Here is a 57,671-nt window from a genome sequence, read left to right on the forward strand (position 1 = left end):
CGGGTCGTTCAGCGGTTTTTTTATGCAGGCTAGAGGAATGCGTGTATTAAAAATAAAACGGTAAAAGCCAATCCCGACCGCAAATGCCATTTTCGGTCCAGCCGCTTGTATCTAAACAAGCCAGAGACTGGCACTGGAAGCAGCATAAGCAGAGCCAGCAATCCGGTTATATTGCTAAAATCCAGTTTGAAGCCATACATAAACACAGCCACTGCATGAAGTACAATAAAGGCAATCGCGATAATGGCAATAGGCGTATGCCATCTTCGTGCGAAGCGAAGAAGGGTTGCAATGCCTTTTTTTACCTGACTCCATTGATTCCATATTTGAAGTTTAATGAGTAGCAGCAGCACATAGTTTGCGAGGACCAAAAACAAGGCGATGCGGGCATTTGAGCCAAAGTCTTTGAACGTATGCTCGAACCTGCGATTGTGCACGGTTGCAGCAGGCAGATGAGCCAGGCTCCAAAGCTCCCAAATTACAAATAACACGGATAGGATGAGGACTCCGAAAACCCATTTTCTATCTTTTGCAGGTATCCATTGTGGTTTTAATGTAGGCGCTTTCCTTGAGTCCATGGCTGGATTCCTCCAATATAAGAATTGCGATTAATATACCCTATAAGGCTGAAAATAATATTAAAAAGTCCATGAGTGTGATCTCATTGGCATTTCCTGCAACAGGTTTTCATGTAGTAGAATGAATGGTATAATTTAGTGGTTAGTTTGAAAAGGGAGGATGGAGCTAGCGATATGAAAATCATGAAGGAGATTGGCAGCTGGGTCAGCACTTTCGGCATTGCAATTGTACTTTCATTAATTATTGGTGTATTTGTTATTCAGCCCTATAAGGTTGACGGTCATTCAATGGACCCGACTTTGCAGGATAAGGAACGAATATACGTTTCGAAACTCTCGCACACGTTGTCCGAGCTTCCGGAATATGGCGATGTGGTCGTGATCGACAGCCGGGTAAATAGAGAACGGCATTTGACAGACGATCTTTTGGAGCATCCGCTGCTTCAGCTTTTTATGAAAAACAATACGAATGACAATGGCGTTTTTTATGTAAAAAGAGTGCTCGGCAAACCTGGCGATGTGCTGGAGTTTAAGGATCATAAAACCTATCGCAATGGTGTGGCGCTGGACGAGCCTTATCTGAATGAAACGATGAATTTTGTATCGGATCAGCAATGGACCGTTCCTGAGGGACATATTTTCGTCATGGGCGATAACCGCAATCATAGCACGGACAGCAGGGATATTGGATTTATACCGCTCGATCATGTGATGGGTATTAAAAAGTTTCCTTAATGTATTGCTACATTTATAGGATGCAGGAGGGGCTTTTAATCCGATCTTTTCATAGCGTCTTTTGGAAAGAGCCCTCAGAGCCCTCACTAGGAGGGCTTTTTTTCGTTGCTCCAAACCTTGTCATTTTCCTGTCATTGGCAAGAGCTATACTAGTTCTAATGGGCATTTATTAAGATGATTAGAAATGAGGGAAAGCAATGAAAAAAGGTTCAATAATGAAATTGGGTTTGATTTTGACTTTGACTCTCGCTTTGTTAAGCGGTTGTATCGCCTCGGGCAGCTCTATAACAATCTATTATAATGGTGAGTTGCCAGACGCTTCAGAGCATGCTTTTATACGGTATTCTGATGGAACGGTCACACAGGTTCCAGATGTTAATGCAGGGGAAACATCGGTAACCGTAAATACCTATGCGGATAAAACGATGATGGGCGGGTATGTAACGGATGGTCAGGTCAGCTGGATTCCCGGACGTTCTTATGGCAGCCAATCCGTATCAATATCCAACATTCAAACGTACAAACCGACAGAGGCTGTAGATTATGTTGCTTTGGCCGAGCTGCCACATACGGATGTCAATCATCCGGATTATACAAACGTCACTTTTTCTGTTTATGATGCGGATGACGAGCTCGTGACGGGACGAACAGAAATATTTGTTCAAACGAGTAATCCGAATTTACTCTTTTATGATATGGATCCTGATTATACTTCGAATGCTACAATATTTGGGGGGATGTCCTCCTATACGAATAGCGGACTCGTGACGTTTTTAATTAAAAATAATGTTGTTGATGCTCCTGTGACTTCTGCACAATTAGCCGTATACTCAGGTCCGAAATTGATTACGGACAACTTTTTTCATGTTGTAACAGATATTCAGGTCAGCGGGTCTGGCGGTATCGATTCGGTCGATGTAGGTCAATCTTTAGCGTTACATGCGGCAGTCCTTCCAGTCGATGCGGCTAATCCAGCAGTCGTCTGGTCTGTTGTGGACGATACAGGCTCAGCGACGATTGATGCTGACGGGCTGTTGACGGCTGTATCGGCCGGAACAGTTACAGCGAAAGCAACGGCTGTTGATGGCACCGGTACCGTAGGAAGCATGAGCGTAACGATAAACGTGCCTGCCACACCAACACCAACACCAACACCAACACCAACACCAACACCAACGGCGACTCCTGAGCCGTCAGCGACGCCAACAGCAACGCCTATTCTGGTCTCGTCTATAGCGTTGACTGGGGAAGCCGTTGTTCAGACTGGCGGAAGCATTCAATTGGCAGCAGAAATTGCGCCTGTGGATGCAGCGGACAAATCGATCGTTTGGTCGGTTGAAAATGGTACAGGTGCCGCCTCCATTAATGCCAGCGGCTTATTGACGGGCGTATCCGCAGGTACGGTTACTGTGAAAGCAACGGCGGCCGATGGTTCGGCTGTGCTTGCCTCTCATAGCGTTGTTGTTCAAGCGCCAACTAGTGGCGGAAGCAGTGGAGGCGGCTCTTCGACTACGCCTGTAGCGACAGCTACTCCTACAGCAACGCCAGCGCCGACACCGACATCGGTGCCAGCGCCCCAAATAAAGTTCAATGATAAAGTCGTTAAGATTGATCAGGTTGTCACTAGCCTTACGAAGCAAGTAGAGGAAGCTAAAGCCAATCCAACAACCGTCCTATTTACGGACACCGGCTCCCACTGGGCGAATAAGACGGTTGACGTCTTCGTTAAGCTCAGCATTGTTAATGGGTATGAGAACAATACGTTCCGTCCGAATGCAAGCATTACCCGCGCTGAATTCTCGGCCATCATTTCCAAGGTATTTGGCATATCCAGCTCTGCTGCAGGTGGCAGCGTGCTAAGCGATGTTTCGGGCCACTGGGCGGAAGCGTCGATTGGAAGCCTGCAGGCAGCAGGCGTAATTTCAGGTTACAAGGACGGCACATTTAAGCCGAACCAGGAAATTAGCCGCTCCGAAATTATTGCTATCCTTGCTAAAATTATCGACCTTGATAGTGTGAATGCAGCAAATGCGCCTGCTTTCACCGACATTAATCAAGTGTGGAACAAGGAGCAGATTGAGAAAGCTTCGGCAGCTGGAATCGTCAGCGGGGCGGGCAACGGAACGTTCCAGCCGAATAATCAAGCGTCCCGTGCGGAGGCTTTAACGATGGTGCTGCATGTTCTGCAATTGAATCCTGAGCTTAAAGCGCTGCTGGAAACCTTGTAGTCCGATTAACAAAAAAGAAACCGAACAGCGCGTGCCGATCCCCGATCAGCACGCGCTGTTTGCATGTATCAGAAGTCGCCACAGCGATTTTCCTGTTGACCAAAACCATAGCTTCGCTATATATTTGTAATACAGAACTTTAATTCTTATTACTAATATTTTGAGGAGGGTCACTATGAACCCCGCTTATCATTATGATGTTCACCTGCCAGCGCATGCGGATGCAGGCCAGACCTATCCTGTTATTTTCACTCTTCATGGGAAAGGCTCGAATGAGGCAAATATGCATGGGCTGTAGCGCCTTTAGAGGACAAGTTCATCATCATTAATATCCGAGGCGACCTTAGACTGGGCGCCGGCTACCAATATTATGAGCTGAAGAGCCTCGGCAACCCGATTCGAATTGGACACGAGACAGCGGATTATTTTCAAGCGCTGACGCCGCAATTGACCTTTAAGACCTATCCGACCGACCACGGCGTATCAGAAGAAAATCAGCGGGATTTTCTTGCATGGCTACTTAAGAACAAGGGGGAACAAGCACAATGATGCCAGCATACTTTTTTGCCCATGGGGCGCCATCCATTGTGTTGGAGGATAATGGCTATACGGCTCTATTGAAAAGCTTTAAGGAGCAGACGCCAAAGCCGAAAGCGATTGTTCTTTTTTCTGCCCATTGGGAGCAGACGGTACAGACGGTGGGCGCTGCTCCAGCGTACAGCACGATTTATGATTTTTCGGGCTTTCAGGATGAGCTGTACCAGATGACGTATCCGGCGGAAGGCAAACGCCAGCTCAGCGAAGACATTCAAGCCTTGTTCGCTGAACATGGCATTCCAAGTGTGCTGGATGAGGAAAGAGGACTTGATCACGGCGCTTGGGCCGTACTCAAGCTGATTTATCCGGATGCGGACATTCCCGTCGTCGCCCTTTCGGTTAACCGTTATTTGACCAACGAGCAGCAATATGAGATCGGCAAGGCATTAGCTGCGCTTAGGGAGCAGGATGTGCTGATTATTGGTAGCGGCGGAACCGTCCATAATCTTAGAAAGCTGAATTGGCAGTCTGAAGGCATTGACGATTGGGCGGAAACATTCGATAATTGGCTGCAGAGCAAGCTTGAGGCATGGGATCTCCCGGCACTATTCAATTATAGGGAGCTGGCTCCCTTTGCGCAGGAGGCAGTACCGACGAGCGAGCATTTTATCCCGCTTCTGCTGGCTATGGGCTCGGGTGATAAGCTGCGTCAAGCAACGTTGCTTCACCGCAGCTACCAGTACGGCAATTTAAGCTTAAGCTGTTGGAAGTTCAACTAGAGAGCAGAAGCCACGACAGTCACGATATCCACGAAAGCGATCGAGAATCAGCAAGGCCAAAGCATGCAGAAGGAACACGGAAGACGGGCATCCTTTCCGATGGGACTCGCTATTTATTTGCTGTGTGCGACGGCGGCTATTTTGCTGCTGGAGCAGCTGATCGAGCTTCCGATGGTGCTGATTACTTGCATGGGTGCGGTTGTTTTTCCACTGCTGTGGTGTTTTGCGAAGGGAGCACTCCCGACATTTCGACAGGGACTGACGAATCATTTGACCGTTACGCTGCCCGCTTTGCAAAAGGAGATTACGCTGTTTTTAGCCGCAGGCTTTTTCAGCGGATCGATCAGCGCTACAGGGTTTGGGAACGTCATTCCCTCCCTGCTCGGGCACATACCTCTGCCTATTGCATTATCGTTTTCGGTCTTCACCATTGTTATGATTGCTGCTACCTCATTCATTGGCCTTCATCCGATTGTATTGGTGACGATTCTCGCGACCAGCATTGATCCGGCCGCTGTGCAGATCAGCCCGATCTATTTCGCCGTTTTGCTGCTCGGAACCTGGGGGCTGTCCAATCCGATTTCTCTCGCTTCGGCGGTGAACAATTTACTGGCGGGATTATTCAACAAGTCGGTTTTCGAGCTGGCGAGGCCGAATTATAGGTTTGCCGCCGTTATGGGGCTGGCGCTCTTATTGTATTTAATGATGGTCTGAATGAAAAAAGGGCACCATAACGCTTCAAATAGCCTGGCAGAGCTGCTACTCCTTCAAAATCAACCCAAACAGCGCGACAAACACATAAGCCTGCTCCCGAGAAATCGTGCAATCCTTCAAATCCTCGGGGGCAACGGCAATCCCATTGAATTCGCAGGTGCTCAGATCAAGGCCAGCCAGCTTCGTATTTGAAAATTGGGCCTGGTCAATTTGGCATTGGAAAAGCTCGAGTTTTTGCAGCTTTGCAAAGCTGAAATCACTTTTGCCCATCGAGCTGTCCTGGAAGGAAACCTGCTTCATATCAGACATTCTGAAATTGGCATAATCGGCCAAATTGTCTTTCCAGACCATGTTTCGCAGCGTAGCGCCAGTCAAATTGATGCCGATCATTTTGCAGTTTTTGAACACCGTCCGGTGGATAATGGCATCGCTAAAATCGGCATTCGACAAATCGCATTTGTCGAAAATCACATCCGTCAGTTCGACCTCGTTCAGCGCAGTCTCGGTAAACGTGACATTTTTGAAAATAATTTTGTCGAAAATCACCTTGCGAGCCTGCTGTCCATCCCATACGCAATCCTGGATCATGCCCATTTCAAAAAAAGCATGAGATTGCAGCTCGGTCTGCTCCAGCACAGGAAGCTCAATCGGCAGGATCGGTGCCTCAATCGCCATCGTTTTCTTCTTTTTACTCATTATGATCATCTCCTAAACGTCTTCCAGCTGGCTTGTCCGTATTCAACCTTTAAATATTCAATGGTGTCGAGTATAAAATATTGCGATAATCACTCGGTGTCATACCCTCATAATGCTTGAAGGTTCGCAGAAACAGCTTATAATCGGAAAAGCCGCATTCTCCAGCAATTTCCTTAACGCTCAGATTTGTGTTCAGAAGCTTCAGCTTCGCCCGGTTAATCCGCTGCGTCAAAATATAAGCTTTAATGCCCATCCCTTTCTCCCGCTTTACAACCTTCGAGATGTAATCCTTATTAAAGTTGAACACCTCTGCAATTTTACGGACATTAATGTCCAGATGCAAATGGGCATCCATCCACCTGCAAATGTTATCGACGATGGCGTGTGGGGCATGATTTTGCCGTTCAATCGTCCGCGTAAGCTCATTCAATAATAACAATAACGCGGCATTCGCCTCCTCAGCCGAAAAAGAAGAAACATGCAGCAGCTGCTTAAACAGCTGATTAATCGTCGAAGGCCCTTCAATGGGCACATGGGTTGGAAAGCTCCTGTATTGCTCCACTTTCGTGCCATAATGCACCCAATAAAAGCTGACGGGCGATTCGCTTTTCCGGTACCCATAGTGCGTCAAGCTGTGTCTTAGAAGCAGCATATCTCCCGGACGGACGACATACTCCCGGTCTTCTTCGGCAATGTACATTTCGCCCTCCAGCATCATAATAACCTCATCATGCAGCGTATTTCGTCTCATGTGCGACCAGTTGCCTTCGGATATGAATTTACCGCATAGATAGTGACTCAGCTTTTCATTCATATAGACTGATTTATCCACCTTTTCTTTGATTATGAGCCTGATTATTACGATTTTTATTTGATAAGATACTACCATGAATGGTTCGTAAAGAATAGCAAATAGCTGATTTTAGGTCTAGGGAGGACTCGTAAATATGGTGAAAATAAATCAAGGCTTCGTCAGCCAAAGCGACGTATTGCTGCTTGACGGACTTTTTAAAACGTCACAAGAGGTTGGCGAGCGTTACCTGCACGGGCTTGATATCGACCGTTTCCTCGCCCCATGCTATGAGGCGCATGGTTTGACGCCCAAGCAGCCGCGGTACGAGGGCTGGGAAGCCAGAACGATCAGCGGGCATTCGCTCGGGCATTATATGTCGGCACTTGCCGTCACTTATCAGGCAACAGGCAACAAGACGCTAAAAGCGAAGCTGGATTATGCCGTATCGGAGCTTGCAGGCATTCAAGCAGCGACCGGAAGCGGATATGTTGGAGGCTTGGTCGAAACGCCTTTTATCGAAGCGTTTAAAGGAACGGACATTGGCGGTTTTAGCATGAATGGGTATTGGGTTCCATGGTATAGCGTGCATAAAATTTATCAGGGCTTAATCGATGCTTGCACACTGACGGGAAATGAGGAGGCTTTGCGCGTTGTCAAAGCCTTTGCCGATTGGGCAGTCGAGGGACTGTCGCAATTATCGGAGGAACAATTCCAGCATATGCTGGAATGCGAGCATGGCGGCATGAATGAAGTGTTTGCACAGCTGTATGGCCTTACCGGACAAGACATCTATTTGGATACCGCAGTTCAATTTACGCATAAAGCCATCATTTCCCCATTGGAGCAGGAGCGGGACGAGCTGCAGGGCAGACATGCCAATACGCAAATTCCGAAGGTCATCGGTGTGGCTGGCATTTATGAACAGAACAAGAATTATACCAGCTATCGCACAGCAGCCGAGTTTTTCTGGCATACGGTGGCCGGCAGGCGCTCTTATGTTTTTGGCGGGAGCAGCCTCTCGGAGCATTATGAAGCGATGGATATGGAAAGCTTGGGTATTAAATCGGCGGAGTCCTGCTGTACGCATAATATGCTGGAGCTGACCCAATATTTGTTTGGCTGGGAGCAAAACAGCGCGTATATGGATTATTATGAAAACGCTTTGTACAATCACATTCTCGGCACGCAGGACCCGCATACGGGCAATAAAACGTATTTTTCCTCAACACTGCCTGGCCATTTCAAAATTTACGGCACCCACGATTCCGCTTGGTGGTGCTGTACAGGAACGGGTATGGAAAACCCGGGTAAATATGCCGAGGCGATTTATTTTGAAAATCAGGATGATCTGTATGTGAATTTATATATAGCCTCCGAGCTGGAATGGAAAGCCAAGGGGCTGGTCATCAGGCAGGAAACAAGCTTTCCGTATTCGGACTCGGTGAAGCTTGTTATTGCTGAGGGAACGGCAGAGGCTAATATTAAGCTGCGCGTGCCATCTTGGCTGGCGGGAGAGCTGGTGGCGGTTGTGAACGGCGAGCGCAAATATGTTGAAAAGCAAGCCGGATACTTGACCATCAGTGGCACATGGAGCAAGGGGGACCAAATCATTCTCACCCTGCCGATGGCACTGAGAAAGTACACGGCCAAGGATAGCGCCAGCAAGATCGCCTTTCTTTATGGGCCAATCGTGCTTGCGGGCAAGTTCGGCAATGAGGGTCTTCCGGAGGATACCATCGTAGATGAGACGGCGTTAAGCACGAAGACGGCGGATGTGCCCGTGCTGTGGACGGAAAGTGAAAATGTATCCGATTTCATCACCCTGCGGGACGCTGCTGCGCTAACGTTTGAAATAGCGAAAGAAGTGACCTCTGATGGGAAAGGGGCCACGCTCATTCCTTTCTACGCCTTGCATCATGAGTTTTATACGCTGTATTGGAATTTGAATGACGAGGGCGATGCGTTCGAGAAGAAGCTGAATAAGGTGACCATCGATAGCGTAGAGCCAGACGGTCAGCAGGATGAGATCGGGCATCAGCTTCAAGGCAACTGCTTGACGAGTGCCTATAATGGGTCATTCACGGATAACCAGAACAAGCTGCATATGTGGAGAGAGGCGTTTGGTGTCAGCGATGCATATTTCAGCTACCGACTTGCGGTTGATGATACGAAGAAAAATTATCTTTGCGCAGCTTATTGGGGCGGCGATCATTTCCGGTTCGAGCATGAGGGCACATCCTATAACCGGGAGTTTGAGGTGCTGGTCGATGGCGAGATTGTTGGTGAGCAAACGATTCATTGCAACAAAATCGGCCATGTTTTTTATGTAACCTATGATATAGCAGAGGCGCTTACACGAGAGAAGAACAGCGTTATTGTCACGTTCAAGGCAAAGTCGCCTGTGAGCTGTGCGGGCCGCGTTGCGGGAGTTAGAACGACAAGCGCGATAGTCAGCCCATAAGGCTGTGGTACAAAAGCAAGTCAAGCAACCGGCGCCCTAAGAGGCTCCGGTTGTTTTGTCGTTTCCACCGATTGGATCATAAATACGCTAATTGTGAAAATGACTCAGTGAAAACAGTTCGATGTAAATCGAACATTGAAACTTCGCCTCCAGTATGTTATTTTCTTAAATACAACTACAGCTGTGTTAAGCAAAATCTTTATTGTGGCTCGGGCTGCCAGAATGCAGCTCGTTAATATGGATATATTATTTTAAAACGAGGAAGAAGGTTTTTAAATCATGAACCAAACTTTAAATAACCAGATGATCGTTTTGGCAGCACGGCCTGAGGGCATGCCGACAGAGCAGCATTTTGCGATGAAGGACGCAGCGGTGGAACAACCGGCAGAAGGGCAGGTTATCGTACGCAGCCTGTATTTATCAGTTGACCCTTATATGCGGGGACGAATGAATGACAGCAAGTCGTACATCCCTCCATTTGCCTTGGACGAGCCGATTGTAGGCGGTGTTGTGGGCGAAATTGTCGAATCGAACTCCGAGCAGCTTGCAGTTGGGGACAAGGTGCTCGGCATGCTGGGCTGGAAGCTGTACAATGTCGTGGATGCCGCCAGCGTTCGCAAGGTGGATGATCAAGTGGCGCCATTATCGGCCTATTTAAGCGTTTTGGGGCTTACAGGGCTGACTGCTTATTTCGGCCTGTTGGATATTGGACAGCCTAAAGCGGGAGAAACCGTCGTCGTATCTGGCGCAGCAGGTGCAGTCGGCATGATTGTTGGGCAAATTGCGAAGCTCAAGGGCGCTCATGTCGTCGGCATAGCGGGAACGGATGAGAAGACCCGGTATTTGAAGCAGGAGCTTGGCTTTGACGAGACAATTAACTACAAAACGGTCGGCGATCTAGGCAAAGCGCTGGAAGCAGCATGTCCGAATGGAGTCGACGTTTATTTCGATAACGTAGGCGGCGATATCTCTGATCAGGTCATGCTTCTGCTGAACACGCATGCGCGCATTCCGCTATGCGGTGCAATTTCCTCTTACAATAGCAAATCGGGCGATGTTGGCCCCCGGATACAGACGCAGCTGATCAAGACTCGCTCGCTTATTAAAGGCTTTGTGCTCGGCGACTACGCTGACCGCACGGAGGAGGGCATTCAGGCGCTAGGACAATGGCTTGGCGAAGGCAAGCTGAAATACGAGGAGACGATTGTCGAAGGCTTCGACAAAGTGCCTCAAGCGTTTCTGCAGCTATTTGAAGGCAGGAATATGGGGAAAATGCTGGTTAAGATTCCTTAGGAAAAGCACAGCTCTCAAGAAGGCAACGACAAGGTATCGACAGTAATGTCGGTGCCTTTTTCTAGTCGATTTACTATAGAGGAGCGATGCTGTGAATGTAGTGCTAGCAGCCGCTTGCAGATTGAGGAAGTCACCCATCATTTAATTGTAGTCGTAGTATTCAACCGTGCCCCATGCTATCATGAAGAAGAAAAGAAGCAGCTTTTACAGCAATACCATACTAACGGAGGTGTTTTATGAAAGCGCTATTTATTGGAGGGACAGGCACGATTAGTTCTGCCATTACGAAGCAGTTAGTAGAGAGTGGATGCGAGCTTTATCTTTTGAACCGGGGAACTAGAAACGCTGATTTGCCGGCAGGTGTACATAGCATTAAAGCCGATATTAATAATGAGGAGCAGGTCGCAGAGCTTATTGCTGATCTGTCATTTGATGTAGTGGCGGATTTTATCGCCTTTAAGCCAGAGCAGCTGGAGCGGGATTACCGTTTATTCAAGGGCAAGACCAAGCAGTTCATGTTCATTAGCTCGGCTTCAGCCTACCAGACGCCGCTGTCGGATTATCGCATCACCGAAGGAACGCCATTATCCAATCCCTATTGGGAATATTCCCGCAACAAAATTGCATGTGAAGAGTATTTGACCAAGCAGTACCGCGAGCAAGGCTTCCCAATCACGATTGTAAGGCCAAGCCATACGTATGACGAGCGCTCGATTCCGCTGGGCGTGCACGGCAATAACGGAAGCTGGCAGGTCGCAAGGCGTATGCTTGAAAATAAACCGGTCATCATCCATGGTGACGGCACGTCCCTCTGGACGATGACGCATAACAGCGATTTTGCCAAAGGCTTCATCGGACTGATGGGCAACATTCATGCGATTGGCGAAGCCGTGCATATAACGTCGGACGAGTCGGTGACCTGGAATCAGATTTATGAAATCATTGCGGATGCACTTGGCGTAAAGCTTAATGCGGTGCATGTATCCTCTGATTTTCTCGCTGCGAGCAGCAAATATGATTTCCGGGGCGGCTTGCTGGGCGACAAGGCGAACTCCGTCGTCTTTGACAATGCGAAGCTAAAGAGGCTTGTTCCTGAGTTTGTAGCTACGACTCGGCTGGATCAAGGCATCAAGCAGACGGTTGCCCACATTTTGGCCAATTCTGAGCATCAGAAGGAAGACGAGGAATTCGATCTTTGGTGCGATAAAGTAGTGAGTGCTCTGGCTGCTGCCGAAAAAGCTCTAACCGAATAGCTCGTTTGAAGCGGCTGCTTCAGCATGATGCTTGTCTCTCATGCTGGAGCAGCCAATTTTTTCGGGATAATCCGCCTCCATAGCCGCCTAATTCACCGTTTGAATTAATCACGCGATGGCAGGGGATGATGATAGCCAGCTGATTGGCTCCATTGGCCTGAGCGACTGCGCGAAAGGCTGTCGGCTTCTCAAGTGCGACCGCAATGTCAGCGTAGGAGCGGGTTTCACCCGGCGGGATCTGCACCAGCTGTGCCCACACGCTTTGCTGAAACGGCGAGCCTAATAAAAATAGCGGCGTCTTAAATTCCGTCAATTTCCCGTCAAAATAAAGCGCCAGCTCCCGTTCAATAGACTGAATGGATGCTGTTGTGCCGGGAATGATCGCGGATTTGGTCCTTTTGCGCAGCCGCTCGACCTCGCGCTCGAGGCCCCTCCGATCTACAAACTCCAATAAATACAAGTGCTGCTCATCACCAATCGCCATCATCGGGCCGAGCCGCGTATCGAGCCAGGCGGCCTTAAGCACCTTGCCATCCTCCAATAAAGTAGGCGCTGCCCCCATAATGCGGGAGAAAGCATCACGAAATCCGCTGCTGGACTCATAGCCGGTTGTGAGCTGCGTATCCATAACCGATTGGCCAGCTCTAATGTTCTTCAAGGCGATTCCCATGCGCCGGGCACGGGCATATTCGACGAAGGTCATGCCGAAGCGCTGCTTAAATTGGCGGCGAGCCGTTGATTCATCGACGGATAGATTTTTGAAATCCTGTCCCTTCCAGCGTTTCTCCGGGTTTTGCTCCACCGCTTCAACAAGCAGGCGAACGACCTCTGACACTTGATTGGGATGGGAAAGCGGCTGGCAGCGCTGGCAAGGGCGGAAAGACGCAAGCAAAGCCTGCTGGGCCGTTTCATAAAACTCGCAGTTTTCAAATTTGGGCTTGCGAGCGGGGCACGTTGGCCGGCAGAATATGCCCGTCGTTTTGACTCCAACATAAAAAACGCCCTCATATTCGGTATTTTTCTCTACTAAGGCTCTATAGCATTCGGGATAACGTTCGGCAGGTATCATGGCGTGCGCCCCTTACTTTTCTGATGATTTTTATTATATAGATTCCTTGCTGCCGCTGCAGCCGAAAATCAGGCATTGATTTTTCACCGCGAAACGGCAGCTTTACCACCGGAGGATGGCTTCAGCCGTTTACGCTTGCTATTTTCCCGTTTATAATGGAACTTCCACGCAAAGTCGTAACGATTATAGTAACAGGAATGGAGGGCATGAATTCATGTCTAGCTTGCCGAATTGTCCACAGTGTCAGTCGCCATATACATACGAGGATGGACTGATGCTTGTTTGCCCGGAATGTGCGCATGAATGGAATGAAAATGCGCAGGATAAGGCCAATGAAGATGAGAAGGTTGTAAAAGATTCGAACGGCAATGTGCTGAACGATGGTGATTCAGTCACAGTCATTAAAGATTTGAAGGTCAAAGGCAGCTCGCTCGTCGTCAAAATTGGCACCAAGGTTAAAAACATCCGGCTCGTTGACGGCGATCATGATATTGATTGCAAAATTGACGGTTTTGGGGCAATGAAGCTGAAATCGGAGTTTGTTAAAAAAATATAGAGTGGAAGCAGGAGGGATTGTACGATGGAAATAGGGATTAGTACGTTTGTTGAAACCTCGCCCGATGTAGAAACAGGAGAGGTGATGAGCCATGCCCAGCGTATACGCGAAGTCGTTGAAGAAATCGTGCTTGCGGATCAGGTCGGGCTTGATGTTTATGGAGTAGGGGAGCATCACCGCCAAGATTATGCGGCCTCCTCTCCAGTCGTTATTTTGGCGGCTGCTGCCGCGCAAACGAAGCAGATACGGTTGACGAGCGCGGTTACAGTGCTGTCTTCCGCTGATCCCGTGCGCGTATTTCAGGATTTTGCTACGCTGGACGGCATCTCAAATGGTCGTGCGGAAATTATGGCAGGACGCGGCTCCTTTATTGAATCATTCCCGCTCTTTGGTTATGATCTGGACCATTATAATGAGCTGTTTGATGAAAAGCTGGCGCTGCTGCTGAAGATTCGCGAATCCGAGAAGGTCACCTGGGAAGGTGGTCACCGCCCAGCCATTAACAATCTGGGCGTTTACCCGCGCCCCGTTCAGAATCCGTTGCCGGTATGGATCGGCAGCGGCGGCAACCAGGAATCGGTCGTTCGCGCGGGCCTGTTAGGCCTGCCGCTTGTTCTCGCCATTATCGGGGGCAGCCCGATGAATTTTGCGCCGCTGGTGCAGCTGTACAAGAGAGCCGCAGCCCATGCGGGGCACGATGCCTCGAAGCTGCCCATCGCTTCGCACTCGCACGGATTTATTGCAGAGACGACGCAGCTTGCAGCAGACAAGTTTTTCCCTTCGACGCAAGCGGTTATGAATGTGCTCGGCAAAGAACGGGGCTGGGGGCATTATGACCGTTCCAGCTTTGACGCAGCCCGCAGCATTGAAGGCGCGCTTTATGTCGGCGATCCCGAAACGGTTGCCCGTAAAATCATTAACCTGCGCAAGCATGTCGGCATTACGAGATTTTTGCTCCATACGCCGCTCGGTACGATGCCGCATGAGGACGTAATGAACGCAATCAAGCTGCTTGGCACGGAGGTTGCACCGCGAGTGCGCGAGGAGATTGCCAAGTGGGAAGCGGAAAACGAAGCTAATACGAACTAAACACCATTGTGAATAAAAAGCGCCTCTGGCTTGCAGGACTGCAGCTCTATTCAAGAGCTGAGCCTGCGAAGCAAGAGGCGCTTTTTCGATCGGCGCAGGGGATGGCGGTCCGATATTCAATGGTGGTGCATTAAGAGGAGGCTTTAGCCAGGTTGTCGCCAAGCTTCTCGACACCGTCAAAGATGTGGTAGCCATAGCCCCAAAAATCATTGAAATCAATAATGAATACTTTTTTGTTTTGGATAGCGGACATGCTTTGCAGAGCTGGATTTTCATAAATATTTTTCACGGATTCATTGATATCTGGTCCGCCTTTATAATCCGAGATGACAAGGAAATCAGGGTTTTTCGCAACAAGCTGCTCCGCGCTGATTTCACCGGAAACGTCGGCGAAGCTGTTGGTCACCTTCAACAGGCTAAGTGCCTCGGCTTGGAAGGTATCATTATTTGCGCTGTAGACGGCAATGGAATCGGGCGTGCTGCTTCCAATAAAAGCAAAGCTCTGCTCCTGATTGCCGGCAAACCGAGTCTCGATATCCTTGGCGCGCTGCTGCAAGCTTTGGACAAGCTCCTGCGCTTTATCCTGTACGTCGAAAATTTGGCCCATTTGCTCAATGTCTTTATAAAGATCACTGAGTGCAGCACCCGGGCGGGAGTTATTTTGAATAAAAGTAGCAATATGGAGCTCGTTCAGAGAGTCAACCGTTCCGACGCCCCAATCTGCATCTGCAAAAAGATCGCCACGGCCGAGGACGATATCCGGCTTCGCTCCGACGACAAGCTCCTTGCCGACATAGGTCTCGGATAAGACAGGGATTTTGGTGAATGGCTCGGCAATGTCAGCCTCCACATCACCATAAAGGGCGGCGACGCCAACGACTTTATCCGTCAAACCAAGGCGGATCAAAATTTCCGCAGCGGACTGGGTATTGGCAACGATGCGCTCCGGTGCTTTCTCGAACGTTTGCGTTTTCGGCTGGAAGGAGCCGCTCTCTGCCGACAAATTGAAATTTTCAATGGTGAGCGGATAAACGGTTTTGCCGCCGGGGCTTGGAGAAGCCTCTACTACTGCTGCTGAAGCCGCCGCTTCGGCGGAAGGGCTCGGGGAACTGCTTGGCGAATTGGTCGTAGCGGATGAACAGCCAGCGGTTACTGCCAGAGCTAGGGGAAGTGCAAAAAACGTCATTTTACGCAAAAAACGAAACATATCCTACTAACCTCATTTCATATATTGTCTTTAATTGACGAAGAGAATCATTATCAATTATACTTAAAAATAGTCAGTTGTAAACTAAAATCGGAACAATGAATGAGAAGGCAGGGTAAAAAGAAATGGCAACGGTCAGTGTAAGCAGGCAGGAAGAGAAAGAAGCTATCATTCGAAAAAAGTCGCTGTTTTTAACTTTAATGCTCGTACTCGCGGCTGTTATCGTGGTGTCCGTTGGTGTTGCCTTATCAATCGGACAGGTAAAGATTCCGTTAGGGGATTCTTATCGGATTTTGCTCTACAAGTTATTAGGAATCCAGCTAGGGGACGGGGGCGCGATGGAGACAAGCTCGTTTGTCGATATTTTATGGCAAATTCGATTTCCACGCGTATTAATGGCGTTGTTTATCGGGGCCGGGCTTACGATGTGCGGCACGGTCATGCAGGCATCGGTTCAAAATCCACTGGCAGACCCTTATATTTTGGGTATTTCCTCGGGTGCATCGCTTGGTGCGACGTTTGCTATTTTAATTGGCTTTGGCGCGGGCGGTCTGCTCGGGCAGACGGGGGTTGCCTTCTGGGCATTTACAGGCGCTTTGGGTGCATCGCTGCTCGTCTTTATATTGGCAGGCATTGGCGGCAAAATGACGTCGGTCAAGCTGGTTTTATCCGGGATGGTCATCAATGCTTTATGTACGGCTTTCGCCAATTTTATTATTTATATCGCGAACAATGCCGTTGGCATTAAGACCGTCACATTCTGGACAATGGGCAGTCTGGCTTCGGCAAAGTGGGACAAGCTCCCGCTCATATCGCTCGTCGTTGTTGTGGCTGCGCTGTTCTTCCTTTTTCAGTCCCGGATATTAAATACGATGCTGCTTGGCGATGATACGGCGGTGACGCTGGGCGTGGATTTGGCGGTGTTCCGCAAAATTTATTTGCTGCTGGCTGCGCTTATTACGGGCGTCATTGTGGCGAGCTGCGGTATGATCGGGTTCGTCGGGCTCATTATTCCTCACATGGTGAGGGGATTGGTCGGCTCGGATCATAGAAGGCTAATGCCAGCCTCCATTTTGGTCGGCGCCATCTTTCTCATCTGGACCGACGTCATTGCCCGGACGATCATTCCAAGCGTGGAGCTGCCCATCGGCATTATTACGGCGATGATTGGCGCGCCGCTGTTCATGTACATGTTGGTCAAAAAAGGCTACGCCTTTGGAGGGAAATAACGATGAAGCTGACGGTGGATCATATTTCGGTATCGTTTGCGAGTACAGACATTGTGAAGGATATATCGCTCAAGGTAGATAATCATCAGTTTGTAGGTCTTATTGGCCCTAACGGCTGCGGCAAATCAACCTTGCTCAAAAGCATTTATAAAGTCATTAAGCCCAAGCAGGGACAGGTATTTCTAAGCAGCACCGATGTATTAAAATCCAAGCCAAAGGTGGTATCACAGCAGCTTGGCGTTGTCGGACAGTTCAATGAAATGAGCTTTGATTTCAATGTGCGGGAGATGGTCACGATGGGCCGGACACCCCATAAGGGAATGCTGGAGACGGACAATCAGCGAGATGAGGAAATTGTGGAAGAGGCACTGAGCAAGGTGAATTTGTCCCATTATGCGGAACGAAGCTACATGTCTCTCTCTGGCGGGGAAAAACAGCGCGTCGTGCTGGCGAGGGTGCTGGCACAGCAGCCAAAGTTTATGATCTTAGATGAGCCGACGAATCATTTGGACATTAAATACCAGCTGCAAATTTTGAGCATCGTCAAAAGTCTGGGCATCGGCATTTTAGCCGCCCTTCATGATTTGACGCTGGCAGCTGAGTATTGCGATTATTTGTATATGATTAAGCAGGGGAAAATTTACGCGAGCGGTACGCCAGAAGAAGTATTGACGAAAGAAATGATCAGCGACGTATTCGACGTCAATTGTGAAATTTATAAAAATCCGGTAACGGGCGGACTTGGCATCGCATATTTGAATTCACAGTAACTGGCATGACTCCTTGATGCTGGGGATGACTAAATCAATTCCAACCTCCATATATGTGGTATTCGAGAATATGTATAGATTCCCATTTTTCGAACACATTAAAACCAGCATACTCATTAGGAGGCAGAAGCTTTGACGAATCCAAAAGCATTCCCAACGTTTCCAGAGTCGTATTGGCAGACTTCTTGGGACACGGTGCAGGAGTTCCCCGCACTAAAGCACAATCACGAAACAGATGTTGCTGTAATTGGCGGCGGGATATCGGGTATCACTACGGCATATGTACTTGCGAAAGCTGGCTTTAAAGTTGCATTAATTGAGGCTGGCAGGCTTCTGAATGGCACAACGGGCCATACAACCGCCAAAATCACCGCCCAGCATGACCTGATCTATGATGAATTCATCCAGCGTGAAGGAAAAGACAAAGCCTCACTCTATTACCAGGCCAATATGAATGCGCTGCATTTTATTCAATCAACGGTTGAACAGCATCATATCGATTGTGGCTTTGAGGAACAGGACGCCTGTATTTACACGAACACGGACAGCGGACTTTCTAAATTGGAGAAAGAGCTTGAGGCCTATAACACATTGGGCATTCCCAGCTCCTATCAGAAAAGTATTCCATTGCCCATTCCTGCGCTAGGTGCCCTAACGATGCCTCATCAAGCACAGTTTCACCCCCTGCGTTATTTGGCTGCTCTCGTAAAGGAGTTCGTGAACACAGGCGGAGAGGTTTTCGAGTATACAACAGCCGTTGATATTGAAAATGGCTCAACTGCAAAAGTCGTCACAAGAGATGGCCATCGTCTGAGCTGCCGATATGTGGTTAGCTGTACCCATTTCCCGTTTCATGATGGAGGCGGGTTTTATTTTGCAAGAATGCATGCTGATCGCTCCTACGTTCTCGGTGTAAAATTAGACGAAGCATATCCGGGCGGCATGTATTTGAGCGCTGATGAGCCCAAACGCTCGATTCGCAGTGTGCAAACTGGCGATGGGGACAGATTGGTTCTTATTGGAGGCCAGAGCCATAAGACGGGACAAGGCATATGCACCATTAATTATTATGAAGCCTTGCAGCAGTATGCCGCGGAATATTTTAAGCTCAAGGAGATCAGCTATAGATGGTCTGCGCAGGATCTTGTCACAGGAGATAAAATACCATTCATTGGACTGTTAACAAGCTCCGTTTCCAATGTGTATGTCGCCACGGGATATCGCAAATGGGGAATGACAACGGGAACAGCTGCTGCTCTCCTGCTTAGAGATATGCTGCTGGAGAAGGAGAACCCTTATATAGAGCTGTATGCTCCTTCACGATCGATTAGCTGGCACACGGTACAAAAACTGGTCACTGACAATGCCGATGTAGCCAAGCATTTAATAGCAGGAAAGCTTGAGATGGTTCATAGAAAGCCAGAAGATCTGCTCAAGGATGAAGGGGGAGCTATCAAGCTCCATGGCCGTAGAGCGGGTGGTTATCGAGACAAGGAGGACCAGCTTCACTTGGTCGATACCACATGCACGCATATGGGCTGTGAGGTTGAGTGGAATGATGGAGAACGCACGTGGGACTGTCCGTGCCACGGCTCGCGCTTCTCCTATGAAGGCGATGTTATGGAGGGGCCTGCCAAGCAGCCGCTGACACGACTGCACTTGTAAACGGGTATCCATCAAACAAAGCGAGTTCACCACTGGCCAATCCCATACAGTTCGAACCCTAAGAGTCTTTGCCGTTCGCAGCGGCAGAGGCTTTTTTTAACATGCTGGAGTAAGCGAATATGAAAAAGCCCCCGCGCAGGAAATGGCAATCCGGCGCGAGGGCTTGGGGAGAAAGTGGCGGTCAACCTTTGACCGCGCCAGCTGTAAGTCCGCTGACGATGTATTTCTGCGCGAACAGATAAAGCACAAGTACAGGGAGCGAAGTCATAACGAGATCCGCGAAGATCAGGTTCCAGTCCCGGCTGTATTTGCCATAAAAATTGTAAACGGATAGCGGCATCGTCCAGTCGGAGCTGTCGGTGAGGAAATAAAGCGGAATCGTAATATCATTCCATACCGACATAAAAACCATAATCGCTACAGTCGCGTTCACCGGAACAATAAGCGGTGTAATAATGCGGAAGAATACAGCAAGCATGCTTGCACCTTCCAGGAAAGCTACTTCGTCGAGCGCTCTCGGTATGGATTTGATAAAGCCGCTATACAGGAACACGCTGAACGCGACGTTCAAAGCGGCATAAATGAAAATAACACTCGTAATGCTGCCGTAGAAGCCCAGCCATTGTACGACGCGAATCGTCGTAATGATCGACATAGGAGCGATAAGTCCCATAAAGAAAAACATATACAGGAAGCTCGACAGCTTCGATTCTCTCCGCACCAAAATGAAAGCGGCGGCTGAGGAGGTAATAATGTTGACGATGGAAGATACGCCGGTAATCAGCAGGCCGTTCAGGAAGGCACGACCGAGGCCGCCTTCTTTAAATACCTGCGTATAGTTGGAGAACATCCATTTATCCGGAAGCGCCAGCTTAAAGCGCAGCACCTCGGAGCTGGTCATAAAGGAACCGAAAATCATCATGAGCAGCGGCACAATAATGATCAGGGAAGCAACCAGCAGAAAAATTTCGACGATATAGTTGCGAAGCGCAAGTTTACGTGTGTAGCTCATTATTCAGCAACCTCCTTACGACGCATGAAGATCAGCAGCGGAATGGAAATAACGGTAACCGCCGCAAACAGCAGCGTATTGATTGCTGTACCCATGCCCCAGCTGCCTTCTCCGAAAGCACGGAGAATAATCGTTCCGACAACCTGAGAAGCGTTGCCCGGTCCACCGCCAGTCAGGACGAAGACTTCGGAAAATACTTTCAAGCCGCCGATGAGCGTCAGCATGAGATTGATATTGATGGCGGGCAGCAATAACGGGAGCGTAATTTTGCTGAATGTGCTCCATGCGCCTGCGCCGTCAATCGTCGCTGCTTCATAATACTCCTTCGAAATAGACTGGAGCCCGGCCAGATAGATGGCCATTTGGAAGCCTGTATGCTGCCAGATGGAGACGAGGGCAACGGTCCAGATAACAATAGTAGGATCGGTCAGCCACGATTGGCCAAAGACACCCAGACCGATTGCTTCGAGAAATTTATTGATGGTGCCATCTGTGCGCAGCATTGGTGTGAACACAATACTGATAACCAGAACGCTTAAAATCGACGGCGAGTAAAAAATCGCGCGCAGCAAATTTTTGGATTTCAGTCGCATGTTCAAACCAATGGCTAAAGCGATACCGAGCACGTTTTTTCCGATAACCGTAACAATGGCGAAGATAAAGGTATTTTTAAGGGCTAGAACGAGCGTCTTGTCTGAAAAAATTTGTTTAAAATTGTCCCAGCCGATAAATTTTAGCGTTTCGCGGTCAAGCCGCCAGTCCGTAAAGGAGTAAAACAAGCCGATGAGGGCAGGCAATACGAAAAAAATACAATAAATGAATAGGGCCGGCCATATTAGATAATAAGGATATAAGCTTTTTGTCTTCATCTGTAATCACGCTCCATAACAGCTTGGGGCAGAATAAAGCCCGTAAGGACCTTATTCTGCCTAGTGTTCAATCAATTAAAATCCGGCAACGCCTTTATCTTTCATAAGCTGTGCAAACTTGTCGTTCCATGCGGACAGTACTTCTTCCGGTGTTTTTGCGCCAGCAAACTGGTCCTGCAGATTTCTGTAAAGCTCGCTTCGGTCAACCAGCATATGCGCATCGGTAGTCAGAACGGTTTTCTTCGGTGTAATGTAGTTATCTACGATTTCTTGCTTGTAGTCTGGCAGCTTAGGAGTCGTCACATCGTTGAAGTTGGAAACGTAACCTTGTGAATCAACAATTTTTTGTGCTTGCTCTTTGGAAGCGATGAACTCAAGGAATTTTTTGGCTTCAGCCATATGCTTCGCTTTTTTAGGAATGAACAGCTGTCCACCGAGCGGGCTTGCGCCAAGGCTTGCATCTTTGGAAGAAGGAATCGCGAACAGTCCAAGGTGGATGCTAGGATCTTTTTCCGCTACGTTCTCAATCAGCCAGTCGCCCATGAACATCATCGCTACTTCTTTGTCCAAAAATTTACCTACGGCCATATCGTAGCTATCGCTTAAAATATCAGGGTTCGTGTAGCCTTTTTTGAATACTTGGTACTGCTGGTCCAGCAAAGTTGCGAACTCAGGGATGTCTGTCCATTTTTTCTTGTTGCTGTTCAGATCATCGAACAAGGTTGGATCATTTTTCGCTGCATAATCTGCAAATGCTGCTGCTGGCCAGATGTTGGCTGCCCAATTATCCTTGAAAGGCATAAATACCGGTGTTACGCCGCTTGCTTTAATCGCTTCGCATACCGCAAGGAACTCCTCGAAGGTTGTCGGAATCGACAGGTTCAGCTCCTTGAACATATCCTTGTTGTACACAACGCCTTGCATGCCTGTGTCTTGGCTGACATGGAAGCTGTATACATGATCATTAGCCGACAGCACGTCCTTGTTCAACAGGCGGCTAACCCATGGCTCGCTATCCAAAATTTCAAAGTTGCGCTCCAAGTTCAGGTCGGTTACGGCGCTTGCCAGATTGTACTGGATAATATCTGGCGTTTCATCAACCGCCAGCTTCGTTTGCAGCACGGTTGCTGTCTGCTCAGCTGGAAGCAGTTGAAGATTCACTTTAATGTTGGTCTCTTTTTCAAAAGCATCAAGAAGGTCCTGTGCTACAAAAGCGGAGTCCTGCGAGCTTTTCGAAATCGCCAGCTCCAGCGTTACTTTACTGCCGCTGCTGCCGCTTCCTCCGTTGGTTGCCGTACCGGCTGGGCTGTTATTGTTTGATCCGCATGCCGCCAGTGACAAAACCAGTAAGCTTGCGATGACGCCCGTTGCAGCTTTTTTCATCTTGTGATTCATGTTTAAATCCCCCCGTATTGAATGGTATGTGAATCATGTGAATCATTCTGAATGCGGTTACAGGTTCGATTATAGACTTTAAAGCGGGGCAGGTACATGTTTGTCATTTACCTTTCATGTGTAATATTCTGAACCATTCCCCGCTTGTCCGCCTGTATCCGTAAATGGTACAGTAGGAGCATTAAAGCGTGTGAGGGAGGAATATAGCTGGCTATCATGAATCGCAAGTTCGGTAAACACCCATTTCAAGCGAGTCTGCAAACCAAGTTTTTTCTAACATTCGTGGTGCTGCTGCTTATCGTGCTTGGCAGCTTTCTGGTCTATGTCAACCTCGTTGTCATTCAACCGCTTAAAGAGAAAACGGAAAATGAAAAGCTGATGTCAGCAGAGAAGGTCAGCGATCAGCTTGATATTTATATCGATAGCCAAAATCAGCTATCTCAACGTATTTTGTCCAATAAAGATGTTTATATTTTGCTCGCCGATGATGCCGCCTCTCAAACCTTTGAAGGCTTGTCCCGCAGCCGCAAGCTGAAGGATATTATGTTTCAGGCGATTGGGCCGAGCTTGAACATTCAGGATATGATTATCTACAATCTAGAAGGCTCTGCATTGGTCTCCTATATTGGCTACGACCGGACGCCGCCCTCCTTAAAGCCGCTGCTGGAAGACAGCGAGACTTCAGCGATTTGGAGCAGAAGCGGTTATTTGCTCCATCGTGAGGAGGCTGGAAAAGTCTCTTTTATTCGCCCGATTATCAATCAAAATGGGGAAATTTTCGGTTATTTGTCGATCCAGCTGGACCAAGCTTATTTGCAAAGGCCTGCGGAGGGACTAGCTGATAGCGAGGTGTTTGTTTTAGGGCAGGACGGTCAGCTCATCTCAAGCTCCCAAAATGCCGAGGTTGATAAAATGCTGCCTACACTGGAGCCGCGGTCGGGAGCAAGCGGCATGTATATGGATCATGAGCAGAACTACGTAACTTATTACAAATCCAGCAGCTCGGATTGGACAACCTACATTGTCACGCCAAAACAAGCGGTGCTCGGCCCCGTCAGCTCGATCAGCAACATTTCCATCCTGCTCATTACTTCGCTGATGCTGTTTTCCTTTTTTTACATTTATTTTTCTGCGAAAAATTTGTTGCTGCCGATTCGCAAGCTGCGCAGTCAAATTTTGCGCGTCAACTACAGCAATATGAATGTGAAGGTGGATAGCCGCTCGCATAATAATGAGCTGATTTTGCTCAATGAATCCTTTCAAGAGCTGCTGGAGCGGCTGCAGCAATCTATTGAGCGCGAGAAGCTGGCGCTGCATGAGGAAATTAAAGCGCGGAACTCTGCGCTGCAAGCGCAAATTGCGCCTCATTTTATCCATAATGTGCTGTATTTGATTAGCATTGCTGCCCAGGAGGGCAAGGATCAAGTCGTGCAGGATATGTGCAAGCAGCTTTCGGACAGCCTGCGTTATGTCGTATCCTCGCCCTATCAGCATGTATCGCTGTCGGACGAGCTGGCGTATACGCGAAATTACTTGTCGCTCGTCCAGCAGAAATATGAGGATGATCTGGAGTGGGACATGGAATCCGATGATTCAACAGGCTTAATCCAGCTGCCAAGGCTCGTTATCCAGCCCTTTGTTGAAAATTGTATTGAGCACGCTTTTAAAAATACCGACCCGCCTTGGCGAATTTCGATTCGCTTCAAGCTGTATAACGGGCTGTGGGCGATTGAGATAAGTGATAATGGAGAAGGGTTCTCCGACGATAAAATCAAAGAAATACTTGGGAATATAGATGATTCCGATTCGGGAGCGCTTGAGCTGAAAACGAACAGCACAGGCATTGGCAATATGGGCATGGTGAATACGGTCAACCGGCTCAAGCTGATGTACAAAAATCGCCTGTTTTTCAATGTTTACAACAATGCAGATACGGGCAAAGGCGCAACGATCCAAATTATCGCATCACTGACGAAGGATTTTTACTGATGAGGAGGATAAGCGATGTTCCAGGCTTTAATTGCAGAAGACAGCAAGCCGATCCTTCGCAATATTAAGGCGCTGCTGCAAGCGACCGAGCTGCCGATTCATATTGCCGCAACAGCAGCGAATGGCGAGGAAGCGCTGGCAGCTATGCGGCAGCATCGCATCGACATATTGCTTACGGACATCCGAATGCCGAAAATGGATGGGCTGGCGCTTATCGAGCAGGCGAAGCTGCTTCATCCGCAGCTCAAGGTTGTGCTGATCAGCGGCTATAACGATTTTGAATATACGCGCAAAGCGCTGAATTTGCAGGTGTTCGACTACTTGCTCAAGCCTGTTGAGCGCCATCAGCTGCAGGAGGTTATGGAGCGGATCATTGTCCAACTGAAAGAGCAGCAATCAGGGGAGGCAGGGAGCTTTAAAGATATTGTTGATCCCGATTTTCACGCAGAGCTTAGGCTGGGGCCGGAGTTTCGGGAACAGACGAAAGCGCCTTTTCTCATCCATAAGCAGCCCTTCTCGCCGAATAAGGAGCAATGGAAGCTGAGCGTGCTGCAAGCCGGTTTGACGGAGGTTTTTGCTCCGCATGACTGTTGGGTTTTTCCGACGCAGCAGCCCTATCAGTTTTTTATGCTTGTAAATCTTTCAGTTAAGGATAAATACCCTTCCGCTTATGAATGCATGGAGGCGGCGCGAAGCGGCTTGCTGAAGGAAGGCTTATATGCCTCGCTATGCGGCCAGCTGCAAGCGGTCCCAGACGGCAGCTTGGCGGAGTTTTATCAGCAAATGTCGCGGCTTATGAAGGAGCAGCTATCTATCACTGGCCCGCTGCTGCTGGATAAAGGCTATTCGGCGCTGCCGCTGGGCGCCGACTCTGCGATGACTGAGCTGCTCTCGAACAGCTTCGTGGACATGATTCGCCAGCGCCAGAAGGAGCGCTTCGCCTTAAAGCTGGCCGAGCAGCTGCAAAAATGGCAGAGCAGCAACGTTCGCCTAGCGGAGCTGGAGCGTTTTCTGGCGCTGCTGACCGAGGCCTTCGGCAGCTCCCTGTCCGAGCAGGATCCATGGAACAAGCTCAAGCTGACGGAGCAGGCGAATGCACTGCTGGAGCTGGGCAGCTTCGCAGATTTTACCAAGCAGCTGCTGCTCTGGGCAGAGCAATGCTTCGAGCTGCTGCAAAATCAAAATCGCAAAAGCGGCTCCGAGCTGTTCCAGCAAATTGACGAGTATGTGCAGATGAACATGTATTCGCATGTATCCATTGCCGATCTCGCGCAGCGATTTCATGTCAGTCCCTCCTATATCAGCCGAATTATGAAGAAATATGCGGAGAGAACTTTCGTCCACTACTACTTGAATTTGAAAATCAAGGAGGCGTGCCGGCTGCTGGAAACGAAGCCGGAGATGAAAATTAAAGAGCTGTCCGATGTGCTATCGTTCAGCGACCAGCACTATTTTTCCAAGGTGTTCAAGGAATATGCAGGATGCAGCCCAACGGAGTATAAGGAGCAGCTCAAGAGCTTATAAAGTATCGGTAACTGGTTTCGTCCAGCATGAAAATAGGAGGGTCTACGATGAGGACAAGCTGGCTTTATGAATAAAACAGAGCGATTGTTAGCGATTTTACTGGAGCTCCAACGTAAAGGCATGATGCGCGCTGAGGATTTGGCTGCGGTATTTGAGACGAGCGTTCGCACGATTTATCGTGATATGCAGGCGCTCAGTGAATCCGGTGTCCCGATTATCGGAGAGCCTGGTATCGGCTATTCACTCATGGAGGGATATTTTCTGCCGCCTATTAGCTTTACCGTGGAGGAAGCCGTGACCTTATTGGTCGGTACGGTTTTTGTCGAGCAGCAGTTCGATGAGGGATATACGTCGAAGGCGAGAGTCGCACGCGGGAAGATCGAGGCTATATTGCCAGAGCGTGTCCGTGAGGAAGCGGACCGCATCAGCGCAGCCATCAAGCTGCTTGCGCCCTTTGATCCGCTTGCGGGCGGATTGGATAAACAGAAAATCAATATTTTGCGTACCGCAATATTAGAGCAGCGTAAAATACGTCTCGACTATAAGAAAACGTATGCGGATGAGGATGGAACCCGGCATAGCACCCGGACAGTCGCACCATATGGACTCGTGCTTTCGCAGGGCAATTGGCTGCTGCTGGCCCATTGCGAGCTGAGGGCATCGCTGCGCCATTTCCGCTTGTCGCGCATGGAGCAGCTTGCTTTGCTGAATGAGCGCTTCAGACGGCCACAGGACTTTGATCTGCAAGCTTATGTACCCGAAAATGACCGCAAGCTGCCCGTGCGCATATGGGTGAATCCCGATATCGCGGATAAAGTGAAGGAACAAAATAACTTTTATATGGAATCATTTGAGGAGAACGAGGACGGTTTGTACGTGAATTTTCTTGTTCGTGTGCAGGAGGAGCTGCTGCATTGGATACTTGGCTGGGGTTCAGGCGTCGTTGTGCTGGAACCGGAATCATTGCGCCTGCAGATTCGGGCAGAGGCTGCTAAAATCTTGGAAAGCTACTGACATACAGATGTCAGTAGCTTTTTCTTATACTGGGGCTATCTTACCAAAAGGGGCTGTGAAAATTGATAAATACGCTGCAATCTTTGAATCAATTTGAACCATTGAAGGCGCAATATGAACGGGAGCTGGAATTATTCACGCTTGAACAGCTGCAGAAAAAGCCGTCTGAAGCTGAATGGTCGATCGGTCAAGTTTATGTCCATCTAATCAACAGTGCCATATACATGCAGCTTAGTTCTGCTGAGCAATGCTTGAGCGGGGAGTCGCCAGCTTCCGATAGCCCTAGCGATTCAACTAGCGAAATGAAGGAAAGGAAGGAAAGGAAAAACGCCATTTATGCCGAAGGCAGCTTGCCGCCCATTCGCATTCACGTTGATCCTTCTCCGGGATATACACCCATTCAGCCTAGCAGCAAAGAAGAGCTGGTACAAGGAATGGGCGAGGTGCTGCGCCGCATGAAGGAATTGGAGCCAGCGCTTGCGGGGGCGCCGGAGCATCGCACAATTCCACATCCGGGTTTTGGTGACATGAACGCCAAGGAATGGTTTTTGCTCATCGAAATGCATTTCCGCCATCATCTGCGCCAACTGGAGCGTTTGAAGCCTTTTGCGGCTTCGATATAACAGCTACAGAATCGACTGCGACTGCGGGAGCTGTTCCACATTGTGCTTCCGCAGCTTGCGTTCGCGCTTAAGCTTGTACATTGCTTTATCTGCACTGTTCAGCAAGGAATCCCCATCTAGTCCGTCTCGCGGATATAGGCTGATCCCCATGCTAAGCTTGGCGAAAAGCTGCTCATTCCCATAGCGCAGTGAACGGCTCGCGAAGCGTTCCTCAATCTCAGGAATAATCTCATAAACGCAAGCCGCAGAGGGGAGCGGGCTAATAAATAGGACGAATTCGTCCCCGCCCAGCCTTGCTACCATGCCTCGGCCGCCGACGCTTTCTTTGATAATTCCAGCCGTATGCCGCAGCAGAGCATCACCTGCATCATGCCCGAAGCGGTCATTCGTTTCTTTAAATTCATCCAGATCAATTAGCACGACAGCGAGCTGATGCTCCTTCCGCGCAGCTTCGGCAATGGCTGCCGCCAGCCTTTCATAGAAGAAGCGGCGGTTCGGCAACTCGGTCAGCGCGTCGTGGTAGGCGAGAAAGGCAATCTGCTCCTGATGTTCCTTGATCAGCGTAATATTGCGGAAAATAAGAATGACATGCGGTTCATTATCCACCGTCACATAATCCCCATCAATCAGCACCGTAAGCTCTCTTTCTCCATTATGAATTTTCGTCTCCAGCTCTTTAATTTCCAGCTGGTTTCTGAGCCTTTTTTTCAGCTCGGCACTAGCTAACGCATCGAGTCCAGCATGCTCCAGCTGTAAATGGTCAAACAGCTGCTTTGCACTTGGATTGGCTTCTTTAATGGTGCCGGAGCTCTCAACGAGCAAAATAGCGGCTGGATTTAAATTGAATAGTTGCTCATATCGCTGTTTATTGGAGTTGAGAAACTCAAATCTTTGCATAGCGAGCCGCAGCATAAAGCACCAGACAAGACCGCCGTATAAATAAGAGTAAGGGGGCAGTGTATTTTCGAATTGGAAATAGCCAAAGAAACCAACCCAAAGCATCGTAATAATGGTGCCCGCAATCATAAGCCGATAAATAGGCTCCCGTTCGTGATCCTGAGAAGCTCTAACCCGGGCTTGACCAAGCAATAGAAACACAAGATACACAATGGCAATCAGAATGCTGCCCGTCATGGCGGCGAAATAAGGGAAATTGTATACGGGATATTTCCAAATGCCAACTTGAACGAACTCTTGGGAGGAAATATATTTTTGGCTGCTGAAAATGTTGAAGGGAATAATCAGCAGCGGGATGTAGAAAATATAGGGATAAATCCAACGCGGAAGCCGCTTGTCCATGCCGGAAAATTTGGAGATGAAATGCACGCCAATTCCAGGTATGGCGATGCCAACGTTAGAAAACCACAACGCAGTAAGAGCTGGGCTGTATTCAATGGGAAGCAGAAACCGAACGTACTCCTCCATAAACAGAATAAAATAACAAGCGATGATAAGGCTGACGAGCTGATGCTCAATCTTCTTCGGGTTGCGGTACAGGACATCCAGACCCATATAAAAAAATAAAAGCATCGGGAGCAAATAGGCGCCCAGTGAAACTAATACTTCAGACAGACTCAAGGCCCCTCTGCCCCTTCCGGATTTATCTGATCTGCATGCTATACGAGCATCTTACCTCATTTTAGACAGTTCGTCGCTATTTGTCGATTTGAAATATATTATAGTTTCCATTTGAAAATAGGGGCAGCAAAAAAGGAAGGGAATATTCCCTTCCTTAATGGCCCGAAGGCAGCTCGCACCGCCTCGCGCGGTTAGAAATTGAAGTTGTCTGGGTCTGGGCCTACGCGCACATTTTGATTCAAGCCGTCGATTTGTGCCATTTCTTCTGCGGAAAGTTCGAAGTCGAAGATGGCGGCATTTTCGATAATCCGATTCTCTTTAATCGATTTAGGGATGGTGATGATGCCATTTTGCAAATCCCAACGCAAAATGACTTGAGCTGTCGATTTGCCATGTTTGTCCGCAATGGCTTTCAGCACAGGTTCATCGAGCAACTTTCCCTGCATGAGCGGTGACCACGCTTCAATGACGATTCCGTGCCCGCTTGCAAAGCTTCTGATCGCTTGCTGCGTCAGGCGGGGGTGAAGCTCAATCTGATTGACCATCGGCACAATTTCCGCACCATCCAGCACATCTTGCAGATGATGGACATGGAAGTTGCTGACGCCGATTGCTTTCACGCGGCCTTCTTTATACAAGGTTTCGAGCGCACGCCAAGCTTCCTTATATTTGCCCGGTTTAGGCCAGTGGATTAAATAAAGGTCCAAATACGCTAGTCCTAGCTTTGCAAGGCTAGTCTCATATGCGGCAATTGCCGACTCATAGCCAAGATCGGAATTCCATGCTTTGGAGGTAATGAACAGTTCTTCACGGGCAACTCCGTACTGTTCCATTGCTTCTTTGATTGCTTGGCCGACGCCCTCTTCGTTCTGATATACGGCTGCGGTATCGATGCTGCGGTAACCATTTTTGATCGCGGCTTTAACCGAGCTGACGACTTCCTCGCCGTCTTCTACTTTAAATACGCCAAGTCCAAACCAAGGCATTTTGACGCCGTTATGAAGCGTGACCGTATCCTGCAAATGTTGTGCTGTCATGAATAAACTCTCCTCCTGAAAAATAAAATGTATACTTGAGCCGCAATGACATTTGCAGCATTTAGCTCGTAGCTGGCTGACAATTGTAATTATGCACCCTTACACCTGTAAAGAACAGTACGTACTTTAAAGTGCCCATTATACTAAAAAGTAATCTTTTCCCAATTTACCGCCACGCAGCCATTTTCTCCGCGCCCCTTGTGTTCGGGTAGTATTTTTGGGACAATAATGTTAAAGAAGAACGGATCGGTCGTTCAATGCAGTGGAAAGAGGAACAATCATGATGAAACCATCCATTTATGGATTAACCTTCGAGCAGTTAACCGCCTGGCTGCTGGAGTATGGACATAAGAAATTCCGCACGACTCAGGTGTGGGAGTATTTGTACCGAAAGCGGGTCACGTCCTTTGAGGAAATGACGGACGTCAATTCGGAGTGCTTGAAGGTGCTGGCAGAGCATTTTGCCATCCAGACGCTGGCAGAGCACACGCTTCAGGAATCGGCGGATGGCACGCGCAAATTCCTGTTCAAGCTCAGCGACGGCAATCTGATCGAGACGGTGCTGATGCGGCATAAGTTCGGCTTGTCCGTCTGTGTGACGACGCAGGTGGGCTGCAATATCGGCTGCAGCTTCTGTGCGAGCGGGCTGCTGGCGAAGAGCCGCGACCTGACGAGCGGCGAGATCGTTGAGCAGGTGATGAAGGCGCAGCTGTACCTGGATAAGGAGCAGCAGGGCGATCGCGTCAGCCATCTGGTCGTAATGGGCATCGGCGAGCCGTTCGACAACTATACGAATCTGGTCGATTTTCTGCAAGTTATCAAGGATCACAAGGGGCTGGCGATTGGCCCGCGGCATATTACCGTTTCAACGAGCGGTTTGACCAAGAAGATTATGGATTTCGCCGACAACGATCTCGGCGTCAATCTGGCGATTTCCCTGCATGCGCCGAATAATGAGCTGCGCACGCGCATTATGAAGATCAATCGCGCATTGCCGATTGAGAAGCTGATGGAAGCGATCGATTATTATTTGGCGAAGACGAAGCGGAGAATTACGCTCGAATATATTTTGCTCAAGGATGTGAATGATCAGGTGGAGCATGCGCTTGAGCTGGTCGAGCTTGTCCGGGATAGAGGGTCACTCGTAAATGTGAACCTTATTCCTTATAATCCGGTCGATGAGCACAGCCAGTATCAGCGCAGCGAGCCGGAGTCGATCCGGGCGTTCTATGATACGATTAAGAAAAACGGCCTTAGCTGCAGCGTGCGTCTGGAGCATGGCACGGATATTGACGCCGCCTGCGGGCAGCTTCGCAGCAAGCAGATCAAGGCGTCCAAGGATCAAGTGCCGCAGGAAAGCGCGGCGAGATAGGGCATAGCAGGCATACAGCAGCAAGGCATACGGGCATTTCCGACTGCTTTTTTACAGGCGGCAGGGAATGCTTTTTCTAAAATATAAGCATTTATAAGCGCCGCGCCGCCAAAGGATGGCGCCAGCCGTTTCACCTTGTGAAGCAGCCTTTAATGAAAGACGGTCTTCGCAACTTGATGCGAATTAGGTTAGAATGAACAATAGAATGCTGGACAGGAGCTGTTAAGATGTCGAAAGATAGAGAAGAAATTATATTAACGCAAGAGGGGCTTGCCCAACTGGAAGCAGAGCTTGACGATCTCAAATATGTGAAGCGCAAGGAGCTCGCAGCCCGGATCAAGCTGGCCATCAGCTACGGCGACTTGAAGGAAAACAGCGAATACCATTCAGCTAAAAACGACCAGTCCTTCATGGAAACCCGGATTATTATTTTGGAAAAAATGCTCAAGAAGGCACGTGTCATTGATGTGGAAGCGCTGGATACGAGCCAAGTCAACATTGGCTTCACCGTGATTTTGAACGATGTAGAATTCGCGGAGAAGCTGGAATACAAAATCGTTGGCACTGAAGAGGCCGATGTAGCAAGCAATAAAATATCCTATGAAAGCCCGCTTGGCAAAGAGCTGATGGGCAAGGAAGTAGGCAGTATTATTAGCGTGAACGCGCCTATGGGCATCATTCAATACGAGCTGCTCGAAATTAAGGCGTAAAGCACCAACTTATTCGTGGTCAAATAGAGGAGAAATGGACAATGGCTAGAAAAAAAATCATTCATACAACGGTAGAAGACAAGCTGAATCATAAACTAACGGTGCTGCTCAAGGAATGGGCGGGACAAAGCGGCTTTTTTGGCTACAAGGATATGGATTTTGAGCAGGTGCTGGCTTTAGTGAACACAGCTGGCTGGAAGACGGAGCTGGATGATTCCGATCCGGCGGTTCGTTCCGTACGCATGGTCAAAGAGGATACAGTTAGAAAAGCGAAGTTTATTTTGGATGACAAGGGCCGCGTTATTAAAATCGACTAAGGTGTAAGGCGGACAGACTGGAATCGACGGCCTAACCTTCCATTACAACATACCTGATTGCCTCGGTAATAGCCCAGCGCGCAGAGAGCTTCCCTTGCGGGGAAAGCTGCCTGTGCGCCGGGCTTTTTTTCATTTCGCAGCCAATATTGAGCCCAAGCTCCATATTTTCGAGAAAAACGGCAATGCTAATGTTACGAAGTTTACAAAGCATTTACCGTACCCTAATACAGCTATAAACTTTCAAACGTATACTAAGGACAAATAATGAAATGAGGCGTTCTATGACAGCCGATCCGATTGCTCAATTTGAGAAGAAGATGATCATCCGCAATATAGAAACGGCAGATATCGACCAGATTATTGCTTTGCAGCTCATTTGCTTTCCTAATATGGCCCCGTGGAAAAAAGTTCAGCTAGAAAGCCATCTTCGCATTTTTCCAGAGGGTCAAATTTGCGTGGAGCTGGATGGCGATATTATTGGCTCCTGCTCCAGCCTGATCGTCAACTTTGATGACTATTTGGAGCAGCATACGTATTCGGAAATTACGGATAAAGGCTTTATCCGCAATCATAACCCGCGTGGCGAGAGCCTGTATGGGATGGAGGTTATGGTGCACCCCGAGTACCGGAGGATGAAAATCGGCAGACGGCTGTATGAAGCGCGCAAGCGGCTGGCCGAGAAGCTTAATTTAAAAAGCATTATCGTCGGAGGTCGAATTCCCGGCTATCACAAATACAGCGACAAGCTGACGCCGCGGGAATATGCGGAGGAAGTGCTGCAGCAGAACATTTATGATTCGGTGCTGACCTTCCAAATGATGAACGGCTTTACGCTTAAGCGGATTTTGACGAACTATTTGCCCGATGATGACGATTCGATGAGCTATGCCTCCTTACTGGAATGGAACAATATCGACTACAAGCCGAGCAGCAGTAAAATCCATTATAAGCTCTCGTTTCCGGTGCGCATTTGCGTCGTGCAATATATGATGAAAAAAATCGACTCCTTCGAGGAGTTTGCGACGCAATGCGAGCATTACGTCGATGTAGCGGCCGATTACAAATCAGATTTTGTCGTGTTTCCTGAAAATGTGACGATGCAGCTGCTCTCCTTTCTCGATGACCGGTCACCCAGCCTTGCGGTGCGCAAGCTGACGACATTCACAGCTGAATACGTGGAGCTGTTTACGGAGCTTGCCGTGAAATACAATGTAAATATTATCGGCGGCTCGCATTTTGTGGAGCGAAATAATCGCATCTACAATGTGGGGCATTTATTCCGCCGCGATGGGACGATCGAGCAGCAGTACAAGCTGCACATTTCGCCAAATGAGCGCAAATGGTGGGGCATCAACGGCGGAGACAGGCTGGAGGTATTCGATACCGACTGCGGCAAAATTTCCATTCAGCTGAGCAGCGACATTGAATATCCGGAGCTGTCGCGCGCCGTGGCGGAAGCCGGTGCGCAGCTGATTTTTGTCCCCTTTTGCGCAGAGGATCGCCAGACCTTTCTAAGGGTTAAATATTGCGCCCAGGCGCGGGCGATCGAAAATCAAGTGTTTACGGTTACCTCGGGAACGGTCGGCAATTTGACCCATGTGGACAATGTCGATATTCAATATGCGCAGTCCGGCGTATATACGCCAGCTGATTCCTCTTTCCCGCGCGACGGGATTGCCGGAGAGTGCAGTGAAAATACAGAGACGATTATCATGGTCGAGGTCGACATGGAAATTTTGCAGCGCTACCGCAAGTCCAAGGATGTACTAACGTTCCGCGACCGCAGGACGGATATTTATTCCTTGCAAATTCATTCGTAGCATAGGAGGCGCTTATGAGGCCATTTTTGGTTGCAGCTGTGCAATATAGCTTGACGGGCATTACGGCCGAGGCGGCATTTTGGCAAAAAATCACGGCTACCATCCAGGAGGCTGCGGCACGGGGCGCGGATCTCATCGTATTTCCCGAATATATGACCGCACATTTGCTGGGCTTTACGGAGGAAATGGATCATGAGGCAGCCTGCCGATACTTAGACAGCTACACCGGGGATTATATGGCTTTGATGCAAAAAAACAGCCGTGAGCAGGGCTTGATGATTTTGGGCGGCACCCATATTTGCAAGGAAGACGGGAAGTTTTACAATAAAGCATTTTTGTTCTTCCCGGACGGACGGATAGAGACGCAAAGCAAGCTGCATCTCACGCCAGAGGAGCAGACACGCTGGCCGCTGGCGGCAGGGGACAGCCTCAATATGGTGGAAACAAGCTGGGGCAAGCTGGCGATGCTGACCTGCTACGATATAGAGTTTCCCGAGCTGGCTAGGCTTGCTGCCGATCAAGGCGCGGAGCTGCTGCTGTGTCCGTCCTATACGGACACCTCCTTCGGCTATTACCGGGTGCGCCTTTGCGCGCAGGCTCGGGCGATTGAGAACCAGCTGTTCGTTGTGCTCAGCGGTATCGTTGGGGAACTGGGCGAGGATCGTCCGCAGGTTGACCGCGGCTATTGCCAGGCGGGGCTGTTCACGCCCTGCGATGTTCCTTTTGCCGAGGATGGCATATTGGAGACGGGCGAGCTGAATCAGGACATGTTCGTGATGGCCGAGCTGGATTTTTCCATGCTGCGCACAAATCGGGAGCAGGGGTTGGTCTCTCCTTTTTATGACCGACGTCCTGACCTTTATAACCACCATGAAAATAGGCTGCTGAGGGAGTGCTGAAGATGGAATATTCAACGTATGGCCGCCATGTCGCAATGGACGCTTGGGGCATTGCATTCGAGCATTTGAACGCCGCTGATCTTCTGAGTCAGCAGATGGTACAAGCAGCAGAGGCGAGCGGCGCGACGATTTTATCCGTACAAGCTGAGCAGTTCGAGCCGCAGGGGGCGACAGTGCTCGTCATGCTGTCGGAAAGCCATATGTCGATCCATACGTATCCCGAGAAGGGCTTTGCCGCGCTTGACTGCTACACCTGTGGCGATACCGTCGATCCTCATGTTGCGATTCAGGCGATGCTCGTGTTCCTTCAACCGCAGGAAACGGCTGAGGTGAAAATAACGAGGGGCATGGGCGAGCTTGTTATTACTCGTTTTCCGCTTGCCAATCACGTGGAGTGTGACGCATCCATTCCAGCTTCGGTCCTTGGGAGCGAGCAAGGGGGAGGGAAAATGAAGCCGTAGCCGAGCGGCGGTACTAGTGTGCCACGAATACGAGTGCGAATGATTCTGCTGAATTCCCGCTGCTGGTGGACACCAGAGCCGTTATTTTTGAAAAAATAACGATTTTGGGATTTTGACGGACACCAATGATCTCATTTTGTTATTTTCCTCTTCTTTAAACGCCGTTTCGGTGAAATAACGGATTTGTAGTCCGCTCAATTAGATTTTGTTCCTCTTTTCTTCAAATAGCGGATCTCGTGTCCGTTAGAATGAACATGCGCCGGGTGTTCCGCTCTGTCTCCAGATTAACACGATCACGTGGCAAATAAACAAGCGCCAAGCCTTCTGGCTTGGCGCTATTTGTAATGCGCATATGCATATGCTTCGATTTCATGATTCAACTGCTTGCTGGAATTGCTAGCCGATGCGGCTATGAGCAGCCAGCGCAGCTAGCATTAGACCGTGTGGCGGAAATAGTGACGGCGGTAAATGCAGCGTTGGCCGGAGCGGCAAGGGCTGTCGCATAGTTATTAGCGCTAGGTGCCCGCTCATTGGCAGCTGTCTGATAGCTGATGAAGCCTAGCTGGAGTAGCACAACTATGGCGATGAGCCAGACCCTTTTTCCCATGAAAAAGCCGGGTGTATCCCTTTCCTCATAATGCTCCCCACTCTTCAACAGGCGGCTTGCGAACCAGTAAGACAGCCCGAGTGCGACAATGCCAAGCAGCGCAAGCGTGACCGATTTGTTCAGCAGTGTCCACAAATAATCGTAATATTTGATTGTGAGAAAGAGGAGCCAGAAGAAGAAGCTTCCGGTTGTTTCCAGCGTTTGCTCACGCTTGATGAACAGGAATACCGCAGCCGTCAGCAGAAGGAAGGCCAACACATTAAACAGCGTTACTGAATAAGCAAATACCGGGTCCAGCGATGTCATCCATAAGAGAAAAATATAGCTGAATAACAGGCTGCCCTCTCTCATGTGGGCGCGCCGCTCGCCATCGGCTCCTGTGAATGAGCTGCCGTAAACTGCCGCATTAAGCACAGTCAACGAAATGATGATGATGGAATAGGCATCGTGTATGTTTTGGAATAGCTGATAAAGCACAATCACGGCGGCAATATTCATCAGCATATAGGTGATCAAATGCTGCATCCGTCCTTGAAGGCGAAGCCAGCTGATGACGGCAATAGCCAGGAAAATGACGCTCAGCGGCGCTTTCCCGATCCAGGCGATGGACACGAGTCCCATGGCGAAGCCAACCGTAAACACCGTGTAGCGAACGACCGCATTTACGCGTGGCAGCAATAGCATCGGTACGATGAACAGCAGCGATAAGGCATAAAGGGCATATGGCGTCTTCAGCGGCCCATTCTCATCCGTTAGCAGCACGACAAGGCCAATAACAGAAATGCTGCCGATGATGATGCCAACAATCGTAATGACTGTAGAGACGATGCTGCCCAGCAGATGGTGGTCAGTGATCTTTTCTGCTGTAGTATTCACGAGCTGCTGAGCAGCTCCCGAAGCAGGCTCTTTAACACTCTCAGTGGTTCTCTCGGCAGCAGTGGTTTTATTGCCTAACCTGTTCATATAGCGGAAAAACAGCACATTTGCCGTAAGCAGCGCGATAACGAACAAGATGCCGAGCACGAAACGGAAGACGGACTCGGTTTCCAGCGAGAAACGGATGAATTTTGCTACCGTATATGCCGATGCAGCGAGTGCGGTAAGAGTCAGCATCGTTTTATCAAGCCGTATGCGCATGAAGTAATAGAAGCAGGCCGCAATGACGGCGATATCCAAAACATTCATGAAAAGCGATAGGCCGGCATAGTCAAAGGCGCCAGCGAGGTTAAGCAGCGAAATATGCAGCATTACAAAGCTTGCCAGACGAACGATTTCAGAAGTAAGCCGCTTAGTCTGTGCCAGCAGGAACAGAGCTAGATTGAACGCCACAAAAGTGGAATCGGCCAGCAGGGTGTTCATCTCCACATTAGGCGTAAACAAACGATAATCGAACAAAAAATACAGCGTGAAATGCGCCAGTACATAAGTGAGCACGTATAGCGGCTTGTATCGCGTAATCCACGCGAGCAGCAGGCTCGGCAGAGTTGAAATGAGACAAATGACGAAAGGAGGCTGATGCAGATTATAAATTTGGTCAGCAAGCGCTGCGGCTGCTCCAAAGGCGATGCAGCCTGCGATTAGGAGTATGCCGCTTAGAAAAGCGGACAAGCCAAGCGGCAGCTTGCTCCGGGAGAAGCCGAAAGACAGCATATAGAAAAAGAAAACGAATCCGCCGGAGGTCAGCATTTTGTGAGAGCTGCTGAGTCCGCTCCAATTCGCAGCGAATAAATAGAAAATAGCCGCAAGCAGCAATGCAATGCCCATCAGGAAGCCCATTCTTATCATGTTTATACGCAGCATAGCGTTCACTTGCCTTTCCCTGGGAGTATACGCCTCATTATATTCTCCTGTTTGCCAGCGAACTAGTACTCACTTTTTATAGTACCGAATCGCCCAACAGCAGCTCGAAACTATTTTCCTGATTTTAGCGTTTAGATCATAGGAGTACATGGTTGAGAGAAGGGATTGGTTTCTAATGGTTCTGAAAATCGTGCAGGCAGCAGCTGTTTGTATTCTGCTGCTCACGGGCTGCTCCGCAGCCGAGAATGCGCCGCAGTCTAGTACAGCGTCATCGGCCAACACAGCATCACCTGAAGCTGAAGCGACGCAAGTGCCGGAAGCTGGTTCAGCGGTGGAGCCAGAGTCTTCCGCAGCTTCAAGTCCGAGTGAAACGGCTGGTGCATCCGCCAACATGCCCGCCGATTTTGAACCGGGGATGGACATTGATTGGGAAGCGGCTCAATCCGAGCTGAAGGAGCAAGGGATGGCGGAAGCGCTGCACGCGAATTTGGAGGCGCTGCTGAAGCAGGATCAAAAGGCATTTAACAGCACCTTTCTTGATCAGGCGCATGCGGAGCCGTTTCAGTTTTATTTGAGCTATTACCACTATTATTTTACGGGAATCGGAGATGTCACTTACTTTGACTCTGGCAATATCAATGTAGTTGTAAAGGTCGATTTATGGTCGGAGGCAGGTTTTGAAGAGAACAGCGCAATGACCTACACCTTCCAAAAAAACAAAGAAGGCGGCTACAAAGTCGCCGTTATCGATTAAGCGGTCTATACCGTCGGCTTGCTTTTTCACCTTAAAACGCAACTTCGTCTTAGTAAGAAGCGTCTATATTTTCAGCATATCAGAGGAAAAAATGACTAAAAAATCTGGAGGTTTTAAGGAAATGGGATTCAAACGGGCGCTTCTGCTCCTCTTATTATTTATATTGATGATTCCGGCAGGCGTAGCACCAGCTTCTGTACAAGCTGCGGCAGCGCCGACGATTCAAATTGTGCTGGATGGCGAAGTGGTAAGCAGCGATGTCCCGCCGTATTTGCGGGAGGATTTGAACGTAACGATGGTGCCGCTGCGCGTCATTAGCGAAAGTCTGGGCGCACAGGTGAGATGGTCGCAGGCGGCTAAGCAAGTAACGATTAGTCAGGATGATACGATTATTACGATGGTTTCGGGGCAAAACAGCGCTTTTGTCAACGGCAGCGTCATTACGCTCGATGCGACGGTTCAGACCGTGAGCGGCCGTGTCATGGTACCGCTGCGTTTTGTCAGCAATCAGCTGGGCGTTGCTGTGAGATGGGATAATGAAGCCAAGGTCGTTAATTTGTACAAGGATACCGTTAGTCCGGCGCCAAGCACGCCAGCGAGTCCGGTCGCAACGCCTGCTCCAACACCATCGGCTACCGCGAAGCCGAGTCCAACGGCGACTCCGATACCCACTTCTACACCGGCCCAAACACCTGCTGCTCCAACAGAGCCGCTGCCGTCGGTAGTCGTACCGACTCCCGATGCGGGCACCGAGCTAAGAGGAGTTTGGGTATCGACGATCTACAATTTGGATTTTCCTTCAACGGCTTCCTATGGGAAACAGGCTGTGCAAGAGAAGGAATTTAAAGCATTGCTCGATGATGTGCAGGCGATGGGGATGAATGCCGTATTCGTACAGGTTCGTCCATCGGCTGATGCGCTTTACCCATCATCGCTTGTCCCTTGGTCGAAGGTGCTTACGGGCAAGCAAGGGGTGGCGCCTGCCTACGATCCGCTGCAATTTATGCTGGATGAGACGCATCGCCGCGGCATGACGTTCCATGCCTGGTTCAATCCATTCCGGGCGAATACGGATACCGATACGAGCAAGCTCGCTTCCAATCATGTAGCGGTGGAGCATCCCGACTGGGTGCTGACCTCCGGCTCGCAGCTGCTTATTAATCCTGGCGTTCCGGCAGCACGGCAGCATGTCATTGATGTCATTATGGAGGTTGTGAACAATTACGATATCGATGGCGTTCATTTGGACGATTATTTTTATCCGTCCAACATTACGCTGAGTGATGATGCAACGTTCAAAGCCTATAATAGCAAGAAGCTGGCAACCAAAGCGGAATGGAGACGCAGCAACATTGATGAATTCGTAAGGCAGCTCGACGAGTCGATTCATAGCGTCAGGCCGACGGTTGCTTTTGGCATCAGCCCATTCGGTGTATGGCGCAATAAATCGCAGGATGCGAACGGCTCCGATACGAATGCTGGAGTGACTGCATACGACAGCATGTCGGCTGATGTGCGCAAATGGGTCAAGCAGGGCTGGATCGATTATGTCGCTCCTCAAGTGTATTGGAGCATGTCCCTCTCCGCAGCACGTTACGATAAAGTGGTAGATTGGTGGGCAGCCCAAGTGGCGAACACGGGTGTCGATCTTTATATCGGCCATGCCGCCTACAAGCTGGGAACGAAAGAAACGGGGTGGCAAACTTCGGAGGAAATCATCAAGCAGCTGAAATACAATACGAAGCATCCTGAGGTGAAGGGCGATATTTATTTCAGTGCCAAAGACCTGCGCAAAAACCCGCTCGGCATAATTGATGCTTTGAAAAGCTACTACGGGAAGTAAACTCGAACAGCATCCAAACGCACTTCTATATTTATAAAATAAAGCCAAAACAGCCGCTGTGCCCTTTCTAAGGAAGGGAACAGCGGCTGTTTTCTAAAATATAGGAAAGAATATCGTAACGCGATCCGATCTCTACTATGTCGTCTAATTTATAAAAGGTCCTGGCGTGCCTGCTTCAAGGCATCCTCAAGCCCACCCTCAACTATCGTCAGTGGGACAGATAGCATAAGATTGGTTGGCAGCTCGAAGTTCTCAACCTGCATGCCATCCTGATAAAGTCCGGTTTGTGAATCAATGCCGGGCAGCAGCTTCTCTGCCTGTGTGCGCTTATCGCTGACGAAGCCGTAAAGCTTCTTATTCATCGCGTAGCCAAGCCCGCACTCAAATACAGTGCCGGAATCCGGCTCGTGCCCGCGAAAAGGGTTCAAGTTGGCGATGATAATATCGGCCTTCTGCACAAGCTTGACGTTGCCAGCGAAAATCGCCTGCGCCGTCTCCCATTTTGTCGGTGAAGGCTTAATATCCTTATCAAGTGGGAAAATGCCTTCAAAGCCGTATGCCTCGCACAGCTCCTTCATTTGCTTGCCCAGCGCCACAGCATCGGTGCGGAACACCTCAAAGCCCGCCATATATACTTTTAGTTTCCCTGTTGTCGTCTCGTCCATTCCCATTCTCCTTCGTGCCTAAGGCACGTTTTTAAGCTTTATTCTACTACGTCTCTAAATAAAGTAGCAATAAAAAGGCAGCTGCCCGGCTTGACTGGCTGGTCATCCAAGTCTATACTGGAACTAATTTGAAGAAGGAGGCTGATGTTATATGAGCACAATGAGCAGAGAATTAATTGTAATGGCGTCGGTCTCTACGGACTTAAGCTAAGAAGACGGATAGAGCAATAGGCTTATGCTGGGCAAGGCGCAGCAGGGCTGCTTTTGAAGCTTTTTTTGTGTCCGCAGGAGACCAGGTTGGTGTCTTGCGGACTTTTTTCAAATATAAGCCTTTGTAAGTTTCACGCTTATAATCGGCTTATATTTCACCCTCGAAACGGGCTCTAGCCGCCGAATGGTGGATACGGCCCTTTGCGACTGTGCGCGCAGATGTTGCCCCTTGGCATCGCTGTGCGAGAAAAAGACCGCAGGATTATGCTGTGGTCTTTTTTGTTGTACCTAAATAACTCATTATCCAATAAATGGAGGAATACGATTTGACATTGAAACCAGAAAATCAAGAAACCAAGCAACAACCAGGAACGCCAAAACACAACTCGCTGCTGCAAGCCTATGGCTGGAATGAGCATTGGGAAGCGGAGCTGCAGCGCATAGCAGCAGTAGGTGTGCCGCTGGTGCCAGCTCGCGTTGTGGCGCAGTTTTCGCATCAGTACCGAATTGTGACGGAGGCAGGCGAGCATGCGGCCATCGTCACTGGGAAGTTCGAGTTTGAAGCGGTCAATCGCGGTGATTTTCCAGCGGTAGGCGATTGGGTGCTGGTGCAGCCGCTCCCCGGTGAAGCGAGGGCCGTTATTCATGCGCTTCTGCCCCGCCGCTCGGCGATGGTACGCAAGGAGGCGGGTCAGCGGGTCGATATGCAGGTGATCAGCGCCAATCTGGATTATGTTTTTATAACGAACGCCTTGAATCAGGATTTTAATTTGCGGAAAATAGAGCGTTACTTGCTCGCTGTCTGGGAAAGCGGAGCGAAGCCGGTCGTACTGTTGACCAAGGCCGATCTTTGTGAGGCTCCCGATCATTATACTGCTCTGGTGGAGGGTATAGCTCCCGGTGTTCCCGTCCATGCCGTGAGTGCTTTTGAAAATCAGGGGCGGGAGGCGTTGGCCGAATACTTGCTCCCCGGGCAGACGATCGCGATAACCGGCTCCTCCGGTGTTGGCAAATCAACGCTGCTTAACTGGCTGGCAGATGCCGAGAAGCAGCGCGTCCAGGACATTCGCGAAAGCGACGCCAGAGGGCGGCATACGACGACGCACCGCGAAATGTTTGTGACGCCGAGCGGCGCGATTATCGTTGACACGCCAGGTATGCGTGAGCTGCAATTATGGGAGTCGGATGAGGGGATGGATACTACCTTTTCCGATATTGGAGAGCTGGCTGCGAGCTGCCGTTTTCAAGATTGCCGTCATGAGCGGGAGGAGGGCTGTGCGGTCAAGCAGGCGATTGCGGATGGAACGCTGGAGCAGCGCCGCTTCGCCAACTTCAAGAAGATGGAGAAGGAGCTCGCTCATATGGCACGTAAAGAGGAATCGGTGAATAGGCGCACAAAAAAACAGGCCGAGAAGCGCGTATCCGCTAAATCCCGGGTAGGCAGACGGGCGGCTTCGGCCTATGCGGGCGATATAGGCGATGATGAATAAATAACTCAACAGCGACTAGAAATATGCTGAAAGCAGACTATATACAGACTTAATACTGGTTAAATACAGGCTCTGAAAATGCGAATAACGAAAAACCGCCTGCTCCCGAAATTCCGGAGGCAGGCGGTTTTTCGCGTCCAGCATACGATGGATCTGCGGTTTAAAATTGTTTTCCAGAAATCCGTCAATGTCTGCAGGCTTTATATGCCCCGGTTCATCCTCGGACGGCAGCTGGCCGCTGTGCTAATCCAGTTCCAAGATGGCTGCCAAAAATGGGCGGGGGGTTAAGGCTGTGGGCTTAAATCCAGCTCGTACGGCGGTCATATGGTCGTTATGTCACAGCTTAAGCGCTGACTAATACGCCATTTTTCAAATGTAAAATCCGGTCGCATAAATGCAGCACACGCTCATCATGGGTAACCATAACGGCGGCTTTTCCCTCTGTTTTCACCTCACGGGCGAGCATCGCCACAACATCCTGTCCACGGCTCGCGTCCAGGCTCGCCGTCGGCTCATCGGCAAATAAAATAGCCGGGTCATTCATCCAGGCGCGCGCAATGGCAACCCGCTGTTTTTCTCCGCCGGAGAGCTGATTCGGATAGGCCGACCGCCGATGCAGCAGGCCCAGACGCTCCAGCAGCATGGCAGCACGTGCCTTGGCGGCTCGCTTATCCCTATCAGCCAGCTTGGCGACGAGCATCAGCTGCTCCTCCACCTTCAAATACGGAAGCAGATTAGCGCTTTGAAAAATAAAACCGATGTTATGCAGCCGCAGCTTGCTGAGCTGCTGCCCGTTTTTGCCGGCAAGCGATTCGCCGTCGATGAGCACCTCGCCGCTCGTCGGTGTCAGAAGCGCCCCTGCAATCGAGAGAAAGGTGCTTTTACCTGAGCCGGAAGGCCCCATAACCGCGACGAGCTCGCCCGCCTCTACTTCAAGCGATAGCTTATCCAGCACGGTCAGCTCGGTATCGCCATCATGATAAACCCGTGTAATTTCATTCAGCATAAGCTTTGACGTTGTCATCCAGCAGCCCTCCCTATTGCATCCAGTGCATCAGTTCGCGCCACTTGAAGGACTGAAACAAGCGATCCAAGCAGCGACATGGCGATAAACAGCAGGCAAGTATACAAGGTCGTGACTGGCGATAGCTGAAATGGCATTGAAGCGGGCAGTGCCGCCTGCATGACCGCGACCAGTATGCAGCTTATGGCCAAGCTGGCGGCAGCGAGTACGAGCGCTTGAGCCACAACGCTGCGCGCTAAATAGAACGTTTTGGTGCCAATCGCTTTAAGAATGCCGAATTGGCTCGACTTCTGAATGGTAATGACGTAGAAGAAGACGGCAAGCACGAAAGCGGAAATGACGAACAGGAAGCCGATCATCATCATCAGCGAGCCTTGCTCTTCCTTGTAGCCGGGTATGCTGGCTACCGCTTGCTTATTTGTAATGATCTCCGTACCTTCAAGCTGCTGTGAAAGCAGCTCCGCTTCTGCATCTGTTGCTTGTATGGCGATGGCGTTGAAGGGAGCGGCAAATGAGGGATCAGCAGCAGCCCGGCCAGCCATTTGCTGCTTCAGCTGCTGCCAGTCGCGCAGGTTCATAAATACGGCAGGCGTATGGCTGAACGACTGATTTTCCGTAAAGCCGCTAACGGTCCACGTGAGTCCTGTCGTTTGGTCATGCAGCAAGCTGCCGACGGTAATGCCTTCCTCCGCCAGCTTGCGGTCTACGACAACTTCCCCAGCTCCCGTGTTAGGTACGGCTAAGCCGGAGACGACCGTTGGAGCGAGCCAACTGCCCATGTCCACACCAAATAACGTAATGTCTGTTTTCATTCCATCTGTTCCGCCGGTTACCGTCGTCATCTGCACGCCAAGCCGCTGGGCCTTCGCGTCGCCAATGACCGAACGGGCGGTGTTAAGCTCCTTCTCCCCAACGATGGAGCGGGCGAAGCGCTGGCTCGCGTCCTGCTGCATAAGGAAATGGGTAGCAGGCATATTTTCAACCGCAGAGGCATTCGCATATGCGAGCCCACCCGCAAGTCCGGTTACGAACAGGACCAGAAAGGAAACGAGCAGCATAATCGCCATAATGAGCAAATAACGGGTTTTGGCAAAACGCATTTCTCTAAGAGCTAAATACATTCTCATCCCTCCTACTTGTGATGCCACAAGTGTAGAAAGTGAAAATGAACGGCGTATGAACGGCAAATTACAAATGAGGATAACCCAAAGCGATAAGTTATGGCTGTGGAAGTGTCACGGTGAAGGTCGTGCCTTTACCGGGCTCGCTTGCAGCCTCAATCGTCCCGTTATGCAGGTGGACGATTTTTTGAGTAATGGCGAGCCCTAGCCCCGAGCCGACCGAGTCATCTGGACGATTGTTGGGGCTAGGGCCGCCACCGATCCCGCGTTCTCTGGCCCGATCGGCGCGGTAGAAGCGATCGAACAGAAACGGCAGCCGCTCCTTGCTGATGCCGTCTCCCGTATCGGTGACCCGAATGACACAGTGCCCTCGCTCAAGCTGGGCTTCTATCTCAATCGCCCTTCCTGCCGGCGTATATTTTACAGCATTGGACAGCAGATTCGTCCATACCTGATTAAGCAGCATTTCATCGCCAACGAGCATGAGAGAGCTGGAGACGGCGATTTTGAGCGCAAGCTCCTTCTCCGTTAGCTGCCACTCCATCACTTGCGCAACCTGTCGCAGCTGAGTGCGCAGATTAAAGGGCTTGCGCTGAAGCACATCCGCTGCCTGGTCCAGCGAGGAGAGCAGCAGCAGCTCCTTGGTGAGTGCCGCAAGGCGGCGGCTTTCCTCGCCAATGATAGCCGCATAATGGGTACGTTCCTCCGCGGCAAGCTCTTTCTCCGCCAAAGCTTGAGCAAAGCCTTGAATAGAGGTAAGCGGCGACTGGATTTCGTGTGACACGTTGGCGACAAACTCCTGCCGTGCCTGCTCTACCCGCTCCAGCTCCTGGCTCATTGTCGTAAAATGGGCAGCGAGCTGCCCGATTTCATCCCGCCGATTCGTATTCAGCGACAGGGCATAATGGCCTTGGGCAATTCGCTGCGTTGCTTCCGTTAGCCTCGTGACGGGCTTCACCAAATAGCGGGTGCTGAGCAAGAAGCAGAGCAGGCTAAAGGCGACGGTCAGCAGCCCGATCATCGCGAAGAAGCTGCGCAGCTCGCCAAATTGCAAAATGACATCCGGGCGTATGAACAGGGCATACTGCTTGCCTTCCAATTGCAGCGGAACGCCAACCGTATTGCTGAGCGTGTTATCGAAAAAGCCCGTAATGAAAGGCTGATTTGGAAATTCCGCGATGCCGTGGTATTGCCCGCCGGCAAGTACGCTGCTCAGCACGTCATCCGCCAGCTCTTTTTCACGAAAAGCACGCCCGAAAAAAAGCTCCTCTTCCTGATCATCCACCAGCAATATCTCATAGCCGAGCTCAGCCGCATTGGCAAAGTAAGCGGAGGCCAGCTCCGGCTGGGCTTCGGCGAACTGCTGCATTTGCAGGGCGATGCTCGTCAGCTTGGCATCGTTATAGGGCTTAAGCTTGTTATGATAATAAAGATTGGATACCAGAAACCCGAGCAGGCTGCTGCCAATAATCGCCGCCATTGCCACTAGAAAAACTCTGGAGTATAGCGACTTCATGGCGCTGCCGCCTCAATCTTATATCCGATGCCCCGCACGGTCGTAATGCGAAAATCTTGATCATGAGCGGAAAAACGCTGCCGCAGCCGTTTAATATGCACATCCACCGTCCGTTCATCCCCTTCATAATCCGCCGCCCATACGAGCCGTATAAGCTCCTCGCGGGAAAACAGCCGTCCCGGGTATTCGGCAAGCTGCGCCAGCAGCTCAAACTCCTTAAGCGGCAGCAGCAGCATCGCATCGCCATCGGCAATCTCGTAGTTTTTACGGTCAATGGTGAGGCGGCCGAGCTGGATTTTGTCGCTGGAGGAAATGGAATAACGGCGAAACAGCGCCTTGATGCGAAACAGCAGCTCCTCGGGTTCAAACGGCTTGGTGACATAATCGTCAGTGCCGCGCAAATAACCCTGCTCCTTATCGGTCAGCTGCTCCCGCGCCGTCAGCAAAATAATCGGGATATCGTAATTCGTCCGAATATACCCGCAAAGCTCTAGTCCATCCATCCGCGGCATCATGACGTCTAATATCGCAAGATCCACCGAATGCTCCTTCAGCTTATGCAGAGCATCCTCTCCCTCTTTTGCCTCAACGACGCGATAGCCTTCCTTCGTCATAAAGTGCCTCAGCAGCGTGCGAATATGGGGATCGTCGTCGACTACAAGCAGCGTTTTCATCGTAACCTCCTGAAAATAGGGAATGAATTAGAATTTCCTTATATTTCTAACTGTAGCATTTGCGATAATGTTACAATACAGGAACTATACAAAAATTCAAAGCGTTGGAGGTACGGATGGTGAAGGTATTGATTCTGGGAGGAACGCAGTTTTTCGGAAAAAAGCTTGTACAGCGGCTTATTGGTCAGCAGGCGGAAGTGACGATCGTTACTCGCGGCATTAAGCCTGACCCTTTTGGCGACACGGTAAAACGCATAGTTGTCGAACGAACTGACGCGGCGGCAATAGCTACAGCGCTTGGCGGGTCAAGCTTAGACGTCATCTGCGACAATAGTTGCTTTCACCTAAGGAGGCGCTGTTTCCGGTAGCAGCGGTTCGCATTCCGATCGTCCTCGGGCCGGATGATTACACCCGCCGGCTGCGCTTTCATGTTGAAAATGTGCAAAAATGAATAGCGTTTGTCATGCCCGCTCCTGAGGCGGGACTATCGTTCATTTACTCGAATGGAGCGGCTGAATTCCTTGATTGACTTGGTAAATCTGAGCTTATAGGGCCGATCAATGCTTGCTCTCAAGGAAAAGTCGGCTTGAATCAGAACATGTCGCTTATTGAAGGAATTATGGGAAAACGTGCAAAAATTGTTGAAGAGGCATCTGAACAGCATCAGTCGCCATTTGGAGTGCCGGCTTCATGGTATATGGATACAAGCAAGGCGGAATCGGCAGGATTTGCATTTTCGCACATAGATGATTGGCTGCCGGAATTGATCGATGAGCTGGCAAACACGAGGCAATAAAGTGAATTTATAAAGAGGAGAAGAGGCTGATGCTGGAAAGGTTTGAAGGCGGCGATTCGGTGTTGAAGCAGGCGTCATTCCTTGCTGATGAGGTTGCCTATAATATCATTTACCGAATTTGTGATTCGGAGACGAGGCTCTGCTGGAAGACGGCGGATGATACACTGGTTTTTGCAAAAACGCCCGGCAATAGCGGATGGTTGTGGATGGCGCCCGAGCTGCCGAACGCGGTTCGTGAGGGAATGGCTCGAAATCTGGCGGGGCAGCTGTATAGAGAAGGCATTGAGGTGACGGGGATATCGGGCAGCCCGGAGCTGGCCGGGCTTTTCGCCAGAGTGTATCCGCCGTTAACAGGGCAGAGCCAGCGTCTGCATATAAAGCTGGAGGCTTATCGGTGCCCAGTCGTACGGCCGCCTTTAGACATAGCGGGGGCCATAAGGAAAGCGAGAACGGAAGATATTAAGACGGTGGCTGGTTTCATCGCAGCGTTTACGCAGGAGGCTTACGGTCAGCAGGTGGAGGTAGCGAGCCAAATTCCGGCTGCTGCGGAAATGGTAGAATCGGGTGAATTATATGTGTGGGTGGAGGAGGAGAAGCTTGTATCCATGGCAGCGATAGCCCATCGGACGGCAAGGCATGCTAGAATTAATGCGGTTTATACGGGGCTGGATGCGAGAAATCGCGGATTTGCCAGTGCATTGGTCGCAAAGGTAAGCACCATTATTGTGGCAGGAGGGTTAGAGCCGATGCTGTATGCGGATGTGCAAAACCCTGCCGCAAATAAAGCATATCGCAATATTGGCTTTCGCCCCAGCGGACAAATTTTTGAATACCGCTTCTCCTAGTACATCCTGTTCACTCGCCGCTTGTTGCTCGCAAGTATGTTAACCTTCGTGATATAATTTGGTTAACAGTGAAAGTGAGAAGCGGGAGGAAATGTCATGAACATTCGTTTGCGGGGCCATCATTTATTTTGTCTGCTCGGTTATCGGGGTAAGGGCTACTCAGAGGGCTTCTGCGTCAATATGACAGCCGTATATGAGCAGCTGCGTCAGCAGCCGGATACGGTCATCGAAATTATTGACGGTCCTGATGATATTTGCAAGGCGTTCCCGACGGATAAGCCGTCCCATTGCCAGAATAAGAGCGTCTACCAGAAGGACCAAGCCATTTTGCGGGAAGTTGGTTTAACGATAGGCAGTGTGGCAAAATGGTCCGATGTGTGCGAGTCAGTCGCAAGCCGCATTGTGCCTGACGATATTAACCGCCTCTGCTCGGACTGCCCATGGCAGCCGTACGGCATGTGCCAGGAGGGCATCGGCCATATCCGCGAATCTCGTGAGCTAAGGATGCTGCCGGTTCCTTACTTTGAATCTACGTCTAACTAGAAAGTTGCGGGATATATGATATTGGGCAATATTCTAATTTATGGGTTCCTTTTCAAAATCGAAAAGTAAGATAACACATACGGGTTATTGGATTTTAGGGGTTTTGATCCTATTGTTAGGTATTAGTACTTGGTTGCTGTTGGATGGTTCTAATAAGGCTGTAGCTGTACTCATTCCTGTGATGATGTTGTCAATCATCACGGTTATTAAAATGATGAGGACGCAATAGAAAAAGAAGAAGCAATCCCGAGAGGCTAAACACTCGGGATTGCTTCTTCTTGGATAAATGATCATAATTGTACGGAATTTAGCTTAAGCTTGGTTCATAACAGGCCTGCCAACTATAATTAAAGCGGTTCACCGCTAATTTCCATGCCCCGAACGCCATCCATGGAGGCCATGACGAGCGTTAAATCGCTGAAAAGGCTTGTTCCTTTGAATTTCACCTGAATAATAACATTCATCGTCTTCGAACCTCCCATTTGCTCAGAGGAGTCGTCGTCATCATCCAATATGGTCAGCTTATGAATTTTCATGCCATGCTCATGGAAAGTGGCGACTATGTCCTGTAAGCCGGAAGAGTGCTTCGCCAGCTTAAATCTAATTTCATGAATGCGTTTTGCCCGTGAAAATGTTTTTTCCAGTTTGTTGAACACAAACAAAGATATCACCGCCAATGTAGTAGAGATAGCTGCTGCCACATAAAATCCAGCTCCAACCGATAGACCGATGGCTGCTACAACCCACAAAGAAGCTGCCGTTGTCAGGCCCGAAATGCCATTGCCCTTGCGGAGAATGGTGCCGGCTCCCAGGAAGCCGATGCCGCTGATGACCTGCGCCGCGAGCCTTGCCGGATCGAGACTAACACGAGGCTCGTTCGCGAATGCAGCGAATCCGTACATGGATAGCAAAACGACGGTAGAAGAGCCTAGAGATACGAGGATATGTGTGCGGAAGCCTGCGGAGTGGCCGCCGAATTCGCGCTCAAGACCGACGAGTCCGCCAAGCACGACTGCGAGCAGCAGGCGAATGGTCAGCTCATAATAGCTGATTTCCCACACGGAAGAAACGGTATTCGTCATGTTAGTCTCCTTTCCCGAAGAGTGGCGTGAGCGGCTGCAGCTGAGTAATCGAATAAGGTGTATTTTCCAAACTAAAATGAAAATCTAGACGCAAGTACGCTTCCTCCCCATCTTATGCAAATAATGACGCCGTCAATACTGCTGCGGTTTATCAACGATAATACGTTCGAATGAACATTACGTCAATAGCTGGAAATTTCGCTAAGCAAGTGGAATGAAAGCGCTATACCTAATATCAGTTTAGCAGAAAGAGCATCCTTGTGCAGTACAATAGCGCAAATAAATGAAATAAAGATACGAAAAAATGAAATATAAAAACGTTATAATGATTTATTTGATCAAAAATATTATGAAAACTACCCCCTTACTATGCCAGATCGTTAATGATCCCATACGGGGATCAATTCGAGCGAAACTTATCAATACTAAATGGTGGAGCTTATTGCGCAGCTGCTACGTAAAATAGAAGGGTGTAAAGCATATTTTGCGGCTAAAAAGGGTACGCTGGCTCGTATAGGGTGGTGGTCGCAAGTGGTAACCCCGTTTCATCAGCGAATGGCAGAGCTATGGCTGCAAAGCCAAAAACGGCGGCTTTCGCCAAGCGAAGCCGCGGAGCTGGAGCAATGCCAGCAGCTCAACGTGAATTATGTCAGCGAAGCCGCTTATTTGGCAAATATGTCGCTGCTTGCTTCAATGAGCAAGGATATCCAGTGGCAGCATGAAATATGCAAGGAAATCGAGCAGTTCCAGCTGACGGGCAAGCGGAAAAAATCCGGCACGGCAGGTGCGGAATAAATGCTACCTTCAATCAATAAGCAGCGCAAAATACCGTTTTCCGGGGGATCATCTGGAGGAGCGGTATTTTTCTGTTTTGGCAGCGTATTATGTTCGTAGTCGATTTATCCAAATAACGGAAACCCCATATACCCTTAAAGGAGAGATTAAGGGTAAAATAGAGAGAGGAGCGCTAAATTTTTTTGAAGTATAGGAAAGGATATGATTTTTCCATCCGTTTTTCTATATTTCATCGCGAAACGGCAGTTTTGGCGCCAGAGGGTGGCTTTCGGCCGTTTACGCTTGGGAAAGCGGGGGAGTTTTAATGGGAACGAAATGGGACGAGCGTATGGTGCAAGCTTGCAAGAGCGGAAATATGGCAGTGATCAAAACGCTTATTTCCGAGGGCATGGATTTGAATGATTCAAAAAATCCGGCAATCGTTACAGCTTCGAAGCAGGGTAAGCGTATAATATTCGAATTTTTGCTGGAGCAGGGCGCGGACATAAATGCGGTGAATCATGTGGGCAGCTCCGCCTTGTCTCATGCCGTCGCTTGGGAAAATGCTAAGGCGGTAGAAGCACTGCTGGCGCTCGGTATTGATGTGGCTCTGCATGGCGGCCTTGCTTTGCGAGGTGCGGCGAGTGGACGTCTGGATTTGGTTAAAATGCTGGTGGAGGCAGGCGCTCCCATTAATTTTAATGAGCCGGACATGGTCCGTCCATATGGTGGAACACCGCTGCAAGTCGCTGCTGGCATCGGGCATTTGCCGATCGTTCGTTATTTGCTGGAGGCGGGTGCTGATCCGGCCATAAAAGACAGCTATGGAGAGCGGGCCTTCACGGATGCAAAGCGCTATAAGCACAAAGAAGTGATGGAGCTCATCTATTCATATGAGCCGAAGGAGCTGCATGATTTCGATAACCAGGCGGCTAAACTGAAAAAAGCAGGCCTTCCCGCCGTCCTTATACGCGACCTGGGAGAAACAAGCAGCCGGGTTGAAATACCGGATTGTGAACAGGTATCCTATATTGAATTTGGTTCGGTTTTGGACGTCTCTGAACTGGAATATCAGGGGCTCAAGCTGCTTAATTTACTTGTGGATATGGACAATTATTCGGCGCTGGGCATGTTCGTCTGGGTGCCGGCATATAAGAAATTCGCCAGCTATGATGTGGAGCATCAGGAGCTGATGCTGCTGCCGGACGCGACATGGGCGAAGCTGCGGAAAAAGCCGGGAGCGTTCATCGACCGCATACTGGACGGTGAGTATGAGCCGCTGGCGCTCGCGGACTCGGAAACGTAGTGCTGGCTAATTTGCAGCGGCTATATTCCGGTATTCCTTTGGCGTTTGCCCTGTTACCTTCTTGAAGACGCGGCTAAAATATTTTTCGTCCTGATAGCCGACGAGCTGGGCAACCTCAGTAATTTTATGATTTTTATTAAGCAGCAAAATTTTGGCTTTCTCCACCCGGATGCGATTGAGATATTCGATGAGCGTTTCGCCGAACTCCTGTCGGAAGCGCCGCGATATATATTCACGGTTAAAATGAAATTTGGCTGAAATGTCGCTAAGCGTAATATCCTCTTTATAATGCTCCTCAATATAACGGGCGATTTCGTGAATCGATGAGCTGCTTCGGCTTCCGGGCCCTGCGGCCAGCAAGCTCGCCAGTGTAGCGAGCTCCTGCGTCAACTGCTGTTCCAACAGGGTGAGCGAGAGCTTTCCCTCATCATCAAGCGGAAGGGCAAAGGGAGACTCGTCATCAGGAAATGGCGCAAGCACTTCCCCTGTATAAGCCTCAATCCAGCGGAATTTATTCACGCTGTATTCGGCATGCCATTTTTCCAGCTGCTCTAGCGTAATGTGCTCCAGCTTCGCAAGCTCTTGCAGCCATTTGCCCAGCACGAGGCTAATCTGCTCCGTCCGTCCGCTGCTGATCGACAGTCGCAGTTCTTCGGTGAAATCTCCAAACCGCAGCGAGCTGGCCCGAGCAGGGGCTGTTCCATCCTGCAAGCGGCAAATATAAGGAGCTGTCTGCAGCAGATTGCGTTTTTGCAGCGCGAGCAGCGCCTCGGCATAAGCGGTCCGTATGTCCTGTGGATAGCAGTGGGCGGTGCTCACTCCAAGATGAATTCGCGTCTTGAGTGCGGAAGCAAAGCCCTGCTCCATCGCCTCTATCGCAGCATTTGCCTGTTCCATGCCGTTCCAGAACAGCAAGACAATTTCATAACGCTTGTGCCAATTACGAAAGGCGATGCCACAGCCCGATTGCTGCAACATTTCATTGCAAATATTAAGAATAGAGAACAGCAGTAAATCCGGATTAGACGTAAATTTCTCCTGTACCGGACGAGGCAGCATCGCGGCGTCAATGACTGCAACGATGCCGGAGGTAACGCTCGAAAGCTTGGGCACCTCGCGGTATAATCGCTCCCAATCCAAACGTGGGCTTCCGGCAGCCTGTGCCACGGAATCGTTAAGGAGGGCGGTTAGCCATTTATCGCGGAAGATCGGCCGAACCTCATTCATCTCCATGCCATGCTGCACGGATTGCAGTTTCTCCTGTCTTACTGTATTCAAGCTGCTCATCGCTTTGCAGACTGCCTCCTGCAGCTGCTTCTGATCAATCGGCTTCAGTAAATAATCGATGCCGCCGTGCTTCAGCGTCTGCCGCGCATATTCAAAGTCGTTGTAGCCGCTGATCACTATTTTTTCACAATCTGGAGCCTCGCTTTGCATCCATTCCATTAGTTCAATGCCTGTCGCCAGCGGCATCATTATATCTGTAATGACGAGATCCGGCCGCTGCTCTTGAATCAGGCGCTTCGCCTCGCTGCCATTTTCCGCTTCAAAAAGCTGATCAACCCCGCAAGCTGCCCAATCTACTAAATGGCGAATGGACAGCCGTACATGCTTCTCATCATCAACGATCAACACTTTCATGACTACTCTCCTCTAGCTGCTTAATGGGTATCGTGAGCGTAACTTTTAAGCCATGTGGTGACAGAGAGCTCAGCTCCATATCTGCAGCTTCCCCATAATAGAGCAGCAGTCGCGACATGACATTCATCAGCCCGATGCCGTCGCCAGGGATCATGAAGCCCGCTTTGAGCTGGGTAAGCTGCTTGCGGAGCTGCGTCAGTCTTTCGTCGCCAATGCCTGTCCCATTGTCCTCCACGCTAATGAATAATAAAGAATCCTTCACCTGTGCCTCAATTCGCAGGCGGCCGCTGCCCGTGCCCGAATGAAAGCCATGCTTGAAAAAGTTCTCAACGAGCGGCTGTACGGTCATTTTCGGAATGGGGCAGGTGCTGGCCGCTGGATCGATATCCGTCTCGATGTGCAGCTTGCCCTCAAAGCGCTCCTGCTGGAGCACTAAATAATAGTTCGTATGCTCGATTTCCCGGTACAGCGGCACAACCGAATCTTCGGTGTTCATGCTGTAATGCATCATTTGCCCGAGCGAGGAGACCAGTGAATAGACTTTAGGGGCCTTGCTTTCAAGAGCTGTGGCTCCAATAAGCTGGAGCGCATTGCTCATAAAGTGCGGATTGATTTGCGCTTGCAGCATTTTCAGCTGTGTGGTCTTGTTCGCTAGGCCGAGCTTGTACTCTTTTAAAATCAGGTCATTAATCGTCCCCATCATCGTGCGGAAGCGGATGGCAAGCGTGCCGATTTCATCCCTGCGCTCTACATCAATCGGATATTTTAAGTCCCCGGCCTGAATCTGATTCATACTGCGAATGAGCTTCTTAATCGGCCGTGTCAATCGGATCGAAACGATGAGTAAAATGCTTAGTGATATCGCAAGAAACAGCGCCGCTACCAAGGCATTAATCGCTGTCAGATGGCGCGTATCCTCATAAAGCTTCCAGTCAGGAATGCGTTTAACAATCGTCCAGTCGAGAGAGGGCAGCTTCATTTTAGAGTAAAAAACCATCCCTTTAAAATCGCCGTCATGCTGCTCCAGGCTGCCGCTTTCCCCGCCGCTGCTTTGAATTTGCGCCATAAGCGTCTTGCGTATGTCAGGTAGATCATAGGCCTGATCGGAGGCGAAAATAATTTGCTGATTTTGATCCATAATATAAAAATCCTCTGTGCCGGAATCATACATTTGAGCGCTCAAACGGCTCAGTGCGCTAATTTTAACATCGATAGAAAGAAAACCAACCTGATTGCTTGTGGGCACACGGTAAAGTGGACGCTGCAAGGAAAAGACGGATTCGGATGGGTTTGGAGCGAATGATGTAAATCCATAATTACTACTATTATGAGTTGGCTCTGTCCAAGCCTCGTAAGGGGCGTGATAGGCTTCAGGCATAGTGGGCGGGGGGAGCTTCTCGCGTGCAAAGGTATTTTGACTCATGAGAAACGAGCTGTCGTCCTTGTTGATGTGCAAATAAACCTGATGTATATCGGCGGCCGATTTGGAGACGAGCTGGAGTGCGGTAAAGACATAGGCATTGCTTTGCTCCTCTTTAATGCCGTTCGATAAAATGCTGGTCAGCGTCTTGTTGTTATATAAAATAAGCGAAGCTTTATTCAGCACCTCCATGTAATTTAGGAGATTCGTCGTGCCTTCAGAAATCAGCTTGCTGTTCATCGTAATGGCTTGCTCCTTGACGGATTCCTTCGTATAGAAGTACGTGAATGCGATGGAGCTTGCAATAGGGATTAGGGTAGCGATCAGCATAAAAACAATCATTTGATAGCGCAGGCTCGTTCGTAATATTCGCATCGGCAAACCCTCATTCGTGGTGTAATCGTGTTTAGCATGTTACTACATCAAGTCAAGATCGTCCACTATTATGCTCAATTCTCTGAGTGGGATTAACCTTAAGCCGCCTCTAAAATGAAAGTAATTACACGAGAACGCTTGAAAGGAATGATCGCATGAACAGGTGGTTAAAGTCAGAGAGGATGCAGCAGACGGTATTCGTATTGCCTGCTTTCGCCGCATTTTTCATCGTAGTTATGCTGCCCCTTGCGCTGGGTGTTTATTATTCATTTACGAATTGGAATGGCGTCTCAGGCCATATTGAATGGAATGGCCTCAGCAATTATGTAGCGATTTTTACGAAGGATCCGGATTTTATTCACTCCTTCTGGTTTACGATTCGGTTTATGCTTGCGGTTGTCGTTTTCAGCAATGTGCTTGGTTTTCTTCTGGCGTTTATTTTGTCCAAAAAGCTGAAGTCCCGAAACATTTTGCGGACGGTTTTCTTCATGCCTAACGTGCTAGGCGGACTTCTCCTTGGCTTCATCTGGCAGTTTATCTTCGTGCAGTCGTTTCCGGTTATCGGAAATTTGACGGGCATACATGTATTCCAGCTATCGTGGCTGGGGACGGAGGCGACCGCTTATTGGGGCCTTGTCATCGTCAGCGTATGGCAGGGAGCGGGCTATTATATGGTTATCTACATTGCGGGGCTGACGAATGTGCCGCAGGATTTAATTGAAGCAGCCTCGATTGACGGGGCGAAGTCGCTCCAGGTGCTGCGCCATATTATTTTTCCGCTGATTATGCCTGCCATTACGGTGTGTTTGTTCCTCAGTGTAGCGTGGTCGTTCAAGTCGTTTGATCTGAACTTCTCGCTGACCGCTGGCGGTCCGTTTAGGTCCAGTGAGTCGGTGGCGATGAATATATATAC

General features: G+C 49.6%; 53 protein-coding genes (1 of these 53 running past the window's edge). 33 read left to right on the plus strand and 20 right to left on the minus strand.

Features of this window, described 5'->3' with window-relative positions:
* Positions 1-29: 29 nt before the first annotated feature.
* Positions 30-491, minus strand: a complete 462-nt coding sequence (locus tag ABEW34_RS18810) for a hypothetical protein (RefSeq protein ID WP_430160736.1) — start codon at positions 489-491, stop codon at positions 30-32.
* A gap of 270 nt (positions 492-761) precedes the next feature.
* Here ABEW34_RS18810 and lepB point away from each other — a divergent pair, with 270 nt between their 5' ends.
* The 5 genes from lepB to ABEW34_RS18835 all read left to right on the plus strand — a co-directional run bounded on the left by lepB (position 762) and on the right by ABEW34_RS18835 (position 5,571).
* Entirely contained in the window at positions 762-1,313 is a 552-nt protein-coding gene (lepB, locus tag ABEW34_RS18815; RefSeq protein WP_430160953.1) for a signal peptidase I, read from the plus strand.
* 215 nt (positions 1,314-1,528) lie between these two features.
* A complete protein-coding gene (locus ABEW34_RS18820) occupies positions 1,529-3,541 on the plus strand; it encodes an S-layer homology domain-containing protein (protein WP_430160738.1) in 2,013 nt (670 codons plus the stop codon).
* Between the two features lie 175 nt (positions 3,542-3,716).
* Positions 3,717-3,839 carry a hypothetical protein gene (locus ABEW34_RS18825; protein WP_430160740.1) on the plus strand — a complete coding sequence of 41 codons (123 nt, stop codon included), beginning with the start codon at positions 3,717-3,719 and terminating at the stop codon, positions 3,837-3,839.
* A 247-nt stretch (positions 3,840-4,086) separates the two neighbouring features.
* A complete protein-coding gene (locus tag ABEW34_RS18830) occupies positions 4,087-4,857 on the plus strand; it encodes a DODA-type extradiol aromatic ring-opening family dioxygenase (protein ID WP_430160742.1) in 771 nt (256 codons plus the stop codon).
* Positions 4,858-4,920: 63 nt separating this feature from the next.
* Positions 4,921-5,571, plus strand: coding sequence for a hypothetical protein (locus tag ABEW34_RS18835; RefSeq protein ID WP_430160744.1), 651 nt, complete (start codon positions 4,921-4,923; stop codon positions 5,569-5,571).
* 45 nt (positions 5,572-5,616) lie between these two features.
* Here the strand turns inward: ABEW34_RS18835 and ABEW34_RS18840 are convergent, their stop codons facing one another.
* Both ABEW34_RS18840 and ABEW34_RS18845 read right to left on the minus strand, forming a co-directional pair.
* Entirely contained in the window at positions 5,617-6,267 is a 651-nt protein-coding gene (locus tag ABEW34_RS18840) for a pentapeptide repeat-containing protein (protein WP_430160746.1), read from the minus strand.
* 49 nt (positions 6,268-6,316) lie between these two features.
* A complete protein-coding gene (locus tag ABEW34_RS18845; RefSeq protein WP_430160748.1) occupies positions 6,317-7,081 on the minus strand; it encodes a helix-turn-helix domain-containing protein in 765 nt (254 codons plus the stop codon).
* 133 nt (positions 7,082-7,214) lie between these two features.
* On the opposite strand from ABEW34_RS18845, the gene ABEW34_RS18850 reads away from it, so the two are divergent.
* From ABEW34_RS18850 to ABEW34_RS18860, 3 genes are all read left to right on the plus strand, one after another.
* The gene (locus ABEW34_RS18850) at positions 7,215-9,521 is read left to right on the plus strand and encodes a beta-L-arabinofuranosidase domain-containing protein (RefSeq protein ID WP_430160750.1); all 2,307 of its coding nucleotides are present in this window, start codon (positions 7,215-7,217) and stop codon (positions 9,519-9,521) included.
* Between the two features lie 279 nt (positions 9,522-9,800).
* Entirely contained in the window at positions 9,801-10,814 is a 1,014-nt protein-coding gene (locus ABEW34_RS18855) for an NADP-dependent oxidoreductase (RefSeq protein WP_430160751.1), read from the plus strand.
* 236 nt (positions 10,815-11,050) lie between these two features.
* Positions 11,051-12,067, plus strand: a complete 1,017-nt coding sequence (locus tag ABEW34_RS18860) for an SDR family oxidoreductase (RefSeq protein ID WP_430160753.1) — start codon at positions 11,051-11,053, stop codon at positions 12,065-12,067.
* Positions 12,068-12,086: 19 nt separating this feature from the next.
* On the opposite strand, the gene ABEW34_RS18865 is transcribed toward ABEW34_RS18860, so the two are convergent.
* Positions 12,087-13,136: a bifunctional transcriptional activator/DNA repair enzyme AdaA gene (locus tag ABEW34_RS18865; protein ID WP_430160754.1), complete on the minus strand. Its 1,050-nt coding sequence runs from the start codon at positions 13,134-13,136 to the stop codon at positions 12,087-12,089.
* Between the two features lie 214 nt (positions 13,137-13,350).
* Between ABEW34_RS18865 and ABEW34_RS18870 the strand changes: the two genes are divergently transcribed.
* Positions 13,351-13,692, plus strand: coding sequence for a zinc ribbon domain-containing protein YjdM (locus ABEW34_RS18870; RefSeq protein ID WP_430160755.1), 342 nt, complete (start codon positions 13,351-13,353; stop codon positions 13,690-13,692).
* A 24-nt stretch (positions 13,693-13,716) separates the two neighbouring features.
* Entirely contained in the window at positions 13,717-14,781 is a 1,065-nt protein-coding gene (locus ABEW34_RS18875; RefSeq protein WP_430160757.1) for an LLM class flavin-dependent oxidoreductase, read from the plus strand.
* A 130-nt stretch (positions 14,782-14,911) separates the two neighbouring features.
* Here ABEW34_RS18875 and ABEW34_RS18880 read toward each other — a convergent pair whose 3' ends face one another.
* Complete coding sequence (locus ABEW34_RS18880; protein ID WP_430160759.1) at positions 14,912-15,988, minus strand: ABC transporter substrate-binding protein; 1,077 nt, start codon at positions 15,986-15,988, stop codon at positions 14,912-14,914.
* A gap of 125 nt (positions 15,989-16,113) precedes the next feature.
* Between ABEW34_RS18880 and ABEW34_RS18885 the strand changes: the two genes are divergently transcribed.
* From ABEW34_RS18885 to ABEW34_RS18895, 3 genes are all read left to right on the plus strand, one after another.
* The gene (locus ABEW34_RS18885; protein WP_430160761.1) at positions 16,114-17,217 is read left to right on the plus strand and encodes a FecCD family ABC transporter permease; all 1,104 of its coding nucleotides are present in this window, start codon (positions 16,114-16,116) and stop codon (positions 17,215-17,217) included.
* A gap of 2 nt (positions 17,218-17,219) precedes the next feature.
* Entirely contained in the window at positions 17,220-17,987 is a 768-nt protein-coding gene (locus ABEW34_RS18890; protein WP_430160763.1) for an ABC transporter ATP-binding protein, read from the plus strand.
* A gap of 132 nt (positions 17,988-18,119) precedes the next feature.
* Positions 18,120-19,652, plus strand: a complete 1,533-nt coding sequence (locus ABEW34_RS18895) for an FAD-dependent oxidoreductase (protein WP_430160765.1) — start codon at positions 18,120-18,122, stop codon at positions 19,650-19,652.
* A gap of 181 nt (positions 19,653-19,833) precedes the next feature.
* On the opposite strand, the gene ABEW34_RS18900 is transcribed toward ABEW34_RS18895, so the two are convergent.
* The 3 genes from ABEW34_RS18900 to ABEW34_RS18910 form a co-directional block, all read right to left on the minus strand.
* On the minus strand, positions 19,834-20,664 hold the full coding sequence (locus ABEW34_RS18900) for a carbohydrate ABC transporter permease (RefSeq protein WP_046232748.1): 831 nt from the start codon (positions 20,662-20,664) through the stop codon (positions 19,834-19,836).
* On the minus strand, positions 20,664-21,533 hold the full coding sequence (locus tag ABEW34_RS18905) for a carbohydrate ABC transporter permease (protein WP_430160767.1): 870 nt from the start codon (positions 21,531-21,533) through the stop codon (positions 20,664-20,666). The genes ABEW34_RS18900 and ABEW34_RS18905 overlap by 1 nt, the downstream gene beginning before the upstream one ends.
* Positions 21,534-21,608: 75 nt before the next feature.
* The gene (locus tag ABEW34_RS18910) at positions 21,609-22,928 is read right to left on the minus strand and encodes an ABC transporter substrate-binding protein (RefSeq protein WP_430160769.1); all 1,320 of its coding nucleotides are present in this window, start codon (positions 22,926-22,928) and stop codon (positions 21,609-21,611) included.
* A gap of 216 nt (positions 22,929-23,144) precedes the next feature.
* On the opposite strand from ABEW34_RS18910, the gene ABEW34_RS18915 reads away from it, so the two are divergent.
* From ABEW34_RS18915 to ABEW34_RS18930, 4 genes are all read left to right on the plus strand, one after another.
* On the plus strand, positions 23,145-24,917 hold the full coding sequence (locus tag ABEW34_RS18915; RefSeq protein WP_430160771.1) for a sensor histidine kinase: 1,773 nt from the start codon (positions 23,145-23,147) through the stop codon (positions 24,915-24,917).
* Positions 24,918-24,932: 15 nt separating this feature from the next.
* Positions 24,933-26,441, plus strand: a complete 1,509-nt coding sequence (locus tag ABEW34_RS18920; RefSeq protein WP_430160773.1) for a response regulator transcription factor — start codon at positions 24,933-24,935, stop codon at positions 26,439-26,441.
* Positions 26,442-26,507: 66 nt separating this feature from the next.
* On the plus strand, positions 26,508-27,455 hold the full coding sequence (locus ABEW34_RS18925) for a helix-turn-helix transcriptional regulator (protein ID WP_430160775.1): 948 nt from the start codon (positions 26,508-26,510) through the stop codon (positions 27,453-27,455).
* Between the two features lie 65 nt (positions 27,456-27,520).
* Positions 27,521-28,078 (plus strand): DinB family protein, encoded by a 558-nt coding sequence (locus tag ABEW34_RS18930; protein WP_430160955.1) that lies wholly within the window; start codon positions 27,521-27,523, stop codon positions 28,076-28,078.
* A 3-nt stretch (positions 28,079-28,081) separates the two neighbouring features.
* Here ABEW34_RS18930 and ABEW34_RS18935 read toward each other — a convergent pair whose 3' ends face one another.
* Positions 28,082-29,656, minus strand: a complete 1,575-nt coding sequence (locus ABEW34_RS18935) for a diguanylate cyclase domain-containing protein (RefSeq protein ID WP_430160777.1) — start codon at positions 29,654-29,656, stop codon at positions 28,082-28,084.
* Between the two features lie 191 nt (positions 29,657-29,847).
* On the minus strand, positions 29,848-30,693 hold the full coding sequence (locus ABEW34_RS18940) for an aldo/keto reductase (RefSeq protein ID WP_430160779.1): 846 nt from the start codon (positions 30,691-30,693) through the stop codon (positions 29,848-29,850).
* Positions 30,694-30,973: 280 nt separating this feature from the next.
* Between ABEW34_RS18940 and rlmN the strand changes: the two genes are divergently transcribed.
* From rlmN to speD, 6 genes are all read left to right on the plus strand, one after another.
* Positions 30,974-32,065 carry a 23S rRNA (adenine(2503)-C(2))-methyltransferase RlmN gene (gene rlmN, locus ABEW34_RS18945; RefSeq protein WP_430160781.1) on the plus strand — a complete coding sequence of 364 codons (1,092 nt, stop codon included), beginning with the start codon at positions 30,974-30,976 and terminating at the stop codon, positions 32,063-32,065.
* Positions 32,066-32,292: 227 nt separating this feature from the next.
* Positions 32,293-32,775, plus strand: a complete 483-nt coding sequence (greA, locus tag ABEW34_RS18950; RefSeq protein ID WP_430160783.1) for a transcription elongation factor GreA — start codon at positions 32,293-32,295, stop codon at positions 32,773-32,775.
* 41 nt (positions 32,776-32,816) lie between these two features.
* Positions 32,817-33,092 (plus strand): hypothetical protein, encoded by a 276-nt coding sequence (locus ABEW34_RS18955; RefSeq protein ID WP_430160785.1) that lies wholly within the window; start codon positions 32,817-32,819, stop codon positions 33,090-33,092.
* Between the two features lie 269 nt (positions 33,093-33,361).
* A complete protein-coding gene (locus ABEW34_RS18960) occupies positions 33,362-34,912 on the plus strand; it encodes a GNAT family N-acetyltransferase (protein ID WP_430160787.1) in 1,551 nt (516 codons plus the stop codon).
* 14 nt (positions 34,913-34,926) lie between these two features.
* On the plus strand, positions 34,927-35,811 hold the full coding sequence (locus ABEW34_RS18965; protein WP_430160788.1) for a carbon-nitrogen hydrolase family protein: 885 nt from the start codon (positions 34,927-34,929) through the stop codon (positions 35,809-35,811).
* A 2-nt stretch (positions 35,812-35,813) separates the two neighbouring features.
* A complete protein-coding gene (gene speD, locus ABEW34_RS18970; protein ID WP_430160790.1) occupies positions 35,814-36,272 on the plus strand; it encodes an adenosylmethionine decarboxylase in 459 nt (152 codons plus the stop codon).
* A gap of 220 nt (positions 36,273-36,492) precedes the next feature.
* On the opposite strand, the gene ABEW34_RS18975 is transcribed toward speD, so the two are convergent.
* Both ABEW34_RS18975 and ABEW34_RS18980 read right to left on the minus strand, forming a co-directional pair.
* Entirely contained in the window at positions 36,493-36,645 is a 153-nt protein-coding gene (locus ABEW34_RS18975; protein ID WP_430160792.1) for a hypothetical protein, read from the minus strand.
* A gap of 36 nt (positions 36,646-36,681) precedes the next feature.
* On the minus strand, positions 36,682-38,679 hold the full coding sequence (locus ABEW34_RS18980; protein WP_430160957.1) for a DUF2157 domain-containing protein: 1,998 nt from the start codon (positions 38,677-38,679) through the stop codon (positions 36,682-36,684).
* A gap of 148 nt (positions 38,680-38,827) precedes the next feature.
* Here ABEW34_RS18980 and ABEW34_RS18985 point away from each other — a divergent pair, with 148 nt between their 5' ends.
* Together ABEW34_RS18985 and ABEW34_RS18990 are read left to right on the plus strand one after the other, a co-directional pair.
* Entirely contained in the window at positions 38,828-39,433 is a 606-nt protein-coding gene (locus ABEW34_RS18985; RefSeq protein ID WP_430160793.1) for a hypothetical protein, read from the plus strand.
* A 121-nt stretch (positions 39,434-39,554) separates the two neighbouring features.
* Complete coding sequence (locus tag ABEW34_RS18990; protein ID WP_430160795.1) at positions 39,555-41,276, plus strand: family 10 glycosylhydrolase; 1,722 nt, start codon at positions 39,555-39,557, stop codon at positions 41,274-41,276.
* A gap of 149 nt (positions 41,277-41,425) precedes the next feature.
* On the opposite strand, the gene ABEW34_RS18995 is transcribed toward ABEW34_RS18990, so the two are convergent.
* Positions 41,426-41,941, minus strand: coding sequence for a nucleoside 2-deoxyribosyltransferase (locus tag ABEW34_RS18995; protein WP_430160796.1), 516 nt, complete (start codon positions 41,939-41,941; stop codon positions 41,426-41,428).
* Positions 41,942-42,483: 542 nt separating this feature from the next.
* Between ABEW34_RS18995 and rsgA the strand changes: the two genes are divergently transcribed.
* The gene (gene rsgA / locus ABEW34_RS19000) at positions 42,484-43,641 is read left to right on the plus strand and encodes a ribosome small subunit-dependent GTPase A (RefSeq protein WP_430160959.1); all 1,158 of its coding nucleotides are present in this window, start codon (positions 42,484-42,486) and stop codon (positions 43,639-43,641) included.
* A gap of 343 nt (positions 43,642-43,984) precedes the next feature.
* Here rsgA and ABEW34_RS19005 read toward each other — a convergent pair whose 3' ends face one another.
* The 4 genes from ABEW34_RS19005 to ABEW34_RS19020 form a co-directional block, all read right to left on the minus strand.
* Positions 43,985-44,665, minus strand: coding sequence for an ABC transporter ATP-binding protein (locus ABEW34_RS19005; protein ID WP_430160797.1), 681 nt, complete (start codon positions 44,663-44,665; stop codon positions 43,985-43,987).
* A complete protein-coding gene (locus ABEW34_RS19010) occupies positions 44,662-45,786 on the minus strand; it encodes an ABC transporter permease (RefSeq protein WP_430160798.1) in 1,125 nt (374 codons plus the stop codon). Before ABEW34_RS19010 ends, ABEW34_RS19005 begins: the two co-directional genes overlap by 4 nt.
* Before the next feature lie 97 nt (positions 45,787-45,883).
* Positions 45,884-47,302 carry a sensor histidine kinase gene (locus ABEW34_RS19015; RefSeq protein ID WP_430160800.1) on the minus strand — a complete coding sequence of 473 codons (1,419 nt, stop codon included), beginning with the start codon at positions 47,300-47,302 and terminating at the stop codon, positions 45,884-45,886.
* On the minus strand, positions 47,299-47,976 hold the full coding sequence (locus ABEW34_RS19020; RefSeq protein ID WP_430160801.1) for a response regulator transcription factor: 678 nt from the start codon (positions 47,974-47,976) through the stop codon (positions 47,299-47,301). Before ABEW34_RS19020 ends, ABEW34_RS19015 begins: the two co-directional genes overlap by 4 nt.
* A gap of 119 nt (positions 47,977-48,095) precedes the next feature.
* Between ABEW34_RS19020 and ABEW34_RS19025 the strand changes: the two genes are divergently transcribed.
* The 4 genes from ABEW34_RS19025 (at position 48,096) to ABEW34_RS19040 (ending at position 50,160) form a co-directional block, all read left to right on the plus strand.
* Positions 48,096-48,344: an NAD-dependent epimerase/dehydratase family protein gene (locus tag ABEW34_RS19025; RefSeq protein ID WP_430160803.1), complete on the plus strand. Its 249-nt coding sequence runs from the start codon at positions 48,096-48,098 to the stop codon at positions 48,342-48,344.
* A gap of 218 nt (positions 48,345-48,562) precedes the next feature.
* On the plus strand, positions 48,563-48,772 hold the full coding sequence (locus ABEW34_RS19030) for a hypothetical protein (protein ID WP_430160805.1): 210 nt from the start codon (positions 48,563-48,565) through the stop codon (positions 48,770-48,772).
* A 29-nt stretch (positions 48,773-48,801) separates the two neighbouring features.
* The gene (locus ABEW34_RS19035) at positions 48,802-49,617 is read left to right on the plus strand and encodes a GNAT family N-acetyltransferase (protein ID WP_430160806.1); all 816 of its coding nucleotides are present in this window, start codon (positions 48,802-48,804) and stop codon (positions 49,615-49,617) included.
* A gap of 96 nt (positions 49,618-49,713) precedes the next feature.
* The gene (locus tag ABEW34_RS19040; RefSeq protein ID WP_430160808.1) at positions 49,714-50,160 is read left to right on the plus strand and encodes a DUF1284 domain-containing protein; all 447 of its coding nucleotides are present in this window, start codon (positions 49,714-49,716) and stop codon (positions 50,158-50,160) included.
* Positions 50,161-50,507: 347 nt separating this feature from the next.
* On the opposite strand, the gene ABEW34_RS19045 is transcribed toward ABEW34_RS19040, so the two are convergent.
* Positions 50,508-51,242 (minus strand): MgtC/SapB family protein, encoded by a 735-nt coding sequence (locus ABEW34_RS19045; RefSeq protein ID WP_430160810.1) that lies wholly within the window; start codon positions 51,240-51,242, stop codon positions 50,508-50,510.
* 531 nt (positions 51,243-51,773) lie between these two features.
* On the opposite strand from ABEW34_RS19045, the gene ABEW34_RS19050 reads away from it, so the two are divergent.
* Together ABEW34_RS19050 and ABEW34_RS19055 are read left to right on the plus strand one after the other, a co-directional pair.
* Positions 51,774-52,037, plus strand: a complete 264-nt coding sequence (locus ABEW34_RS19050) for a DUF7667 family protein (protein WP_430160812.1) — start codon at positions 51,774-51,776, stop codon at positions 52,035-52,037.
* 304 nt (positions 52,038-52,341) lie between these two features.
* Positions 52,342-53,322, plus strand: a complete 981-nt coding sequence (locus tag ABEW34_RS19055) for an ankyrin repeat domain-containing protein (protein WP_430160813.1) — start codon at positions 52,342-52,344, stop codon at positions 53,320-53,322.
* 6 nt (positions 53,323-53,328) lie between these two features.
* On the opposite strand, the gene ABEW34_RS19060 is transcribed toward ABEW34_RS19055, so the two are convergent.
* The gene (locus tag ABEW34_RS19060) at positions 53,329-54,963 is read right to left on the minus strand and encodes a response regulator (protein ID WP_430160815.1); all 1,635 of its coding nucleotides are present in this window, start codon (positions 54,961-54,963) and stop codon (positions 53,329-53,331) included.
* Positions 54,944-56,758 carry a cache domain-containing sensor histidine kinase gene (locus tag ABEW34_RS19065; RefSeq protein ID WP_430160816.1) on the minus strand — a complete coding sequence of 605 codons (1,815 nt, stop codon included), beginning with the start codon at positions 56,756-56,758 and terminating at the stop codon, positions 54,944-54,946. Before ABEW34_RS19065 ends, ABEW34_RS19060 begins: the two co-directional genes overlap by 20 nt.
* Positions 56,759-56,913: 155 nt before the next feature.
* On the opposite strand from ABEW34_RS19065, the gene ABEW34_RS19070 reads away from it, so the two are divergent.
* Positions 56,914-57,671, plus strand: the 5' portion of a protein-coding gene (locus tag ABEW34_RS19070; RefSeq protein ID WP_430160818.1) for a carbohydrate ABC transporter permease. Its footprint extends 124 nt past the window's final position; 758 of the gene's 882 nt are visible here — the first part of the coding sequence; the start codon lies at positions 56,914-56,916; its stop codon lies beyond the right edge, outside the window.

Origin of the sequence: Paenibacillus algorifonticola (assembly GCF_050481745.1) — a bacterium.
Classification (GTDB): Bacteria; Bacillota; Bacilli; order Paenibacillales; family Paenibacillaceae; genus Pristimantibacillus; species Pristimantibacillus algorifonticola_A.

Coding starts and splice junctions, on each gene's coding strand:
- lepB (WP_430160953.1), top strand. CDS start 762: ATGAAGGAGATTGGCAGCTGGGTCAGCACTTTCGGCATTGCAATTGTA.
- ABEW34_RS18820 (WP_430160738.1), top strand. CDS start 1,529: ATGAAATTGGGTTTGATTTTGACTTTGACTCTCGCTTTGTTAAGCGGT.
- ABEW34_RS18825 (WP_430160740.1), top strand. CDS start 3,717: ATGAACCCCGCTTATCATTATGATGTTCACCTGCCAGCGCATGCGGAT.
- ABEW34_RS18830 (WP_430160742.1), top strand. CDS start 4,087: ATGATGCCAGCATACTTTTTTGCCCATGGGGCGCCATCCATTGTGTTG.
- ABEW34_RS18835 (WP_430160744.1), top strand. CDS start 4,921: ATGCAGAAGGAACACGGAAGACGGGCATCCTTTCCGATGGGACTCGCT.
- ABEW34_RS18840 (WP_430160746.1), bottom strand. CDS start 6,267: ATGAGTAAAAAGAAGAAAACGATGGCGATTGAGGCACCGATCCTGCCG.
- ABEW34_RS18845 (WP_430160748.1), bottom strand. CDS start 7,081: ATGAATGAAAAGCTGAGTCACTATCTATGCGGTAAATTCATATCCGAA.
- ABEW34_RS18850 (WP_430160750.1), top strand. CDS start 7,215: ATGGTGAAAATAAATCAAGGCTTCGTCAGCCAAAGCGACGTATTGCTG.
- ABEW34_RS18855 (WP_430160751.1), top strand. CDS start 9,801: ATGAACCAAACTTTAAATAACCAGATGATCGTTTTGGCAGCACGGCCT.
- ABEW34_RS18860 (WP_430160753.1), top strand. CDS start 11,051: ATGAAAGCGCTATTTATTGGAGGGACAGGCACGATTAGTTCTGCCATT.
- ABEW34_RS18865 (WP_430160754.1), bottom strand. CDS start 13,136: ATGATACCTGCCGAACGTTATCCCGAATGCTATAGAGCCTTAGTAGAG.
- ABEW34_RS18870 (WP_430160755.1), top strand. CDS start 13,351: ATGTCTAGCTTGCCGAATTGTCCACAGTGTCAGTCGCCATATACATAC.
- ABEW34_RS18875 (WP_430160757.1), top strand. CDS start 13,717: ATGGAAATAGGGATTAGTACGTTTGTTGAAACCTCGCCCGATGTAGAA.
- ABEW34_RS18880 (WP_430160759.1), bottom strand. CDS start 15,988: ATGTTTCGTTTTTTGCGTAAAATGACGTTTTTTGCACTTCCCCTAGCT.
- ABEW34_RS18885 (WP_430160761.1), top strand. CDS start 16,114: ATGGCAACGGTCAGTGTAAGCAGGCAGGAAGAGAAAGAAGCTATCATT.
- ABEW34_RS18890 (WP_430160763.1), top strand. CDS start 17,220: ATGAAGCTGACGGTGGATCATATTTCGGTATCGTTTGCGAGTACAGAC.
- ABEW34_RS18900 (WP_046232748.1), bottom strand. CDS start 20,664: ATGAGCTACACACGTAAACTTGCGCTTCGCAACTATATCGTCGAAATT.
- ABEW34_RS18905 (WP_430160767.1), bottom strand. CDS start 21,533: ATGAAGACAAAAAGCTTATATCCTTATTATCTAATATGGCCGGCCCTA.
- ABEW34_RS18910 (WP_430160769.1), bottom strand. CDS start 22,928: ATGAATCACAAGATGAAAAAAGCTGCAACGGGCGTCATCGCAAGCTTA.
- ABEW34_RS18915 (WP_430160771.1), top strand. CDS start 23,145: ATGAATCGCAAGTTCGGTAAACACCCATTTCAAGCGAGTCTGCAAACC.
- ABEW34_RS18920 (WP_430160773.1), top strand. CDS start 24,933: ATGTTCCAGGCTTTAATTGCAGAAGACAGCAAGCCGATCCTTCGCAAT.
- ABEW34_RS18925 (WP_430160775.1), top strand. CDS start 26,508: ATGAATAAAACAGAGCGATTGTTAGCGATTTTACTGGAGCTCCAACGT.
- ABEW34_RS18940 (WP_430160779.1), bottom strand. CDS start 30,693: ATGACAGCACAACATTTGCAGGATACGGTCACGCTTCATAACGGCGTC.
- rlmN (WP_430160781.1), top strand. CDS start 30,974: ATGATGAAACCATCCATTTATGGATTAACCTTCGAGCAGTTAACCGCC.
- greA (WP_430160783.1), top strand. CDS start 32,293: ATGTCGAAAGATAGAGAAGAAATTATATTAACGCAAGAGGGGCTTGCC.
- ABEW34_RS18955 (WP_430160785.1), top strand. CDS start 32,817: ATGGCTAGAAAAAAAATCATTCATACAACGGTAGAAGACAAGCTGAAT.
- ABEW34_RS18960 (WP_430160787.1), top strand. CDS start 33,362: ATGAGGCGTTCTATGACAGCCGATCCGATTGCTCAATTTGAGAAGAAG.
- ABEW34_RS18965 (WP_430160788.1), top strand. CDS start 34,927: ATGAGGCCATTTTTGGTTGCAGCTGTGCAATATAGCTTGACGGGCATT.
- speD (WP_430160790.1), top strand. CDS start 35,814: ATGGAATATTCAACGTATGGCCGCCATGTCGCAATGGACGCTTGGGGC.
- ABEW34_RS18975 (WP_430160792.1), bottom strand. CDS start 36,645: ATGAAATCGAAGCATATGCATATGCGCATTACAAATAGCGCCAAGCCA.
- ABEW34_RS18980 (WP_430160957.1), bottom strand. CDS start 38,679: ATGCTGCGTATAAACATGATAAGAATGGGCTTCCTGATGGGCATTGCA.
- ABEW34_RS18985 (WP_430160793.1), top strand. CDS start 38,828: ATGGTTGAGAGAAGGGATTGGTTTCTAATGGTTCTGAAAATCGTGCAG.
- ABEW34_RS18990 (WP_430160795.1), top strand. CDS start 39,555: ATGGGATTCAAACGGGCGCTTCTGCTCCTCTTATTATTTATATTGATG.
- ABEW34_RS18995 (WP_430160796.1), bottom strand. CDS start 41,941: ATGGACGAGACGACAACAGGGAAACTAAAAGTATATATGGCGGGCTTT.
- ABEW34_RS19005 (WP_430160797.1), bottom strand. CDS start 44,665: ATGACAACGTCAAAGCTTATGCTGAATGAAATTACACGGGTTTATCAT.
- ABEW34_RS19010 (WP_430160798.1), bottom strand. CDS start 45,786: ATGTATTTAGCTCTTAGAGAAATGCGTTTTGCCAAAACCCGTTATTTG.
- ABEW34_RS19015 (WP_430160800.1), bottom strand. CDS start 47,302: ATGAAGTCGCTATACTCCAGAGTTTTTCTAGTGGCAATGGCGGCGATT.
- ABEW34_RS19020 (WP_430160801.1), bottom strand. CDS start 47,976: ATGAAAACGCTGCTTGTAGTCGACGACGATCCCCATATTCGCACGCTG.
- ABEW34_RS19035 (WP_430160806.1), top strand. CDS start 48,802: ATGCTGGAAAGGTTTGAAGGCGGCGATTCGGTGTTGAAGCAGGCGTCA.
- ABEW34_RS19040 (WP_430160808.1), top strand. CDS start 49,714: ATGAACATTCGTTTGCGGGGCCATCATTTATTTTGTCTGCTCGGTTAT.
- ABEW34_RS19045 (WP_430160810.1), bottom strand. CDS start 51,242: ATGACGAATACCGTTTCTTCCGTGTGGGAAATCAGCTATTATGAGCTG.
- ABEW34_RS19055 (WP_430160813.1), top strand. CDS start 52,342: ATGGGAACGAAATGGGACGAGCGTATGGTGCAAGCTTGCAAGAGCGGA.
- ABEW34_RS19060 (WP_430160815.1), bottom strand. CDS start 54,963: ATGAAAGTGTTGATCGTTGATGATGAGAAGCATGTACGGCTGTCCATT.
- ABEW34_RS19065 (WP_430160816.1), bottom strand. CDS start 56,758: ATGCGAATATTACGAACGAGCCTGCGCTATCAAATGATTGTTTTTATG.